Source organism: Escherichia sp. SCLE84, from assembly GCF_012584495.1.
GTDB lineage: Bacteria > Pseudomonadota > Gammaproteobacteria > Enterobacterales > Enterobacteriaceae > ECMA0423.
The window spans coordinates 57,672-113,036 of record NZ_CP051431.1 but is presented as its reverse complement, the minus strand read 5'-3'; the positions used below and the strand labels follow the sequence as shown (position 1 = coordinate 113,036).

Here is a 55,365-nt window from a genome sequence, read left to right as displayed (position 1 = left end):
CCGGTCGTATTGCCTTTGAGCCACGTCACCAACTGCGCCCGCTGGGTTTCGCCCAGCGCATGACCCAGCGTAAGCTGACGCAACGTCTGCGCCATCGCCCGCGGCGTGGTGGTGTCTCTCGGGTCGCCGGGAATGGCGGTATTCAGCGTAGGTTCAGTGCGATCCAGACGAAACGTCTCATCGCCGATCGCGCGGGCAAAAGCCGTCACGCCTCCCGGGCCACCGAGCTGGGCAATCAATTTGTTCATGGCGGTATTGTCGCTGTACTGCAACGCGGCCGCGCTCAGTTCTGCCAGCGTCATTGTGCCGTTGACGTGTTTTTCGGCAATCGGATTGTAGTTAACCAGATCGGCAGGCTTGATCTCGACAGGCTGATTAAGCAGCTGCTTTTGCGTTTCACTCTGCTTAAGCACCGCCGCGGCCGCCATAACTTTACTGGTACTGCACATTGGAAAGCGTTCATCACCGCGATAAAGCACCTGCGTATTATCTGCGGTATCGATGAGCGCGACGCCCAGCCGCCCTCCGCTGCTTTTCTCCAGCGCCGCCAGCTTTTGCTGCACCGCACTCGTCTGCGCATAAAGCGGCGCGCTGCCCAGCAGCAGCGGAATGCACGCCGCCGCCGCGAACATCATCCGTTGCACTCTCTTTGTCACCATCTCAAACTCCCAATACGGTCAATCCGTGTTACATCAGTATTCCCTAAATTCCACGTGTGTTTTTTATTAGCTTCAAAAATCACTATTTCACGAAGAATTTAGACTGCTTCTCACACATTGTAACATTATTTACAACCACCTTTCAATCATTTTTGATAAATCATTGATTTCATCTTTGCTGCAATGATACTTAATAAACTCTGCAAGTTATCCACAGAGCAACACTCAATTTTATTGATGATATTCTTATGGCACTGTTGCAAAGTTAGCGATGAGGCAGCCTTTTGTCTTATTCAAAGGCCTTACATTTCAAAAACTCTGCTTACCAGGCGCATTTCGCCCAGGGGATCACCATAATAAAATGCTGAGGCCTGGCCTTTGCGTAGTGCACGCATCACCTCAATACCTTTGATGGTGGCGTAAGCCGTCTTCATGGATTTAAATCCCAGCGTGGCGCCGATTATCCGTTTCAGTTTGCCATGATCGCATTCAATCACGTTGTTCCGGTACTTAATCTGTCGGTGTTCAACGTCAGACGGGCACCGGCCTTCGCGTTTGAGCAGAGCAAGCGCGCGACCATAGGCGGGCGCTTTATCCGTGTTGATGAATCGCGGGATCTGCCACTTCTTCACGTTGTTGAGGATTTTACCCAGAAACCGGTATGCAGCTTTGCTGTTACGACGGGAGGAGAGATAAAAATCGACAGTGCGGCCCCGGCTGTCGACGGCCCGGTACAGATACGCCCAGCGGCCATTGACCTTCACGTAGGTTTCATCCATGTGCCACGGGCAAAGATCGGAAGGGTTACGCCAGTACCAGCGCAGCCGTTTTTCCATTTCAGGCGCATAACGCTGAACCCAGCGGTAAATCGTGGAGTGATCGACATTCACTCCGCGTTCAGCCAGCATCTCCTGCAGCTCACGGTAACTGATGCCGTATTTGCAGTACCAGCGTACGGCCCACAGAATGATGTCACGCTGAAAATGCCGGCCTTTGAATGGGTTCATGTGCAGCTCCATCAGCAAAAGGGGATGATAAGTTTATCACCACCGACTATTTGCAACAGTGCCACTTCGACGACTACCTGCTGCCGGCCGAGAAGTTCGCCGCACTCAAGCGCGAGCAGGCCCTGCCCCTGGCGATCAACCCGAACAGCGACCAGTACCTGGAAGAGCGTTTGCAGCTGCTGGACGAGCAGTTGGCCACCGTCACCCGCCTGGCCAAGGACAACGAGCTGCCCGATGCCATCCTCACCGAGTCAGGGCTGAAAATCACCCCGCTGGATGCGGCGGTGCCGGATCGGGCGCAGGCGCTGATCGACCAAACCAGCCAGTTACTGCCGCGCATCAAGATCACCGAACTGCTGATGGACGTGGACGACTGGACGGGCTTCAGCCGCCACTTCACCCACTTGAAGGACGGGGCCGAGGCCAAAGACAGGACGTTGCTGCTGTCCGCAATCCTCGGTGATGCGATCAACCTCGGGCTGACCAAGATGGCCGAGTCGAGCCCCGGCCTGACCTACGCCAAGCTGTCCTGGCTGCAAGCCTGGCACATCCGCGACGAAACCTATTCGGCGGCCTTGGCCGAGCTGGTCAACCACCAGTATCGCCACGCCTTTGCCGCCCACTGGGGCGACGGCACGACCTCATCCTCCGATGGCCAGCGCTTCCGCGCGGGTGGCCGGGGCGAGAGCACCGGGCACGTCAACCCGAAGTACGGTAGCGAGCCGGGACGGCTGTTCTATACCCATATCTCCGACCAGTACGCGCCGTTCAGCACCCGCGTGGTGAATGTCGGCGTCCGCGATTCCACCTATGTGCTCGACGGCCTGCTGTACCACGAGTCCGACCTGCGGATCGAGGAGCACTACACCGACACGGCCGGCTTCACCGATCACGTCTTTGCCCTGATGCACCTGCTAGGCTTCCGCTTCGCGCCGCGCATCCGCGACCTCGGCGAAACCAAGCTGTACGTGCCGCAGGGCGTGCAAGCCTACCCGACGTTGCGCCCGCTGATCGGCGGCACCCTGAACATCAAGCACGTGCGTGCCCACTGGGACGACATCCTGCGCCTGGCCAGCTCGATCAAGCAGGGCACCGTCACCGCCTCGCTGATGCTGCGCAAGCTCGGCAGCTACCCGCGCCAGAACGGACTGGCCGTGGCCCTGCGCGAGCTGGGCCGGATCGAGCGCACGCTGTTCATCCTGGACTGGCTGCAAAGTGTTGAACTGCGCCGCCGCGTGCATGCCGGCCTGAACAAAGGTGAGGCGCGCAACTCGCTGGCCAGGGCGGTGTTCTTCAACCGCCTTGGGGAAATCAGGGATCGGAGCTTCGAGCAGCAGCGCTACCGGGCCAGCGGCCTCAACCTGGTGACGGCGGCTATCGTGCTGTGGAACACGGTGTACCTGGAACGCGCCACCCAGGGGTTGGTCGAGGCCGGCAAGCCGGTGGACGGCGAGCTGCTGCAATTCCTGTCGCCGCTGGGCTGGGAGCACATCAACCTAACCGGCGATTACGTCTGGCGGCAGAGCCGCAGACTGGAAGACGGGAAGTTTCGGCCCTTACGGATGCCCGGAAAACCTTAGCGTACGATTTTTTCCGAATTCTGCGGGCTCCCCTTTAAGATTTTGGCAAGCAGTAGCGTCCTCTGGTTTACCCATGAACATGGTAATACGGGAAAAACCATACCAACTTATGGTCGCTTTGATTGCTTTATATACGGCCATCCCTGTTGTTACAATAGTAATTTTATCTGGTCAGCAATCGCATAAGTTGGAACTAATTGCTGTGCATTTCATTACATTTATCACGATGGTGTTTGTTTTGCGTCGTAAGATGGGGAAACGTTGGCTGGATTTATTTGAAGAAAAATTAGCCATTTATAAACCTAATGATAAACTCGCGCTTAGCGAATTACACGAAAGCATACGTGAGAAAAATGGGCTAGACTTGCAGGATCTACAAGATTGGTACTGGAAAGAGAAGATGACATATGCGTATCACAAAGAACATAAAACAACCATAAGCTATCAAAAATTCAAGTAGCATTTTAAAATGTCAGGGGAGGGCTATTGTGATTTATTAAGTCGGCAAGGTTATTAGGTAGGGGTGTTCAATATGATAAATTCTTCGAGTGTGGTTATTTCAAGAGTTGTTCTGGTCCTTTGAGATAGCTAATTATCATTACAGACTTTATCGAAAGGTATGAATTATGAACATTACCGACAAAGAACTTAGCTCAAATACAGTGAGTCAGTATGGATGGAACTTAGGAGAGTTCAATCACTCAACGCCTTTTACATCTCATTTTATTTATATTACCGACTATCATAAAGATAATACATGGATGATTTCACTTTCGCAGGAGGATTTTAATACGACCAAAATTTCAACATCGTTAAGTCTAGATGCCTGTGTGTCCATGCTCGGAAAGATACTAAAAAAAATGTCTAACAAAATCGGTATCTCACAAACGGAAGAATCTGAATTCGCATTTCTTTTAACAAACTATATTAAACAAACTTTGACTTTTAGAGAATGGCAACGCAATGCTGAAGGAAATCAACGACTGCACTTTCTTATTAATATCTACGGTGCAAAAGAAGACGGTGGCGAAGTGGTTTTAAGACCATTTATTGTAAATCCTGATGAATTAATGCTTACTCCAGCGGATGTCGTTGAATTTAATTCGCAGGTTATCAAAGTTGATCGGCAGCGTCATCCTGAGTGGTTCCGTTAACAGGTCACAAGGGTTAAGAGCCTGAAAGGCTGCGATAGGGTATACGCAGCCTATTCTGTATAGCCGTCGCGTAATAATTGTTCTAAATGACTATCGACCGTTTCCTGATCACCAGGAATATATCGAGGCCATCCTGTTATATCGTTGGCGAGTTTCACTATGTATGGATGAAACCCAAACTGTTCGGAAGTGATGTCAATATAATATTGCACTTCTTCGAAATTCAACTCACACCAATAATGGCCAAAGCCACCACACTCTATAAATATACCGCCATCATCTGCACCGTTACCCCCACGGACAACAGCATCTAGACCTTTAGTTTTTGCTAAATAACACACAAGATAGCTTGCAAAAAGGCAAGTGCCTGCCGTCTTCTCTATGCCGCACTCCGTTAAAATTGAAAGTAGCTTTTCATGCGCCACTCTTGCAATGTCTGATACCAATTCCGGGGACATGTTAGCTCCAGTGAAATTGTTAGATCGACTTAAACAGATAATAACTCAATATTTTCATGAAGTACTTGTGGGTTCTTAAACCAATAGCCGGAACCACACATCCAAGGTTCACCTGGGAAAACAAAACCTTCTTGAATAAGGTATTTGCGGAATAGGGGAGGCAGTACATTTTCAATTTTCAAAATGTAATTTTGTTCATCTGCAATACATTTCAATTCTGCAAGAAGCGCTCTAAAAATGCCTGTGCCGGGCTCTTTAACTGAGATAGTTGAAACAACCATGACCGGATATCCCAGGACCGAACACATGCCTGCTCTTGCCCGGATGTAGAGCTCCTCGAAATGGTGTAAGCCGTGTACATGAGAAGACCTTATGGGTATCTTACCATCTGATGCCTGCGTTATAAGGTCGGCGAAAACCTTTTTGATTTTCAGCAAATCTGCCTGAAAATTTTGATCGTTCAAAGGAAAATCAGATTGAGAATTTGTCATTACATATCTTATGTTTTAAAAACTTAACTTTGATAAAGCAAAGGAATACGCTGATCGTCATGTGATCCAAATTGAGCAATGAATTTTAATTCGGAACAGCTAAAGACAAAGCAGTAGGGTGCAATAATTCAGGATGTCGATACTATAAGAAGAATAGTGGTATGAATGTAGCAATTACCTCAATATGAGGGGGGCAACTGTTGATGCTGTACATACATACAGTATTTAACATAATCTTTGTTATATGTACTTATAAATCAATGACATAAGGTTTAAAGATCGTATGATCTACGCACTAGGTCATGGCTTGTAATGAGTGAAAAAAGGTTCAAGATTTTAGAGAAATGCTCCCAAGATCAACATGGCGGCATAAGTTTTCCAGCTTGACCAATCAATCGTGGAACCAAGCAACAGATAGAATGCCAGGCCTACCAGCCCCAGCTTTACTACTATCCCAATTAATATGGTAAAGATAGACTCATCGCGTTCGCCTTTAAGTAATTTACAACGCGTAATTAGATCGTCTTTTTTCATGTAGAATCCCTTAGAGTTATTAAAGTCCTGCATTAGAAGTTGTTACCTGCCGAAGTTACCTCGTATGAGTTAACTGTGGCTCCAAACATACAAAATATAAGCTGTGCCAATTGAAAGGATTAGAAAAGCACAGTTACTAATAAAATCTACTAATGCTTGTAGCTTCTTTAGTCTCACTATTGCTGGACCGTGTTCAGTAGAGGTACTACTCAGCCCTTTTGTTCTGGCACTCTCTGCTTTTCTGAAAAAATTGTAATGCAATCCTGACCGCAAGCAAAACCATGCCAAACCAGTCGTTATTACGATATTTATGTAGAAAGCATATTGAATCATTTGTTCAGTTTCGAAGCTTTCCATTGAAAACCCTTTGTTGAAATGTTGAATAAAATTATTTTTAGTAAATGTAAGCAATAAATAGAACGAATATTAATAGTGAAAGATGCAATGCCAACATCTGCTTATGATGCCTTATGAGGATTTCTTCCTTCGCATTCATTAAATCGTACATCTCATCAATATTTTTATTGCTGGTATATTCGAGACGTTCATCACGAAGTAATTTGAACTTTACCAATACGACAAGTGATTTAATAATAAAGCTCGTAAGCATAACAGTTATAGACAAAAATAAAAAATAGGCCAAATTCATATATCACTCCATGGAGATTAATAGAAAAATTTATAATAAGTAATCTCATAGAGCATTACTTGAATCTTCTTCCCATACTAAGGACTCACCGAGAAATTTAGTTAAAGATGATTTGGCATACTGTGGTTCGGAAAAAAAACGTGGGAACCAGCCGTCAAAGCTTTGGGTACCATTGTGACGATTTTCAGGCGAGACTGATAAGCGGTACCCGTCTCCGTAAGGTGAAATGCTAAATGTGTATCCATCATCTGTCTTTGAGATCAGCGTTTTGCTTGTCATATGACTAATAGATACCGTTAACTCCTTTGGTGTTTGTATCACCGAAAGAAGAAACAATGCGCTTATGGCTGCAAAAATCCAGCAATATAATGATGCATCCATAAAACCAGCTACAACACTCGATCCCAAAAAAAACCAAAATAAACTTATTAAGATTACTGAGTTTTCATTCATGTCTGTTCCTTGTTATTACTAATTATATTATGCTTTATAGTTGACCGTCAGACTACCCACGGGTTTTGACGAACAAAGTCACGCACTCCATTTATACATGCTTTTTAGATGACTTCAAAATAAGGATGGTTTGATGGAATCATATTCCCGGTATTATCAAGAAGCATAATAGTCCCTAAAGACCGAACCAGTTGATATTCATTGAGCTTACGCTTTAGCAAAGTTTGCAATCTATAAATTGTCTCACCGGAACTGTTACCTTCGATACCTACAACAGAGACCGTACAGTTCACTTCCTGATTATCAGATTGATAATCGAACCAGTAATTTTCGTTGTAATTTCCTTTTTGCGCATGCTCAATTTTGCCAGGCCATTTTACCCATAAAGAAGAGTTGTTTTTAGATCGTAAGATCTGCTTCAGCGTTTCCAATGGATTTTTTTCATCAACCTCAGACCAGGCCGAAATAAATTCTTTCTGCATTGCCTCAGGGTCTATAACGGCAATGAAATCAAATTCCTCTTTATTGATAGAGTTGGCTCGATCTTTGAGATAAAACAGACCGAGTTTATATCCCTTTTCACTTTTCCAGTTTGCTCCCACAGGCTGATAGTCTGTATTTATAAACGGTTTGAAAGTGTGAGTGTCGGGAGAAAAAATTACTGAGGGTGCCAGCACCCGGCCTCGGTGTCGTATTGGATTTACATATATTTTTTCCCCGTCACATAACATTTCAATAATTGCTTTTGTCACAACTACTGAAATAGAAGGTCTACATGTATTTTGATTTATTTCCCCGAGGTGCGCCAAACTTCCATCCTCACTCTTCAACACCTTTGTAAGGCAAGTCGGGCAATACTGTTGATCTCTATAATAAACAGGCATGGTTAGACGACCGGAATCGTTTAGTACCAACTGAAGTAACGGATGAGGCTCTTTCATCATGGTTATTTCTTCTCTTTCACCTTTCTGGGCTTTTCGTTTGCCTGTCTCCACTGCCATGGTGGGACAGGGTTGGTGTCTGCCCATAACCCTTTTGCCTCCTTTTGTGCTGCGGATTCATATTTGATATAGCCAGGGACAATGGCGTTATCTTCGAACCGATAAACCCACGCATATCCACTGTCCACCATAGAGGCATTGATATCATATCCATCTAACCAGATGGTACCTAACATACGGCCATAGATATCCGTACCATGGTCTATCACGGTAACGATTTTAGTTGCTATAGCTGTGGTTAAGGCCTGTTTTGCTTTTTGGCCAAAAGCCTGTTTAGATTCAGGAGCGTCTATACCATACATCCGTATTTTGATGGTTGTGTTTTGAGCATCCAACGCAGTTATGGTGTCACCGTCAACAATCTTAACCACCTTTGCCTCAAAAGTTGTTGAGTTCCCCCAGGACGCCACTGGGAATACAACAATCATGATGGGCAAAAGTAACTTTGTTAAAAAAAACATCATTTCACCTTGATTTGTTGAGTACAGACATGTATCCACAAGCCTATTTACAGGCAGTATTTTAACAAGTCATTATTTCATGGGCGGGCTTAAAACCAATCTTTTTGCAACTTAAAGGCAGAATAATCACAATAAATTTAGAACCTGAACCAAAAAATAATCCAAATTAAGCGTGTTAATCTATCTCAAAGATATTATTCCTGAGAGAGTTTGGATGAAACGTTACACTCATGATCTTGAGACAGACCTGAATGATGTGGATAAAACACCATCTCTGATCCACAAAACTTTGTTAACAGCTTCGACCATTTATGACCTGAAATATCTGGCTCAGGTATTAAATGATGAAAATGGCAGTAATTGGTCCCGTGCATCCCTTAAACGTCAGGTTACATGCATACCTGAGCATTGTGAGCTGAGTATCGCAGATGGACGCTATCTACAGACTTTAATACCTTCACGACCTGCTGATTATGAGGACAGGCACTTTAGCTTTATCGATCTGTTTGCAGGGATAGGTGGACTGCGAAGCGGATTTGATGCCATCGGTGGTAAATGTCTTTTCACGAGCGAATGGAATACTTATTCCAGCCGTACTTACCGGGCGAACTGGTATTGCGATGAGAACGAGCACCGCTTCAATTCAGACATCCGTGACATCACTCTTAGCAACCGGCCCGAGGTTACTGATGACGAGGCATACAAATTTATCGATGCCTCTATCCCGGATCATGATGTTCTTCTTGCGGGATTTCCATGCCAGCCATTCAGCATCGCCGGTGTCAGTAAAAAGAACTCTATGGGTCGCAAACACGGTTTCGAGTGCGACACTCAGGGTACGCTCTTCTTTGATGTGGCCAGGATCATCCGGGCAAAACAACCTGCAATTTTTGTTCTGGAAAACGTAAAAAATCTGAAGAGTCACGATAAGGGTAATACCTTTAACATCATCATGAAAACGCTCGATGAGCTTGGCTACGACGTCGCAAACAGCGAAAGCACGGGCGCGGATGATCCTAAAGTCATCGATGGCCGTCATTTCCGACCCCAGCACCGTGAACGTATCGTCCTTATTGGTTTTCGCCGCGACCTACGTCTGAAAGACGGTTTTACTCTGAGAGACATTAAAGACTTTTATCCGGACAAGCGCCCTTCTCTCTCAGATTTACTGGATCCGAGCGTAGATAGTAAATACATCCTCTCCCCTAAACTCTGGGAGTACTTATACAACTATGCAAAGAAACATGCGGCAAAAGGCAATGGTTTTGGTTTTGGACTAGTAGATCCTTCCAATGTTAATAGTGTCACCAGAACCCTCTCAAGCCGCTATATGAAAGACGGATCTGAAATTCTTATTGATCGGGGCTGGTCTCATGAACTGGGAGAAACTGATTTCCATAACACATACAACATGGACCGTCGGCCACGCATGCTAACGCCACGTGAATGCAGCAGGCTAATGGGCTTCGATAAACCCGGGGAAAGTGTTTTCCGTATCCCTGTGTCCAATACACAGGCTTACAGACAGTTTGGGAACTCCGTGGTCGTTGATGTCTTTGCGGCCGTCGCCAAACTGCTGAAGTCACGAATTGAATTTGCAGCCTCCCAGCGCTTGCGGCAGTTTTACGACGAAGTCAGCTGACCTGAGCTCCTTCATCAATTTAAATGCTTAAGATTGTTGTAATAATGTCAGAGGTCAACCATGACGTATTTCGAATCAGCTGAAGGTGAGACGGTATCTAAAGAACGAGCATTACAAGAACTGTCCAGGCATTGCGTTCCCGAAACAGATTTCGAAGAATTCTTTAGCGACATGGGCGTAAAGGAACAGTATGACGCTCAGGAAGTGTTGCTCTGGTTGGGATATTAAACTTCCTGTTTAGGAGACTACTATGAGCCAAAAATTCGCAGTGATGATTGCTTACGACGACGATCCAAACGTCAAAAGGTATTCACCTGACTTTCAAACGCAGGATGAGTTTGCTAAAGGGTGGCAGTCGGCTCTTAAAAAGGCACACCACACCTCAGGTCAAAAATCAGTCATCACCTGCGGATGTCGTGGAAAAGGAGAAAAGCGACTTTATGTTCGTGCTTTACCGAACGGTGATGCCTTTATTCTCGTCAAAGCCGCTAACACGGGCATTGAGCATGATCCTTCCTGTGTATTCTTCTCCCTTGATGCCCGGCATACCGGCCTGAAAGGATATGCGAGTGGTGTGGTCCGGATTACAACCGAAGGTGATATGGCTGTAAGGCTCGGTATCGGTATGACAGAGAAAGATCCTCCTGAAAAATCAGAAGTGCCTCCCCTGCCCCATGTTCAGCGACCAGAAGGAGGTCAGGCCTCAATGACCCTCCTGGGCTTGCTTAGTCTTTTGTGGACAGAGTCTGGTCTGAATGTCTGGTACCCGAAAATGGCAGGGAAACGTAACGATTCACTGGTACGGTATCGTCTGCTTGAAACCGCTAAACAAATTCGTACCGGCAGAGCCTGCATAGGTGACCATTTATTCATTGGTGTACCTGACCCGAAACAACCTGTCGCTCAGTCGCAAATTCAGCGTCTTTCATCACAGGCGATGAGTGATAAACGTCTCATGCTCCTGTCAGTTTTACCTCGCTACGATGCTGAAAAGCATGAGAAGCCACTTAAATTTTTACCCCTGCGGAATTTTGGGGGGCTACCGCTGATTTTTTTCAATTCAGAAGTCCATTGGGATAGCGTAAAGAAACGATTTTCATCGGAGTACGCAGCATGGAAATCCGGGGCGAAAATAGTTGTCTTTGCGTTGACGTCACCAGCTGCGGTAACCGGCAGAGGCCCTTCTGTAAGAGCTCATCAAATTGTGCTGATGCACGTTAGCGAGAACTGGATACCTCTGGACTCCTCCTATGAGGCGGTTGTTGCAGAAAAGCTGGATGCAGAGCACCGGCAGTACGTTAAGCCCATGCGTTATGATGCGAGTATTAGTGAGGTGTTCCCTGACTTCTACCTGCTCGACACAAAAAGCGATAAGCCGTTCCCGATGGAAGTATTTGGTATGGCCACTCCTGCTTATCTGGCCCGAAAGCAACTCAAAAAAGATTATTACAACCGTGAATATGGGCCTTATGGATGGTGGCACTGGGATGCGACCACAGCATCTGAAACTATGGTGCTGCCTCATTTTCCAGAATCACGCAAACCTCTTTCAACTGACACACCTGCTTAAAATGGAGAAAAAATGTCCTACATGCTTTCGCTAAGCGAACAGACAAAACTGAACGCTTTCCTGTCAGGGATCCTAGATGATTACAAGACTGGGGTTATCACTCAGATACAAGCTGTTGGTAGAATCGGTAACGTGTTTTCTGCTCTGGAAAGTGGAGACTCAAAAAAGGTAGTGCATTTGTTGACTGAAGGACGAAAACTCCTGCGGACGGGCTGAATGTCCGCAGAAGTTCTTATGTGCCAGGGGATGCAGAGAAGTGTATCAACCTGGCTTCATTTATCATGATGTTTTTCTGCTACGCGGCTGTTTTGACTTTCCAGTACCTCCCCCTGCCATTGCACCAGTTAATGTATCAATGGTGCCTTTTAGGGATTCTGAGATTGTTTTCTCCGCCTCCAGGGTAGCTTCCAGCTTCATTACTTTGGCCTGGAGCGTTTTGAGTTCATTGCTTTGTTCAGCCACTTCCGCTTCATAGCCCTGGCTGACCAAAGTTACTTTATTCAGGTCGGCGCTCAGCGACTCGTTTAGTTTATGGAGTTCAGTAAGCTCGGCATTCACCGCCACCAGGTCACCCTCTTTCCCGGACAGTGCACTTTTCAGCTCAGTACAAAGGTTCTGTGCAGCAATCAATTCCTGTTCAAACCTGTCCCTCTCTGCCTTTGTATCTGACACAGTCTGACTTAACTGGTCGCATTGTCTGGAAAGACCGGCGTTATCAGAACGCTGCGTGTTGATCTCTTCGTTCAGCTTTTTTTGATATTCAAGGTGACCAGCGATCTCTGTTTTACGTTCAGCCAGTTGCTGGGAGAGTGAGTCATTTGACTGCTGTGCGAGGCTCAATTCATGCCGTGTGCTATCTAACTGGTGATGGCAGGTTTCGAGTTCTGCTTCGGCAACATTCAGCCTTGTTTCTAACTCCTTGACGGTACTGTCCCGGATCTCTAATCGACCCTGTAGTGCCTGATTCTCAAGTTTCAGCTCATCCATATCGGTAGCGCTTTGCTCAAGCCGCTGTAACAGCTGCGTTACCTCCTCCTCCAGCTGCATGCTACGTGCTTCAGCTTTTTTAACACTATCATTCTGTATTGCGGTATAGCTTCTACGGTAGTGCCAGGTGATGTACGAGATAATATCGCCGAGTGCAACCTTTACCTCATCGGGTATATCCAGGTAACGGGCCTCTTCAGGAACCTCTTTAACATACTTCTGGTACTCCGCGAACATCTCCTGTGACCTTGCAAACGAGCCGCCAACAGCGTTTCTGAGCCAGTGAACTTTGAAGCTCAGATCGATATTTTCCGGGTTAATTTCTTTCTCTTTGCACAGACGTTCGATTGCATTGAAGTAATCGATCATCGCGATAGATGAGTACCTTGAACGACCCATTTCCTTTGATTTTTCAGTGGATTCGCTGCGGATGTCATTCTGCACCTCTGGCGGGGTAGCATCGTTCAGGCTTTTTTCTTTATCATTTTCAATCATCATTTTTTTCCTGCGGCCGGAAGCTGGTTTGCAAAATATATGCTGATAAGATCGTTCAGAGCATTCAGAAGCGAGATACTGTCGATGCAAATATTAACGTTTCCATTCTCAAACAGGCGACACCGCCAGCCATTCTCATCACTGACCTCGCCTGTGAATTCTGTATTTCTCATGGCCGTCAGCCTGTCGACCATACTCAGCCCACCGCCGGTTGCAGGTGTTGGAGTATCAGAACAGATGCATACAATATTCTCAAAGTCGCGTAAACAAAAGTGATTGTCCTGCGAGAAACCGTTGTACCTCAGCACGTTCACACCAGGAAAAATCCCCCGAAGAACAAGCTTTTTTGGCATTGTATATTGCCTGGCATTGCTTTTGAAACTTCGGTCAAGCTTGTTGAGAACATCAACGAAACCTTCTGCAAGGGTGTCTCGTCTGTTAGCCAGTGCATGCTGTAATGTTCCCTTAACAATCTCCAGGGAAGCGACGGGCGGATCCGTACGAAGGGATTCGTTAAAGGCTTCTTTTTGCTTATGGTTCCAGTACCGGTCCATACCTGTTTCTTCAAAGAGCCTTTTCCACGTTTTACGGTCAATTTCCTTACGCCCCTCCTCGATGGTGCGATCCAGTGACGACGGAAGACCAAATGCGTTGGGCTGCATAATTCTGCTGGTGAAGAGAGAGAGACCGCACAGTTCCGACGCTTCCGAGATTAACCGCATCCCTTCTTCGAATTTCTGCATGGCCATATCCCGGGCGCTGATGAGCTGCCCTGTCCGGCTCGCCGGTACTGGCTCAGAACCCTGGTTTTGAGTCATTTTACACTCCATTTTGGTATGTCAGAACATTTTGATTTGAGCAAAGGTAGGACACTATAAAACCTATAGAATTTACGTAGAAACGCGTTTAGTAAAGGCTTTACTAATTACTAATGACTAACATATTAGCACTTTCAGATATGCCAGCAATAACCCCAGCCAGTGAAATAATGTGATGAGCCCATTAATTGGGGGTAATCATTCTATCTGGTTGATATTTAACGCTTTTAATTGTCATCCTTATGTAAGCCTATGGGATTTACTCCTAATTAAATCCCATTGTATGAAAAATAGGCATTTATAAGCTTTCATGACGTGACGTTGTCACGTATATCAATGGAATTTAGTCACTAGTAAAGAGTTAACTAGTGACTATCTGCCTAATCGGTGTGCTTGAACGGTGCACTCCAGGGCGGATATAAAAATTGATGAGAGATATACAGAAAATGATGGACCGGCTTAATAAGCCAGCCTTTCTTGGGAGGATTGATGCTGCTGAACACGCTATAAAGCGAAAATGCCCCTTTTTAACCTATAGGTAGGGCACTATGAGTAAGATACAATCAAATCGCCAGTCAGATGGCTAATTTCATGATGACCAAAGCGGGCTATTTCAAGCGTTATCGCTGAGACGAGGCTTCAATGACAAGTACACTTGACCCATCACACAAGCAAATTGAAATGTGGCGCAGAGCTACCGGTTCCGAAGGTGGACTCGACGAATACCGCAACTGGGTTCTGGAAAATAGTATGAGATTTACAGCATACGGTATCCATACCGTTATCGTCGAAGGTGAGGCGAAGCATATAACAGCGCTTGATGATGTTACCCTCTGTAACGAGTGGGCGAAGCTTAAAAGAGAAAACAATAGGCTTTACGCAGCAAATGAAAAAATTTGCTCTGGCTGGCGTGGTTTTGTGTTGCGTTTGTTAGGAATAACACTGTCATGCAGAAAACCGGTCATCTTACTGGGGGCAGACGCGAAGAATCAAAATGATGCCGTGAAAGGGGCTGATTTGTAATTTTCAGGCGAGCCCACCGTTCTTAGAAAGCTGTTCTATGGGTATGTAAGGAAGATAATGTTCTCTGAACGCTCAGTACACTTAATCACTTCCTGTACAAAGGGCAAGAATCATCAGGGCCACGTCTGGCCGACATTGGACATAGATCCAAAACAAACCCCGGACGACGCAGCATATGCCTGGAGTAACATTGTAGACGACGCCAGAAGTAATCAGGCGGTACCGGCATTGTCCTTGTATTCAGGTAATCACTGGTCTACGGCAAAGGAAATTTTAAACTCAACCAGAAATCTGGAGTTGTGGATAATCTCTGCCGGGATGGGGTTTTTAAATAGTCGAGATCGGGTGCCCTCTTACGAGGCGACATTTCATCAAGTACCATTCAGGCATGATCTCTGGTGGAAAGCCATCACAAAATCACTAGGTAAGCATAACCGTTGCGCAACTATAAGCCAGTTAATGCAGTCCAGCCCGAATGATGAATATTTGATTGCGGCTTCGCCTGTTTATATTGCTGCTGTCCAGAATGACATCCTGAAGGGCATTGAGAGTTTGACTCATCCTCTTACGCAACTAACGATCGTGACATCAGGGGCATATGCTGGCCCACTTGAAGAATACTTAATTAAGAGTTCTTCAAGAATGATGAAAGAGCTAGAGTGCAATATGGTGTGCCTGAATATAAAACTGGCTCAATACATACTTAAAAGTGGTAGTCGTTAGAACTAGACTGTTAATGATACAATTCTCCTGTTATTTTATTTTTATAAAAGGTCTCAAATATGTTCAAAAACAGATTTTCTTTATTGTGTCTTGCTGTGGCATCGTCACTTACTCTTACTGCTTGCGATGTAGTTGATGCTGCCTATGACGAGACTTTAAATGATAACGCACCCGAAATTGTAATAGCTGGAGGATTCAAAATTGATATCCAAGGTAATGCAGTTCCGGTTGAGGGATATGATAATTGCTCTTTGAATACTCTTCAGGGAAGCTTTGATACGGATAAATCAAATTGTATTGTTCTGGATAGAACACGTAAAAAAGTACCGGTTCTAGTTCATTTGTCATCCGGTCCCGTCAAAGAAGAATGGAAGATCGAGCACCAGGTTGAAAAAACCAAATCCGGCAAAAATTTCATCCAAACTCGTATGATTAGACCTGACGGTAACTTTGTAGTGCCTGCATCCTCAGAACGAGGGATCTTTAGTGGCAAACATTACAGTCAAGCCAGCTAAGTCAAGTCTATCCGTTCAAACAGAAAAAAGGTTTCTTAAAAATGACGTTATCCGCTGCATTGCAAGGCACTTTTAAAGAGATGAGGAAAGACAATACAGTAGGCATCACAGTTCAAACTTGTTCAGATATTTTTGACAGCAATGTTCCTCCGGCTTATGTTTTCTGGCTTTATCGTCTCAAAGCGGGAGAAACTTTGCCGCGCGGAAGGTTCTTCAGAAAAAGAAAGCCAATCATCAATGTTATGGCAGTTGTTCATGATACTGCATTCGAAAAATAACGGCGCTATCAGGAAAGTTACTTTTATGAACGTAATTGCAGCTGGAATTTTTTTGCTTTATTTTTTACCCTACAGCTTTCGCTTATGCTTGTTATAAAAAGAGATGGCTAGAGTGGATTTTTCTTACTTTAATTATAATTTTTGCTTCTGCCATTTCGATTCAACAATACAATGAAGCGAATTTTGTAAGTGAGTTAAATTACCCTATGTTTATCTCCGCTATATATGGCCTGTCACTGGCATGGTTTCCTTTTCCGATTGCTTATGTTGTTCTGCGCTTCCTTCTTGCTGATTTACAGCATGAGTACCCTAAACAGTGAGCAGATTTTAAGACTCATGAACAACATCGAAAGCACGAAACAGTCTGCACAAGGAAGATAAGGAGTATTCTTAGCAAGATATCTTTGTACCTGAAGACATAAAGCTGGCATCTTTTTCCTTATAGAGTGTATTATGATTAAGTAAATCCTTATCAAAGAATTAGAAAGTGGGGTCGTATGTCTGAAGCACTCAAATCGTTAAACAATATTCGTACTCTTCGCGCCCAGGGCCGCGAGCTGCCTTTAGAAGTACTTGAGGAAATCCTCGAAAAGCTTAATGTCATTGTTGATGAGCGTCGTCAGGAAGAATCATCCAAAGCTGCCGAACTGCAAGCTCGTCAGGAGAAACTTGACGCCCTGCGTAAGTTAATGGAAGAAGATGGTATCAACCCGGAAGAGCTGCTTGGCTCATTCCAGGCCAAATCTACGGCTACCAAGAAAAGCCGTGGACCACGCCCGGCCAAATACTCATTTACTGATGAAAATGGCGAAACAAAAACGTGGACTGGACAGGGCCGTACCCCCAAAGCTCTGGCAGAACAAATTGCAGCCGGTAAAAGTCTTGATGATTTCCTGATCTAACTTTTGCCACCAGTTTTGATAGAGGCCACTTCGGTGGCCTTTTCTCATACGGAATCAATTTCAGGTACAGAACATATGAAAAATTCAGAACCTAAGAGCTGTGATCCCTATGTGGACAGTTTGATTAGAAATGCAGATGCAAAGGAAGCCAGGGCATTTCTCAAAATATTGAAGCCCTTACCATTCCTTATCGTTATCATCGCTGTATTCTTTTTTTGGGTATCGTTTTCCCGTTTATTATCCCAGGTCGCGTAAAACCTTTTTAAAGACTCTTCTTTACCAGATATGCTCCCTCACCGGGATGGTTTCAACCTCTTCAGTTTCCCATATTGGCAAAACCGTCAGGAAATAAGACGATACCCTCCACGCTTTCCATTAAAGCGGGATGACGACGCCCAGTTCTTACGACCAGACTCCACGTTTTCGATAAGGATGCCTTTGGGCCCTTCTAACGAGGCCACCTCAACAACCCGCACTTTCCGGATCAGTCTTGGATCCACTTCTTCCCAGATCTGGCCAACTGTAATTTCTTTTTGGGTTTGCATTTAATCTCTCGCTGTCATTTAGTGAACAAGACTAATCCTCGCCGTGGTTCAGCTTATGGCTTTATTTACGCTGACGATCCTTAGCCTTAAATTTTTGCCATCGTATCCGAAGGTTTTCGATGTTAACCGGAACCTGCATGCGTGTCGTCTCTATCTCATTCCCATGCCATTTCAGGAGATCATCATCCAACTCCCGGGCCTCCCGGCTGAAGTAAATTTTCATAGTGTCAGGGTTTATGGCGCAATGGTCATTGTCGAACAGTGTATGGATATCACGGCGAAGTAAAATTCCGTTCGTTACGTCGGGAATGCCTTCTTCATGACGTGGCGTTAAGTGCGCGGCCTCAGTACGCCAGGGGGACCTTACGCCGGTGACAACACATCGCCCGTAGCAATTCAACCTAACATCCCGGGCGAAAGGACCTTGGTCAGGACTGGTGACAGATTATGTACTTAAATTTGCGCATGTAACGCTCCTGTATATGATGGATGAACCACTCTCGTTCAGGGTTATGGCGAAATGTTTATCGCCGCAGCGAGAGATTCAGTCTTGCTATCAATATTCCTGAAGGTTGTCCGCCTGATTTCAGGGTAAGCATTCATTCACTGGCCGGTTCTACCTTATTATTCATACAGATTAAAGTAGTTGTGCCTGCTACTGCGGTCACCTTCCTTGACAAAGTAAGCAAAGTTTGAAAAATTGGCTATTTGCAAACTAAGGTTGTAATTCCATCATTCTAGCCTTAGATCTTTGATCAAGTGAAGTTGCTCACTTGGTTGGATTTTACCGTTTCCTGACGGCTTTTCAGAAGCGAGGGCTGGTTGGAATGCCTTCCAGCTAGAAGTCTTGCAGATGCTCTCCGGGCATTAACTCATTGTCGAATCTGCACCAGTATCACTAGGTTGTTGAGCGGGCGATTAGCTTTTTCACTGAGCCGCTGTACACTCGACTGCTTCAAGAAGCACTACTTACCATTTCCCTGTCGTAAGGTCTGTTCTTAGCTGGATTTTTTTGGGAGGCTACGCAGTCATGACAACTCAATCCAGCTCAATACAATACGCTTACGCGCTAGACGACGAGGGCACCCTCACGCACATTGGCGCTGCCCTGCGCTCACATACTTACACCTGCCCAGGTTGTAAGAGCCCCCTGACCCCGGTAATGGGCGAGTTCAACGCTAAGCACTTTCGCCATTCGGAAGAATGCTGTGCCCTTGAAACCTATCTTCACAAGTGCGGCAAAGAAGCATTCTTCTATCGCTACCAACAAGCTCTCAGCCGTGAAATGCCTATTAGCCTTGAGCTGGAGCGCCGGGTTGCCTGTAATGGTCCTCATTTAGCCTTAGTTAGAGACGAAGCACGTCAGTGCGTAAAATCCGTGCCTGCACGCTACAACTTGACTCAATTTTTCGATCAGGCAGAGCTGGAAAAACACGATAAGGTCACAGGGCTGCGACCAGACGTGATGTTGTATGATACGACTGGCGAAAGGCGTTGCTACGTAGAGATTTGTGTCACACACCCCTGCTCTCAAGACAAGATCGAAGCCGGTATCCCGATTCTTGAGTTTAAGGTCCAATCTGCCTCTGATATTCAGATGTTGCTTACCGGGGCCTACTCGATCAAGGAGAAGATCCTGAGAGTATTCAACTGGCTTCCCCCGTTTCAATCTGTGGACACCTGTAGCGGCGTCTGCTCAGTAGGTAACGTGGATATGTCTGTCTGGAGTTTAAGTGGTTCCGGCCGACTCAACGAACAAACGATGCCGCTCGCTGAAGTGGATTTAACAATCAATTCTGACGTGAACACATGGCCTAGATCGTTAGGGGCCGCTGAGCTGGCAGATAACTTACGAGCTTTTATCCGTCACGCCGATCCTCATTCACTATTTCCCAACTGCATTATGTGCGAGCAAGCAGGCCGATGGGAGGATGGCTATCTGCAATGTCACAGTAAAGCAAAGATCGTTCCCTACACCGAGGCCCGTCAGTGCGCCAATTACAAGGTTAAGGCATGACAAAAAGACTGACTTGGGAGCAGAAAAGTATTGTCAGCCATGACACCGGACATGCGTTGGTAAAAGCCGTACCTGGTAGCGGGAAAACAACCATACTTGTAAAGCGCGTTGAGCGGCTGGTCAAGACGGGAACTGATCCTCGCTCCATTCTGATCCTGATGTACAACAAGTCGGCGCAGGTGAGCTTCACGGAGAAGTTGAAGACGGCACTGATGTCGAGCGTGATTCCAGAAATCCGCACGTTCCACAGCTTGGCCTTAAAGATTGTTGGTTACGGAGAACGCCAACAGATAATCAAGAAGAAAGACCTCATTACTCCAAGCGACTACCGCTATGAGCAACTGGTAAAGCAAGCCTACTGCTATGGCTTTGACCATGAGGCGAATTTTATTGACCCCAATGAAATTGAAAACTTCGAGCTGTTTATTGCTCGCTGCCGGGCGGCGGCCGTAACTCCTGTTGATGCTGCCAATGATCCAACGTTCAGCAACATCAAACGGGAGTTTATTCGCGCCTATGGCCGCTATTGTGAGCTGCTGGAGGAAAACAGTCTGCGAACCTTTGATGACTGTTTGGTTGAGGCTGTCGCACTGTTGCGTAATGACAGCAGCCTTGGTGCCCACTTCAAGCACATCATTGTTGATGAATATCAGGACGTTAACCTGATACAGCATGACATGACCCGCTTGCTATCTAAGTCGGATACGTCAGTTATGGCTGTTGGTGATGTTAACCAGTGTATTTATGAGTGGCGTGGTGCTCGACCAGACTTTATCGGCGGACTGTTTGAAAAGCACTACCCGAATACGAAGGTGTTTCAACTGTCATGCACGTTCAGATTTGGCCATGAGCTTTCCTTGATGGCTAACTCGGTAATTCGGCGCAACTCTACAAAGCTGACCAAGCTTTGTGTCAGTCATCCTAGCACCCCCAAAACAGAGGTCAGATTGCACTTTGATAACTGCCTATCCAAGGTGCTATCAAACCTCTCGGTGAGCAGTGGAACACAAGCCATATTGTCCCGCACTAAGGCGAACCTTGCTGAGGCGGAAATTACTTTACGCCTGTGTGGGCTACCTTATCGCTACCTCAATGGTTCAAGCGCATTACACACCCGCACTGAAATCGGGATACTGGTAGTTGGCGTCTTGCTGTCTGTGTACGGCGATCTGCGGCTACTGGAAAACCATCCCAACAAACAAGCGATTGTTTACGGCTTTCTGAAGGAGGCTGGTTTTAGCTGGCAGAAAGGGCAATTCAAAGCGGCGCTCAGTGGATTGATGGCTCCGCACGCCGACCTATGGTCTGCTCTAGGCCAGTTATTCGAGGGCGCACAAAACCAAAAAGATCGGCTGGGCAGGCTCGCCACTATCTGCCAGAAAGACGGAGAGGAAACGCCTGCTATCGATGTGTTACTACGCCTGCGTATGGAGGGTTTCATTGATAGTGTTGGCTCTGAGGGTGTAACTCGCACTGGATCGAACGACCAGCAACGAGGGGTCAAGAGGATCGAGGAGCTACTTGTCTCCAGTAAGATCGATTCCCGCACGTTTTTAAACCTTATCTTGAATCCAGGCGAGGCTGCAACTGACTGCGATCCCTTCATCCTTTCCACACTGCATGGTTCCAAGGGGCTGGAGTGGGATAACGTAATACTGGTCGGGCTGAATGAGCAGGAATTTCCTGGCGGCAAACCCGATGATGTTTACAGCGTTCGCACATCGATGAACACCCCTCCGACCGAAGAGGTAATCGAGGAGGAACGTCGGCTGTTTTATGTCGGTATCACTCGCACAAAACAGCAGCTAAATCTGGTTGTCCCTCTTGATGAAGGGCTTGCGCGGTGGCTCAAAAACCGCTGGGATAGCACCCCGAAGAAGTCACCGATAGCTACTCGCTTCGTCTATGAGGCTGGCTGGACTGCTTGTGCGGTTACCAGTGATGCGATCTATAAAAGCACGGTAGAGAAACAGAAGGCTGACTTCAGCAAGTTTCACCAATGGTATCTAAGAGATCTTCAGCGGCTAAAAGTCTAGGGCTACCGATACTTTTCGATTTCAGACAGGTGCTCGTTATCCAGATCAATTGTGGCTTTTCTTTCAGAAGCGAGCTTCTTCGCTCGCTTTGCATACTGAAGCCCCTTGGCTGGCTGCTCTCCGCGTAGGATCTGTTCAGCCTGCTTGTGCGTATTCCGGTGAAGTTGAACAGTGATTCCGGAAAGTATGCGGACAGGGATTCTTCGAGCAGAAGCTGAGCTTTGAGGGGAGGCATCTTTTCGACTCACTGAACAAGCCAGCAGCCAAGCGCAGCGCGGCAGTTGTGGATCCAAGACGTTGGAACAGGACGGTTCATCTGACATCAGAGTACGTGCACTGAGGTGTCCGGAATCGGTGTACACGCAAGCCGGAATCAGCGTTCATTTTAAACCGGAATAGGTGTTCATTTTCGACCGGAATATGCAGCTTGCTCGTGCTGTGCCCCAGAAAGCGTTCGTACTGCTCGTCAGATACCTCAGTGCCGATCAGTCGTTCGATCCAGCCGCTTTTCGGCGGGTTACTTACGCCCAGCGCAAGCAACTGCTTTTTTCTGTACCCACTATTTCCGGTGCGGCCGGCTTCAATCAAGGCTTTGGTTAGAACTACAGCCATTTGGGGACTCTCATACACAAACCTGAACCATGCGGGTCTGATTGGCGGTCAAGATAGCAGCGCATCGAAATCAACACTGAACTCTGCTTCTAAGAACTCAATCGTGGCTGGTTGGCTATCGAGCGATGCTTCCCGTGTAGACTCCAGTGCGCACTCCAATCGACGCAGCAGGGTAAACGGCAAAATGATCTTGCCGAAGTCGGTATGCTTGAAATCCCCCCCCCACAGGTCTTCCGCGTTCTTCCAAATGAAATCAGCTTGCGAAGCAGCCGAACCTACGAACTCTGCCATCTTGGCCTCCAACCAACTTTTGCACGAAACGGCACATCATCCAAAAGAGGGTTGTCAACCAAGTTTTGCACAAAACGGACTTTGATCCATTTCTAACTAAAATCTACAATCCAACCTCAGATTGCAAATAGCCGAAAAATTTAACACCGACGAAAGGCCATACCTTCGTTAGTGTGCGAAAGCCGCTTGCGAGCGACGGAATAGGTGAAAGCTTTAGTCAGGGTTAATTACCCTGTCTGCGGTGATGGGATGGCTCAGGCGTATATCATCACTCCTTCCAAAGTCCGTACACACTCTTTCAGCCTTTGCAGAAATGCAGGGCTGTTTCATATCAGACAAGCGCAATGAAATTTTCAAATGCTTTCCAAAAATTCAAAGGCCTTAAGCTTTATCTGTATCTTACGGTCCCCGCACGGAAAGTAACTTTCCTGAACAGGAACCGCCTTGCCAGCCTTAACTTTCTAAACGGTTAAAGTTACACCAGGCTGTAAATGGTGAAACAGTTTTTGAAGCCCATGAAACACCGCTGTCGGAAAGATAACTAGCCCCAAGACGTCTAACTTCTTTTTGATGTAGAGCTAATTCTTTCGGATCGGCAATATCTTCCACCACGCTCATCATGGCCATCTGAACTCCGGGAGATGCCATTTTATAAGCTGTCGAGCTTGCAACTGAATTTTTCAGGATTGCCACTCTTTCTTTTTCTGGTCGTCCATTGTCAGACGTATTCGCATAAGTTGTACCGGCAATCAACAACGGAAGGCTGGCATTGGCACAGAAATGCATAACGCGTTTTTGCTGGAGCTGTAATTCAGTGGCTGCAAATGCTTTACCACATCCGAGGATTCCCAGAATCATAATTAAAGCTGTTTTATTCATAAAATTAAAACCGTCCTTTTTAGCTCTTTAACTGTTGCGGTTATCTCGGTGTGGATATTTCTGAAGTGTATGATACCCACTTACCTGAGACTGCCAGTATACTGGCTCAGGTATTAAACCTAAGAGGTCTGGTGCACCGGTTTTAACCTTTTCATTTCGCTTTTATCTTGTGCCAGGCTCTTGAGTCAGAATTTAAAGGTTTGTGGCATGCAGGTTTTACTGCCAGGTTTAGGCACAACCTGGCTGTCACCCTTCATTGGTCCTGAGCAAGGCCCTGGTATTCTGCCCAGCGTACGGCCAGCCGCTCTAAGTCCAGATCGTACACCAGCGGTGTGATTTTACGGCCTTCAAACAGCTCGCCCACCTCAATGCCTGGCTTAAAATGAACGGTCAGGGTGGCCGGATCTATGCCCATAAGATCGGCATCAAACAGCGCATGCATTGTTGGAGTCATCAGGATGCCATTAGACGGATTGTACCGGGTTCCATGTTCAATGTGTGCCGCATCCAGGACACCTCCATTAACCCAACCGGTTACCGCACAACGGCCTGCGAAATTCTCGATGAGCAGAGCTTTGAATTTACCCTGTGCCACGCCACTACGTTGCGTCACTACGCGCTCGCAGTGCTCACCCTGGATATCTACGTCAGGTTTCCGAATTGGCTCGCTGGTGGCCGTCTCAGCTTGTTTTAGGGTGGAACGTGGATAGGCCAGGTTATATGCTGCGCCTGTGGTCATTTGCTCGATGACCGCAGGCGCATAACCTTCTGCTTCCAGCTTACGATATGCAGCCCGGTAGTCTCTTTGGGTTTTCAGCGGGTAAATCTTCCCGCCTTTACCATCGAAAGCGATAAACCAGAAATCGTCCGTGCCAGTTTCAAGATTTCTGCAACGTTTCAGATGCCATCCGCCTTCTCTCGCCCAGATGGTACGGTTATTTCTGGCATTCGTTTTGTCATACCCGTGCTCGTCAAGCCAGCTATCAAAGCTGGTCAGCCCCAGGTCCTGAACCTCCAGAGAAGGTACACGAATGACCTGCAAGGTATGGCGTGGTCTTGGCTCTCTCATCTTGATCTCTTCCTAGCGCTGGTCTGGGAAATACGGATATTGCGGGCCATATTCATAATCATGCGGGCCTGGCTCAACTTCCCAGAATGGACGGCCGCTAATTGTCTTTGGACCGCGCTCGTTTACGATGTCTTCTACATCCTGAATATTAAATGGCATCGTTGCCAGTAACAGCTGATCTTCGGGTGTCAGCGTCACAGTTGCACCGTCGATACGGCTGTAAAGGTCGGCAAACTGTTTACCTGCACCGTGCAACCGGTGCTCCGCTACACTTCTGATTGCGTGTAAGTCCAGCTCCGCCGCTTCCATGCGATCCACGTATAGTTTCATTTCTTTACGCAAAGCGCTCAGCTCACGGGTTTTAATAAATCCGTAGGCGTACCCACCCAGGGCGATAACTGCAATGATTGCTAAAATAGCCATTTATTTTCTCTTACGTTACTGCGGCCGCCGCTTTAGTCTTAATGTGAAGCCTGGGAATTCGCTGAATGAAGAATACGTTTTCACCCCCAGACCGACAGCTGTTAAGGCGCGATCCCAACACTCCATTTGTAAGTATCAGGCCCATCTTCTCCGCTGGTGGCATCAGCTACAATCTGTGCATAACGTTCTCCAGCAAGTTCTCTTACCATCTGATCCACGACCCATTGCAGATGATGCATTTCATCGGTTCCGCCGTAACGACAAGCCAACTCAATAGCCCGCTCTATTCTTTTTTGTTCTTCAGTCATACTGAATCCTCACGCTTACATCAGCTATTCTGAAAACATGCACACTATAAATTGCGGCTGTCATTTCTCAGCCAGGCGCCTGCATTGCTGCCTCATTCCATCAAAAATACTTTCCGCAAGCTGCTGGGGGAACTGGTCCGGAAGAAGCCCGCTAACACGTTCAATGACACCCGGGGTTCTGGCGATGATTTCCTCTATCATCGCCTCTGTCTGCTGTTTACTCAGGCCGGTTATCTCACCATGCCTGATCCAGTGGCGTCGTTGTATTCGATATATCTGGTAATAGTTGCTACTGCCACGTACGGCCATCGCCAGTTTGCACTTCTGCCAGGATATCTGATTGTTCCCATGACCGATCACCGGCCATGCCGACAACACATCATAGTTTGGTGTAAGGTGATAACGTCCCTGTGGCCCAATAGAAATACTGAAATTTTTAGCGTGGCCATCTGTTGCGGCCATCATCCAGAAAATTATCTGCGTCATAAAAAACTGCGCTTTGTCACGCTCAGCACGGTCTGAATTACTCAGAACCTCCATAATTTCCGATATACCTGGCCCGCCGTCCGCCTGATATTTTCGTAATGGCGAAACGCCCAGGGCCTGACACATATCCTCCTGGGGTAAACGAATGATCCATTGTCCGTCTCCTGACCATTTTCGGTCAAAACGTTCTACCACCAGCGCTTTCTGATCTTCAAAGTGAGCAATCTGCGTTCTTGCCACGGGGAGCCCGTACTGGCCGAGAAGTACCGAGCAGAGCCATTCATTTTCAACCGACGAGCTCATGTCGGCTTTCATGTTCCCCACAAGTCCGAGCGGTAGCTTGAATATATGCGTCGTTGGTGTATTACCCTCCGGCATACACCACCGTTCTTCATGCCACAGTAGGGCTGTTTTCTCCTGAGCACCGGCAATAGATAAACGTAAGTCGTCGTTATCTTCTGGCCTGCCCGGTAGCAATGTCTCCGTGGTATTACGCAAAGTTGCCGCAATTTCTGATTCAGTAAGCGGGTGATACTTCACGGAATATAAATCAGTGGGTTCATCTCCGTCATGAAGCAGCTGTATCGCGCCCACGCAGTCTTTTCCCAGCTCCGTCAGCAGATCAAAAGGCTCCAGGCTATCGGCCTTGTAACGCATTGCCAGACGTCTGCGTATGCCTTCGCTGTCCGGCAGTAAATTATCAAAATAGTCACGTACCACATTTCCACGCCAGACCTGGTTCCCGGGAGTAAAAGGAAGGGACAATGACAGCGGCCTTCCCTGTTCGTCAGCAACCCATTCAGGAAGGTATTCTAAGCTGTCTACCCCTTTGCTTTTTTCCCAGTACCCGACTTTGATGCCGTTCATCCAAATTACCAGACGTTGCTGTTTCCGGCTCATATCGTTACCAATCCTCCTGTCGTGCAGGTGAGTTTGATTTAAGCATTTCTTCCGTCTGCTTCCTCTCTGAAGAGGTGGTTGCCGAGGAGAAGCTGATTTTTACGCCCAGGATGGAAAACACCTTGAATAGCCGTTCAATGCTCGCACTGGCAGGGTTGGCTTCCAGACGTGAGTATGTCTGTTGAGTGACGCCTAACCTTTCGGACAGGTCTTTTTGCGTCAGGCCATTCGCCTTGCGAAAACCAATGAGCAAGGGACGCAGCTGGTTGAGCGTGTTTAACGGGTAATCATTATTGATCATAAGCTGGCCTCAGTAGTTTCCTCTGATACACCTTGCAGGCTGTTTCCTAAACATACACCCTAAAAGCTGTAATATCAAATTAACAGCCTAAAAGCTGTTAAATAGGGCGTACAACTTTTAGGCTGTTACTATGTGGCAGCATAAATCTTGTTAGCGATACAACTTTATTGTCTCATCGCTCCTCTTTGCAACCAGCTACATACGATCATAAGTGACACAACATTAATATGAAGCGACATTCACCAAATGAACCTTCGTCATTTCAGATAGTTAGCTTACTTGCATGTCCTCATCCCATGAAGGGGAGGGCCTAACCCTGGCATCGAGCAAAACTGACCACCCTGCCCTTATTAAGACCCCACATGCGGCAATGGTGCCCTGTCCACGCCGCCCGCGATTTTTGAGGAAATGGGAAGAAAATAAAAAGAAAACAAAAAGTTATCGGCTGAAGTATCGGCGCAGATCGGGAATCAGGCGAAGCCTGACAGCACGTTGGGGCCTGGCAGGGGGCTTGAGGGATGAGGACATGCAACTCTGATAGCCTTCCCGCCACGGGGTCGGTTAAATTCGTATCCGGCCGGTGCAATTCCAACGGCCGCGTTACCAGTTCGCCGGGTAGCATGGCCAGCAAAGCCAGGCATCGAGCACCCGGGTTTCACTAACGGCCGCTGCATAGACGCCGGTATCCGGAAAGAAATAAACCGGGGTGGCGTTGTTCAGCTGGTCGCCTTCATCGGCCAGAGCGCCGATCACCTCATGAGGCTTCAGCAGCATATCCGTTAAATATTCATCCGGGTGGATGGCATTCAGCGATATGGCCATCTCCAGAAATTCATCCAGTGTGTGGCGGGTACGATACCCCCGGAAAACCTCGTATGAAGGCGTGACGCATTCACCATCCAGGGAACAGGCATCGTACCCGGCCAGCTGCTCTTCGGTGAGTCCGGAGGCATGCTTTGCCACAAGATTCGTAAACTGCTCTTTATCGTCCATCACAATCCTTACGCTGTAGGGGCCTGTTTGTGTTATCACTGCTTCCGGATTTTACATCGCACAACCCGGCAGGTATCCGGTCGCCCGGGCGTCCTTTGCGGTCATGTTAGCCTTTGGCCTGTATTACGACGAATCCCTTTCACTACACGGGCTCGCAGGGTGACACCTCCCCTTTTCACCGGAAGCGAAAGAGGAAGAACAGTTTAACAGCCCGGATCCTCAATAATTTTTGCATAACGGACTAAATGACCGGTTTATGCAGCCCCTGTTACTTACTGTCGCGGTAAGGATAAAACCCTGGTTATGAAACAGAGTTTGTATCGACGTTTAGGTTTTGGTTGAATGAGTAACTCTAAGCAACCGGAATATGACATGGCCAAAGTACAAGGGCTCTTTGTTGGATACCGAAAATTTGCTGTTGATCGCGAGTGGCTTCGGCAGCAGGAAGAACAACGTTATCGGGATCGCCAGCGACAATTTGATGAATGGTCCAGAAAATGGGTCACTGTAACTAGGCTAAAAGAGACTCGTTTATGGACTGACGGAGCCATCAGGCGATGGCTGGGTGAACCTCAGCAACAGGGTAAATATAAAGTTTTCCCCGTTGAAGCGGTTTTGGCTGCTGAGAAGTTGAATGAGTTTCAGCTCTGGCTTAAACCCCGGCTGGAAAAGAAACGTGCCCAGCATCACCACTTTTTAATTCCATTTCTGTAAAGTAGAAACAACGACAGTTCCGGCTGCATTCAAGGCTTCGGCATCTGGTCAGAAGTAAAGCGCCATTTTTCATTATAAGGGAGGTTAGATAGTGGAAGGTATTGAGACACTGAGTTTGCGGCTTGATGAGAACGAAACTATGGCCCTTGCTCAATTTGTTAAACGTCTGAGCTGGAGCGATCTACGTGGTTGTGCTGTGAGTGACGAAGAAGCCTGGGTAATGAAAAGCGCAGTTGATAAATTACAACAGGCGTTAAGGGAAGAAGGTTATGCGCCTCGATGATGCAGGCTTCGTGTTATTTTCCGATGACAAATTTTCTTAAGGACTAAGTATGAGCCAGCACTGGTATGAGGTGAAAAGCAATCAGGGAATTGTTCAGGTGATGTTAGGCTGGGATCCACCTTTGCAGTGGTTTCATATGTGCATTGATTATGACATTAATGCAGCAGAAGACCCACTCTATACTAATCTGGCTGAACCTGATCCCTACTACGTTACTCCGGAATATCTGCAATTTGTACTTGAACGCTTCGAAATAACGGATATTGTAATAAAGCCCGATACCTCTGGGCTTTACGAAGAATTATTAATGGATCAGCTTTTAGACCGATAGCTAAGCTGCCAGCAACAGACGTGCTGACATAATCGTCACTTAACTGTAATGTCAGATACTTCAGGTACAAATGTCCGGACTCGTTTGAAACCTATCCAAAACTGTAAATATATTTTCGTTATAATATAACCTTAATTGAATTGCTTTCTAACAGTTCCCACTCTTCTTTTCTAAGTACATTTTTAATTATTGTTCCATTGGCAAGCGTCAGCTCATACTCCCTGTCACTATAAATAAGGTTTTTATTTTCGACTCGTCGAAAGCTGGTAATGGCAACCTTTCTTTATCCACCTAACGAATAATTATCTTTGATTTCTGCGAACATTTAAACTCCCGTATATTAACGTCTTAAAGACAACTGAACCTTCTCGGCCCTTTCTGCGCCCCGACTAATGATACTATCGTAGTTGTCGATTTCATCATCAGTTGGTGATTCTTCAGCTATCCATTTCAGGTACTTGATGCGGTCCATATGCTCCTCCCTGTACGATTTCCAGTGAACAAAGGCTCTACAGTATTAAGCTGCTGTAGAGCTCCTTTAACCATGCGAAAACTGTGCGTATTACAGGATGCCTAACCTTTTTGTTTCATCGATCCACGGTCTGAATTCTTCCAGTAAATTATCATATAACTTTTCATCGCTGATCGAACCGAAATCATCCATGGCAAAGAAGTGGGTGTTATCAACCCGGCGGTCAGTAAAGTCATCCAGATTTTTGAGGATACCGTAGCTTGAACCACCCAGGCCGACAAACTTCCAGAAGATGGGGTAGTTGGCAGAACGCCGGATTGCATCTTTAATCGCCCGGGTCTTGCTGATCCCGCCATCGGTAATAAATACAACATATACCGGGATTTTCGAGTCCTTAAAGTAGTCGACAATTTCTTCCATCACAGGGGGCTCATTGTTTGTCCCACCAAGTCCCGGCAGGTTCTCCCAGGCTGAACGCTTTCCAGACCCGCGAATGGACTGAATATATGTGTCCAGGTTGTCCAGTGTGACGTTTGGATACTTCTTGTGCTTCTCTCCAAATCCCCAGACATCCATTTCACCGTCGTCGTCGAACTGGGCGGCAAGAACGGCGATGCGGTCCAGCACAGACTGAACGTTGCCCTTACTGAACTGGCCACTCATTGAGCCGGATGCGTCAAGTACAAATGCAACCGCTGCCTCAAGGGTGTCCAGTTTATTTTTAGTGAGACTGACCGAGGCTTTTTTAGCGAGGCTTACGAGGCGCGGAGATCTGGTTTCAAGTTTCTTTTCCAGACTGATACGAGCGGGCTTTGCTGGCTGCGGAGCTGGCTGTGCGACATCAACGCCAAAGCTAATGGCCAGAGGCTCAAGACCACCGTTGAAACCCTGCCCGAGCGCACGAAGCTTCCAGGCGCCATTGTGCCGATATACTTCACCCAGGATGATTGCTTTCTCACTGCGGCCCTGAGTCTCAGCCTGAAAATCAGCGATACCAGGAGCCTGAATGCTCAATAAACTGAGCCCACTGATAGTATCTTCACCATCAATGACAACGGTGATCGCAATCTTACTGACGTTCGCCGGAACACGATCCAGTGCTATCTCAATGCTGGACTGCTGAGAACCGGTAACGAGCTTTACTGCCCCTTCAGGAGAAGACAGATTATTATAAAAGATAAAGTCAGAATCGCCGGTTACCTTTCCCTGAGCATTAAGCAGGAAGAGGCAGGTATCGGGTTCGCCTTTAAAGCCGGATTTGGCAGGGTACTGAAGATTCAGCCTGATCGCAGATTGCTGAAGCGGTATGTTTTGTCCGGATTGTAGATTCACATTAACTCTCCTGATTTTTGATTATTTTTAAAGCGCAGCGCTTATATATGTTCCCCAGGCTTAGTTCAGGACGCTGGATTTCTGGTGAGGCGTATATATGGTGTGACACCATATTTCATCACGCTGAAGTTTCTATACCTGTTGAACTGGAATTTTGATTGACCGGGTATCTTATGTTCCAGATCCCGTTCCTTCATAAACCGCAAAAGTAACATATATCAGAGGGGCATTCTGTTGATAAAAGGCACGGAATACCGGCTTTAACCAGCAACCAGAGATAAATCCGTTTCCTGCCTTTAAAAGGCTCAGGTCTGAATTAACATGACCTGCTTTCTGAAATTTCCAGTCCCCTTTCTACTACTCCCTCCTGAAAGCGGATCGCAACCAAAAAAAACCCCGGCATTGCCGGGGTATGATTCAGCGTTGTTTTAGATGTTAACGCCGTGCTGGGAGGCAAGAGCCGCCAGGCCACCGGCAAAGCCCTGACCGACAGCTTTAAACTTCCACTCAGCGCCATGACGATACAGTTCACCGAAGACCATAGCGGTTTCGGTTGAGGCATCTTCAGACAGATCGAAACGGGCAATTTCCGTGCCGTTGTCGTTGTTGTAAACGCGCATGAAGCTGTTGCTCACCATGCCGAAGTTTTGTTTACGCGCTTCTGCATCATAGATGGTAACGGCAAACACCAGTTTTTTGATATCTGCTGAGACTTTGGTCAGATCGATTTTGACCTGCTCATCGTCACCGTCGCCTTCACCGGTACGGTTGTCGCCCTGGTGCTCTACCGCGCCATCAGGGCTGGTTTTGTTATTGAAGAAAATGAAATGCGCATCTGACAGCACTTTACCGTCTTCGCCTACTGCGAACACGGAAGCGTCCAGGTCAAAAGCCTGACCGTCAGTTACACGGGCATCCCAGCCGAGGCCAACCATAGCGATATTCATGGTTGGTGCTTCTTTGGTCAGAGATACGTTGCCGCCTTTTACGAGAGAAACTGCCATTTTTAGCTCCTGCAAACAGTTGAATGAGGGCTGCATTAACAGCCCCGGGTGAAAAGTTACTTTTCGATCAGGACGCGTTAATGCCGTACTGAGCACATACAGATGCCAGACCACCAGCATAACCCTGGCCCACTGCGCGGAATTTCCACTCACCATTGTGGCGATACAGCTCGCCGAACAGCATGGCAGTCTCAGTGGACGCATCTTCGGTCAGATCGTAGCGAGCGACTTCAGTCTGGTTATCGTCATTGACCAGGCGAATAAACGCACCGGATACCTGACCAAAGCTCTGGCGACGAGCCTGAGCATCATGGATAGTGACAACGAAGATGATCTTGTCAACATCAGACGGGACGGCGTCCAGTTTAATTTTCAGCGATTCATCATCACCATCACCTTCACCGGTACGGTTATCACCGGTATGGGTTACGGAACCGTCAGATGACGTCAGGTTGTTATAGAAGATGAAATCTGAATCGCCGCGCACTTTGCCATTTGCGGCCAGCAGGAATGCTGAAGCATCCAGGTCAAAGTCCTGACCGTCTGTTGAACGCGCATCCCAGCCAAGGCCCACCAGGACGTTTTTCATTGACGGAGCTGCTTTACTCAGGGAGACGTTCCCGCCTTTGGAAAGAGAAACACTCATAAAATAACCTCTTCGATTAGTAATTGTTCAGGTTAACACTTCAGGGGATCAGCTCCCCTTTTCCTCAGATTCAGGTTTGCCCGGGAACATGACGCTTGCGAGAATGCCCAGCGCCAAAACACCCAGTACAACATACAGGCTGGTTGTCGCCGCGATGCTGTAACCATGATGCCAAATGTGATCGGTCGCATTCAGGCCCAGTTTTGCCGCGATGAAGAACAGCAGCACGATAACGGCCTTCTCCAGATGAACCAGGTACTGTTTCAGTGCTTCAAGGACAAAGTACAGAGTACGCAGGCCCAGGATAGCAAACATCATGGCACTATAGACGATAAGCGGTTCACGACTGACGGCAATGATTGCCGGTACCGAGTCAAACGCAAACATAACATCCGAGAGTTCAACCACGGCCACACACAGGAACAGAGGGGTCGCATACAGCGCCGCCTTTTTACCACGGCCAATGGTGACATCGCTGTTTTCTGGTTTCGCCAGTTCGGCATCCACTTCCTTCTGGTTAAGCAGGAAAGCATGACCTCTGAGCTTCGGCCAGATAGGGAAGAAGCGTTTAACCATGCGGTAAGCCAGATGCTGGGAATAATCCTCAATTTCATCATCGTCATCACCGCTTTTAAGCATCATGACCGCCGTCCAGGCGACGATGATAGCGAAGACAACTTCAACATACGGCCCCAGACTCAGCAGGCTCGTACCGATGGCGACAAAGATGCCCCTGAAGACGATGGCACCAATGATCCCCCAGTAGAGAACACGGTGGCGGTAACGATCAGGAACGGCGAACCAGGAGAAGATGGCCATCATGACAAACAGGTTGTCGACCGACAGCACTTTCTCCAGCGCATAACCCGTTACAAACAGGCTGGCAACCTCAGCACCGTGGTGGATGTAGAGGAAACCGGCAAATGCCATCGCAACCACAACCCAGAATACGGACCAGAGCGCCGCACTCTTCAGGGAAATGGGCTTGTCATCACGGTGCATAAACAGGTCAATAAAGATGGCACCGACTGAAAGCGCAATGAAAACAATGACCGTTTCAGTCGGGAAGCCGATGTGTGTGGAAACCATATTTTACCCTTAGGGATGTGGATCAGAGGCCAAATTCAGCCGGGTCGAAGCCCAACGCGATAGCGATCTCGCGGGAGGCCAGTTTCTCGTCCTGATCGAAGTTACCGTCACTTTTCGCAACGGCAATACCAACACGTAAGGCCAGCTGAGCGGCCTCAGGCTGATCTTTCAGCGCCAGGATGTATTTCATGGTTTCGCCCTTGCCGATTTCAACATCGAAATCGAAGCTTGAAACCAGTTTATTGAAGAACTCGATCACCTCATTGGTATCGAAGACCTTCAGCTCTTCTGAAGAGCGAAGAAAGCCCATCATTTTCTGCTTTTCTTCCGAACTCACGCCGTCACTCGATACGGCAATACGGGCACATACAGCAACGGTGCCGTGCATAAATTTTTTGTTTTTGAAACGACCAACCTGGCGGGTCAGTTCGTCCCGGCCAGAGTTAATGGCACCTTTTACCTTGTCGAAAAAGCTCATACCTGTTTCCTTTGTTGCTGTGTTATTTAGAACCGGCGCTCCAGCGAAATCCCCAGCCAAATGCCCGGTCCATTTCGTCCTGGCCTTTGAAGTACTGGTTAATTCGCTCGACTTTAATTGCGCCGTTTTCGTTTACGAGTCTGGCAATGGCGCACAATGTGCGACGGTTTTCACCTTCGGTCAGGCGGGTCTCAATGGGCGGTTGATCCGGCACATGAATGGTGACCACACCATCAGTCTTGTCCCAGCTGGGAACACCTTCATAAATAAAGGCGTAAATCAGCACTTCGCGGATATGCTTCCATTCACGTCCATTGATATGCAGCCACTCGCCGTCTGATACATCACCCGTCCGGTCATCGCCCTTGAGCTGAACATACGGTTCATCGCGATAATTACCGAATGCATTACCGAGCGCCTGAATGACCGATTTATACCCGTCCTGAAGCTCAACAAAGGCCCCCAGATCCAGGTCGATTCCTTTGGAGCCGAACATGCCTGCAAAGCCTGATTTGCCGCTGCCCCGGTGCCAGTTCAGGTTGATCCGGATTTCACCGAAGTTATCCCGTTTGGTCAGGCTGATTGCAGGCTTCTCTTTTGTCAGCGATACCTTGCTCAGGCTGATTTTTGTCTCAACTGGCGGAGGGGTTACAACCGGAGGAGTCGGGGCTGCGGGAGCCGGTTCGTCGGCAATATTTACGCCGAAATGCTCTGCCAGCGGTTTAAGTCCACCGTTGAACCCCTGCGCAACGAAGCGGAATTTCCAGTCATTATTACGACGGTAAAATTCACCCAGAATTAAGGCTGCTTCCTGACGGCCGCTCAGTTCGACACTGCCGCTAACCAGGCCGGTAGCCCCTTGCTCCACGTCGATGGAAAGATTACGAAGACCGGACACCGTCTGCCCACCGTCACAGGTCACGGTGAACGCAATTTTCTGGACATCAGGTTTCAGCCGGTTGAGCGCGACAGTAAAGGTTGAGTACTGGCCTTCACTGACCAGGCTGACGGTACCATCATCGTTACGTGGCTGACCATAAAACACCATGTCCGCATCACCCTGCACCTTCCCGTCGGCATACAGGCGAAACGCCGAAGCATCCACCTGGCCGCCCGAGGTGATCCGGACCCGCAACTCCTGGGCTGGAACGGGGGCATTGCCCCCCGGCGTCAGGTTCATTAGCGAATAACCGCTGAAACGATATCGGAGTGCATATCGTCAATTGTGCGGCCGCGACAGGCATGGCCAAGGGCGGTAAAGTCCCAGTTGCCGTTATTACGGCGCAGCGAAGAAATAACGATCCCGGTATGTGAGCCCTGCTCAGTCAGCTTGTAGCGAGCCAGCTCTTTGCCGGTTTGATCGACAACGCGGCAGAACGCGTTTTCGACGTCATTGAACGACTGACCACGGAAGCTGTTTACCGTAAACGCCAGGTATTCAACGTTTGCAGGCAGTCGGGAGAGGTTGACCTTAATCACCTCATCGTCACCGTCACCCTCACCGGTCAGGTTATCGCCACTGTGCACAACAGCGCCGCAGGTGGATTCCAGTTTGCGGAACCAGATGGTGTCAATTGTTTTACCGGTGCTGTCCATTAATACGCAGCCAGCATCGAGATCGATTGAGTCGTTGCCTCCAAACAATCCTCCAAGAAGACCTTTTTTCTTAACCGGATCCCAACCGAGACCGAATTGAAGCTGGCTTAATGCTGAAGATTCTTTGCTGAGTGATACCGTCTGGTTCTTACTTAATGAAACCATGTTTTATTCCTTAAAATGGTAATGACCGAGACAATCAAAGGTATATTTAGTAACTGACGAAGAAAATCATATCATGATGAAGTTCTCTGACAAGGGAAATTTTGGTAGTTTTCTTCAAAAACACAAAAATAAATCCTTTTCATGGTGTTCATTTTTCTATTTTTAATTTAAATATCAATACGTTATAAGGCACTAAAAAAAACACTGACGCACTCCATAACCACTGAAGTTATTAATCATATTATGATTGACATGTAGCGTAGACACTCATAGACTCACTTCTCAATCATAAATTTGCATGGCGTTCCGGATAATTAAAAAAAATGAACAAGAAAATTTGGTTTATGGAAGGTTTGTCCTCCCAGCGAGATATTATTCAGGGGGTAAAATCATTTGCACAAAAAAATAATTTTGCTATTACCGTATTTGCCTCCCACCGTAACGAAAGACATGAAATTCTTTCCGTTGCCGATTATTCTTTGACTGAACCTGAAGATCCTCAAAAACGTCTTCAGTTTATTCAGGAAACCATTCAGACCTACGGCATCCACCATATTCATACTGGCCGTAACAGCCAGTGGTTTGAAGAACACCGTTCAGCCATTGAATCGACCGGAGCCACCCTTACTACCGGTGCAACAGGCGTCGACTGGTTAACTCTGGCTGACGAAAAAGTTACTTTTGCTCAGTTTATGGAGCAAAACGGGCTCCCGGTCGTACCGTCCTGGCGGGTGAATACGCTGGCAGAATTAAAGACGCACCTCGCGGCCCCGCCGTTCTCGGACAGCCCGGTATGCGTGAAGCCGGTGACGGGTATCTATGGCATGGGATTCTGGCGCTTTGATGACAGTGCTTCGCCCATGGCCGTCTTTAATCATCCCGAACATCGTCTGGTCAGTCCGCAACAGTATATTGCAGCAGCATCGGCTTCTGAGTCGTTTAAACCCCTTGTTTTGATGCCGTACCTGCCAGGCCCGGAATTTTCCGTCGATATCCTCGCGGATAAGGGCGAAATACTCGCAGCCGTGGGACGCCGTAAGGAAGGGGCTATCCAGTATCTGGTAAACGAAGGAAGCGCCTGGGAACTGGCTTGTGACTGCGCCCGGGTTATGAAGGCCGACGGGCTGGTGAATGTTCAGACGCGAAACGATGTGAATGGCAACCCGGTGCTGCTTGAAACCAACATGCGTCCGTCAGGCGGGGTGGGTTATACCCTTCACAGCGGGGTGAACCTTCCCGGGTTGTTTGCTGCCTTTAAGCTCGGTCTGATGTCTGAAGATGCGGTGATCCAGAGCGCCAGAAATACCTTTTCTCCGGTTGCAGTGAGATCCATCACAGATGTCATCGTTTACCCGGAATCACTCTCTAACCATCTGAATTAAGGCGTGTTTATGTCTGATACCCTCGAAGATATGATTTATCGCCGTACCCTCTCATGCGGTACGATACAGGTAACCCGCGACCAGGGTGATGTTTCGCTCGATGACCTGTTTGATATCGCTGAAAGACGTAACCCGAAACGCGCCTTTCTGTTTGTCAGCAAAGTACTCGGCAGGCACATTCCCGTGCCACCCTCAGTCATGCGGCAGGCCTACAGACAGCTTGCCAGCCAGTTCCCCGCAACGCTGACAGGGCCCGTACTTTTTATCGGTATGGCTGAAACCGCCGTTGGGCTAGGGGCCGGTGTGTTTGATGAAGTGCGCCACCAGCATCGTGAATCTGTCTATCTGACCTCTACCCGTCACCCGGTTGATGGCACGTTACTTTGCGAGTTCAAGGAAGAACACAGCCACGCCACCGATCATCTGATCTATCTGCCAGATGATGAAGAGAAAAGACGTCGTGTTACCAACGCACGAACGCTGGTTTTGATTGATGACGAGGCAACCACCGGTAATACCTTTATTAACCTGCTTTCTGCCCTGCGTAATACCGGCAAGCTTCAACATATTGAACAGGTTATCGCCGTTACGCTTACCGACTGGAGTAGCAACGCCCTGTCGGAGCGCACATCCTTGCCCGTCACTTCGGTTTCGCTTGTAAGCGGTCAGTGGGGATGGACCCCATTACCTGATGCACCTGTCCCGGACATGCCGAAAGTCAACGTAACTTCACGCGGAGAATGGGACATCCTGGGAAAACAGTCCTGGGGTCGACTGGGGATGCTCGCACCTGCGGCCGATCTCGGCCATGAGGTCTCCGTCCGCAAGGGGGAACGTATTCTGGTTCTCGGGACCGGGGAATTCGTCTGGGAGCCGTTCCTGCTTGCTGAACGGCTCGAAGCTGCCGGAGCACAGGCACTTTATGGTTCGACCACCCGCTCCCCTATCGCCGTTGGTTATGCCATTGAGTCCGCCATTTCCTTTACGGATAACTACGGGCTGGGCATCCCCAATTTTGTCTATAACGTCGCCCACCAGCAGTTTGACCGTATTCTTGTGTGTACTGAGACACCCGCAGAAAGTATTGACACGCAGCTTCTTAAAGCCCTGGCTGAGGTTGCGCCCGTCGTGGAGATTGTTACCTATGAATAAACCCGTTGTTCTGAGCGACCTTGACGACACGCTCTTTCAGACCCGTCGTAAAATGGTGGACGAGCTGGCCCTGGAGCCATTCCGTACCGGTGCCGTTGATCGCACCCTGAATCCACGAAGCTTTATGACGGAAGAACAGTCCATGTTGGTGGACTGGCTCCTGGAGCAGGCTGAACTCATACCTGTTACCGCCCGGGGAACTGAAGAAATCAGCCGCGTCCGGATCCCTTTCCACTCCTGGGCAATCACCACGCACGGGGCCGTCATTCTCACGCCTGAAGGCAAACCCGACGAGGAGTGGAAGGCCCATATGCTTGGCCAGCTGGCTCCCTACCAGGAAAAGCTGACATCGATGCAGCGTCTGATCACTGAAATGATGGACGCAAAAGGGATCAATGCCTGGGCAAGGCTGAACTTCGAATACGGTGAAACGGCGGTTTATATGGTGATGAAGCACCGCGACAGCACCCGCCTTGACGAGCTTAATGCCATTGCAGATGAGATAGAAACGGTGTTTCCGACCGAGGGCTTCTACATCCACCGCAACAGTAATAACGTGGCCTGGCTTCCCACCCCGGTTGAGAAAGGGCTGGCAGTCAGATGGCTGCTTGAAAAACTTCGGGCTGAACGCGGAGTCTTCCCCGTAATTGGCCTGGGCGACAGCCTGAGCGATCATCGTTTTATGAAACTGTGCAGCTGGTTTGGCATCCCGCGTCAGAGTCAGTTTGCAGATGCCATTTCACAGCGAATTTTTGGAGAAAATTAAAATGCAGCCACATGACACATTTACCGGCTCATACCAGCCCGGTGACGTGGAATTTCTGCTAAAGCCGGTTGTCATTGAGATGACGCCGGTTGAGCAAAAAGAAGAGCTGATTCAGTCAGGGAAGAAACATTATTCGGACATGCTCAGTCAGGAGCCAGCGCCAACACAATGGCATCTTGATTTGTTTCACCGGGCGCTGGATCGGGGCGCAGAGAGACTTGCAAAAGAAGTCACACAGCTCGCTATTGCTCTGGCCAAACGCTTTGGTGATGAGCCCATTGTACTGGCCAGTCTTGTCAGGGCTGGCGTGCCGCTCGGCGTTATGCTGCACCAGGCCCTGCGTGACATGGGGAAAACCTCATGGCATTACGGTATCAGCATTATCCGGGATCGTGGAATTGACGGTGCAGCCCTCGACGTCATTGAAGAGCGGCATGGTACCAGCGGTATTGTCTTTGTTGACGGATGGACAGGTAAAGGCGCAATTACCGGAGAGCTTGTACGCGCACTGAAAGATCGCCCGGGCTATCCTGAGCAGCCGCGACTGGTTGTCCTGGCCGATCCCTGTGGCTGCTCCTGGCTTGCAGCCAGTGATGATGACTGGCTCATTCCTTTTGGCATCATGGGTGCGCCGGTGTCAGGCCTGATCTCCCGGTCAGTGTGGTCCTCTGAAGGATTACACGGGTGCATGGTTTGCGAGCATCTCAGTGAATTCGAATGCAGCCGGATGCTTGTCGATACCGTCGCTCATTTCCGTAAGAAGTTAACCCCGTCATCCCTCGCTCCCCTGAGCTGGAATACGGAGTCAGCCCGGGTCTTATGGCAGACAAGTCGCGACGTTATCGCGTTCCTGGCCGATGAATTTAAAGTGGACAGCGTCAATCGTATAAAACCCGGTATTGCTGAAGCAACCCGGGCTGTATTACGTCGGGTACCGGACCATGTATTTGTGCGTTCTATTGACGACTCGGACGTTGCCTTGCTTGTAGGGCTTGCTCGTGAAAAGGGAATAGTTGTTACAGAAATGGGGGGAACCCTCGGCCAGTATCGGGCTGTAACCATTATCAAGAAGGTACTTTGATGAAAAATCGTCTTTCTCCCTGGAATCTGGGAGCCACGCTATACATGCCTGCAACACGGGAAGATATTGCTGATGCCGTCCTGCACGGGAAAATCCCGGGTTTGCGCTCTCTGGTGATTTGCCTGGAGGATGCTGTCAGTGAAGCAGACATCCCCGTCGCCCTCAAAAATCTGGAGCACCTGCTGCACGAGCTCAGTAACAGCATGCATAGCCTGGGTAAAAATGACTGGCCTCTGGTGTTCATTCGCCCCCGGCATGCCGAAATGGGCAGATGGTTAAAAGCGCATTATGATCTTTCCGCTGTCGACGGGTTTGTGTTGCCGAAATTTACCCTCAGTTCGTTAGCTGAATGGTGGGATATCATGGGCGGGACTCACCTGTGCATGATGCCAACGCTGGAAACAGAAGACGTCTTTGACGTGGTTCAGATGCGGGAGCTGGCCACCCGTCTGGTGGAACATCCCTGCCACGACCGCATTATTGCGCTTCGAATCGGCGGCAACGATCTTATGAACGTTGTGTCGCTTCGCCGTCCCCGGGACCTGACGCTGTATGACAGCCCGATGGGCTACGTCATCAAAATGCTCGTTTCGGTCTTCGGCCCGCGTGATTTTGCCCTGACCGCGCCCGTATGTGAGCATATTGACGATCATGCCGTAATGGCCAGAGAGCTGGCTCTTGATATGGCACATGGGCTTGTTGGGAAAACGGCCATTCACCCGGGTCAGATAGAGGTCATTCAAAACGCGCTGATGGTCACTCAGGGTGAGCATTCTGACGCTCTGCGGATCCTGAACTCTACCCAGGCCGTGTTTAAGTCGCAGGGAGCAATGTGTGAACCCGCCACACATCGCCGCTGGGCGGCTGGCATTCTGGACAGAGCTCGTTTTTATGGGTTACAGAACGAGCAAAGCGCTGATGGAATCAGATTACTTACCGTGACCCAGCATCATTAAGGAAATCATAATGGGGTTCAGATTCAGAAAGTCGATCAACATTATTCCTGGTGTTCGCCTCAACCTGAGTAACGGTGCACCGAGCCTGAGTGTCGGGCCGAGAGGTGCTTCCGTTTCTTTTGGAAGCCGGGGGACCTATGCCAATCTGGGCTTGCCCGGTACCGGGCTGAGTTACCGTACCCGGCTTGATCGGGCCGCGCGTTCCGGAGGTGGGAACCGGACGGCTACCGACCCGGGGCTCAGACAGGCGCTTGAGGAGGAAGCCGCTGATCTCATGTCAGCGGTGACCGCAATCCGTAATATTCACGAGCTGACGCCGGATCCTAAAACAGGCATCAGCTGGGCAGAGCTGGAAGCAGTATACCTGCATAACAGAACGTCGCCTTTTCAGGTTCCGGCACCGGTGCGTCCAGAAAAGCCAGACTATCTTGCATTGCCGGAAAAGCCTGCCGAGAGCGAAGGCATTAGTTTTCTGGGTAAATGGTTTGAATCGGAATCAGCTAAAGCTGAGCGCCACGCCGAAAATCTTCGCCGGTGGCAGCAGGAGCTGATTGATGTGGAGCGTGAGAATACCCTTCGACAGCACCGGTACCAGCAACAACGGACGGCCTGGGCCGAACAGTATGCAAACTGGAAGTTTGAGGCTGAAGAACATGAAAAACGGCTCGCCACGGCTCAGGCAGATGCCCGGCAGCAGTTCCGGACAGACGCCGCGTTTTTCGAATCATACCTGGCGGGTGTGCTGGCAGAAACTGAATGGCCGCGTGAAACGCTTGTTGCATTTGAAGTAAAGCCGGAGCTATCAGCAGTCCTGCTGGATGTTGATTTAGCTGAGATTGAAGATTTCCCTGATAAGATTTACGGCGTTAATGCCCGGGGCACGGAGCTGACGGAAAAAGCCATGACGCAAAAAGCCGTACGCGAAAACTATGCCCGCCACGTCCATGGCTGCTTGTTCCGCCTGGTCGGTATCGTTTTACATACGCTACCGTTCGACAACGTGATTGTGTCAGGCTTTACGCAACGGGTCAGTAAGCGGACCGGCTATCTGGAGGATGAGTATATCCTGTCCTGCAAATGCAGTCGCAGCCAGATGTCGTCAGTAAATTTTGCAGGCTTAGAACACATTGATCCGGTTGAAGCGTTAGGCGATCACCCGGTTATTCGAAAGATGAGCAGTACCTTCATTTTTCAGCCTATTGAACCACTAACCCTTTAAGCAGGCTAAATCTTACGATGCAATTAAATACCAGACAGGCCCGGATTTTTAAGCTTGCCAACTTACTGGGCACCGGCAAGCCCGTTTCCGCTGCCGACATTATAACCAGTCTGGAATGCTCAGAGCCGACATTAACCCGGGCACTCAAAGAGCTACGCGAGTCATATTCTGCGGAGATCAAATACAGCAAGGCAGGTCATTCCTACCATCTCGTTAATCCGGGCCAGCTGGATAAAAAGACCCTTCGCCGGATGAATGAAGCGCTCGCACAGAATGCTGAACTGAAAACCGGTGAGTCCACAGGGAAGGTCGTACTCGATAAGGATAAAAAAACAGCCGTGTCATTATCGCTACGCATGCGGATTTTAAGAAAAATTGACCGTCTGGCTGCGCTGAGTGGCTCGACCCGAAGTGAAGCGGTAGAGAAGCTGGCTCTGCACTCCGTTGATGAACTGATAAAAGAATACAGCGCTAAAAAGTCCTGACGCTAAATCTCAGACCGGGGTGAAAACCCCGGTTTTGTCATATTTCACCTCTGTATCTGCGTGACGGAGTTTTGATCTATTCTCCTCCCGCAATGTCAGCAGCGCCTTTCTGCCTACAAAACCTGGTGTCTTGACATCCTCTTGTGCTACACATCAATCTTTGGGCGATTTACACTCCATTCATGCAGATCTGTGATGTATGATGATTTTCATACATAAGAAAGTTTATTTTTGCCGGAGTTTTTTTCAGAAATTTATATTCCAGTACGGTCTGAATTTTTTTCTCTGATAAGAGGCCATTCACATGTCGGTAATTCAATGGTGGTTAACTTATTTCTTTAATGCCGCTTCTGAGTATTTAATCTCCACCCGACAGATGTCGTGCCGTTTTATCAAATCTACAAACTCTGGCCTCTTCCTGAAACTACTCTCCTCTTCCGATCTCTTAAGAAGGAATTACATTTGAGACGCTTACCCGTATATCTGCTACTCGACACGTCCGGCTCTATGCACGGAGAGCCTATCGAAGCGGTTAAGAATGGCGTTCAGACGCTGCTTACCACGCTGAAACAGGATCCGTATGCACTCGAAACGGCTTACGTGTCAGTGATCACCTTTGATTCTTCAGCCCGACAGGCAGTCCCCCTGACAGACCTCCTGAGTTTCCAGATGCCAGCACTAACAGCCAGCGGCACCACCTCTCTTGGCGAAGCGCTTACCCTGACGGCCAGCTCCATTGCCAAAGAAGTACAGAAAACGACGGCTGACACTAAAGGTGACTGGCGTCCCCTTGTATTCCTGATGACGGATGGAAGTCCGAATGATGACTGGCGTAAAGGCCTGAATGACTTTAAAGCGGCCAGAACCGGCGTTGTTGTGGCATGTGCAGCCGGGCATGATGCCGATACCAGCGTCCTCAAAGAAATCACTGAAATCGTGGTTCAGCTCGATACAGCTGACAGTTCGACGATTAAAGCTTTCTTTAAATGGGTCAGTGCGAGCATTTCGGTAGGCAGTCAGAAAGTGGAGTCCAGCAAAAAAGAAGTGATCGGTCTTGAAGACCTGCCACCGCCGCCGCCAGAAGTAAACGTGGTCTTATAATTTTATTAATTAAGGGGATGTCATGTCTGTCAGTCTGAGCAAAGGCCAGGGCGTAAGCCTGAAAAAAAATGAATACGATCTCTCGTCCGTTACTATCGGCCTGGGTTGGGATATTAATGAGGAAAAGAAAGGTTTCCTCGGCGGGATCTTTGGTAAAAAAGAAGAAGAATACGACCTTGATGTGATCGCTTTCCTGTGTAATTCAGCCGGAAAGGTGACCGATCTCGGCAATGTGGAAAATGGTAAACCAACGCTTGTGAATGGCGATATCATCTTTTTCAACAGCCTTCGCCATAAGTCAGGAAATATCTGGCTGACGGGCGATAACCGAACCGGAGCCGGTGATGGTGACGATGAGCAAATTATTGTGCGCCTGAATTCCCTTGACGCTCAGTACGAGAAAATTGTGTTCATCGTTCAGATCTACAATGGTGAAAAGCTCCAGCAGCACTTTGGTAAAGTTCAGAATGCCTTCATCCGGGCAGTAGATGCCCGTAATATTGAAATGGCACGATTCGATCTTTCTGGCGGACCCGCCTTCGCCAGCCAGCGCTCCATGGTTTTTGCCGAGCTGATACGCGAGGCTACAGGCTGGAAACTCAGGGCAATTGGTGAGCCTTCAGAATCAGATTCGTTTGTCTCGCACCTGAGGAATTACATGTGATGCGCCGCCTGCCTGTTTACCTTGTTATCGACACATCCGGCTCGATGCGCGGTGAGTCCATCCATTCCGTTAACGTTGGAATTCAGGCGATGCTTAGCGCTCTTCGCCAGGATCCCTACGCCCTCGAAAGCGTTCATATCTCCATTATCACCTATGACAATGAGGCGCGTGAGTTCATTCCTCTCACGCCGCTGGAAGACTTCCAGTTTTCTGACATCGTTGTGCCAAGCGCAGGCGGGACGTTCACCGGTGCTGCCCTTGAATGTCTGATGCAGTGTGTTGAACGGGATGTACGTCGCTCAGATGGTGATACAAAAGGAGACTGGCGTCCTCTGGTATTCCTGATGACTGATGGAACCCCTTCTGATGCCCTGGCGTACGGTGAAGCGGTAAAAGCGATTCGCGGCCGGGGATTCGGATCCATCATTGCCTGCGCCGTTGGTCCTAAAGCAGGCCATGAGCACTTAAAACAGCTTACCGATAAGGTTGTGTCTCTGGAGACGCTAGATTCAACCGCGTTTGCAGGTTTCTTTAAATGGGTATCGGCCAGCGTGTCTTCCGGCAGCACAAGCGCGGGGATCAATAACGGAACTGATACCCTTCCCCCTCCTCCACCAGAAATCCAGCTGGTGCTCTGACAGACAGAAAGGTGCTGCTTTCCGGGCAGCACCTTTCTGTACAGCAACGTTTTCTGCTGGCCGTACCAGCCGTACGAGGAAAATTATGAGACGCCTTCCCGTGTTTTTTGTCCTGGACTGTTCAGAGTCCATGATTGGTGAAAACCTGAAAAAAATGACTGATGGTCTGCAAATGATCATCGGAGATTTAAGAAAGGATCCACACGCACTTGAAACAGCCTGGGTTTCGGTAATCGCATTTGCCGGTGTAGCCCGTACGATTGTACCTCTTCACGAAATTGCCTCGTTCTACCCTCCCCGCCTTCCCGTTGGCGGCGGTACGAGCCTTGGGGCCGCATTGCGTGAGCTGACCGTACAAATTGATACCCAGGTCAGAAAAACCACTCATGAGGCTAAAGGCGACTGGAAACCCGTCGTGTATCTCCTTACCGACGGACGTCCGACTGACGACACAACCGCAGAAGTGAAGCGCTGGAAGGATCACTACGCGAGTAAAGTGAATCTCATTGCCGTTGGCCTGGGGCCGTCAGCGGACCTGAATACCCTGCGGCAACTGACAGAGAATGTCATGCTGTTCACCGAGTCTCAGGAAGGGGACTTTACCCGCTTCATCAAATGGATCACAGCCTCGGTTACGGCGCACAGCCGCAGCGTCGGAGACGACAAACAACCTGAGCTCAGCCAGACTGAATACATAGTCCGGCTGGCCAAGGACGAGCCAGTAAAAGCGTACGACGAAAACTGCGTTACGCTTACCGGCCGTTGCAGCAAGACCCGTCGTCCGTATCTGATGAAGTATGAACGGCCACCAGCAAGGATTTCCGGGCTCGATTTCAGCCTGAACCTGAACAGCTTTAATATTGCCGGATGCTATCCCATCGATGAAGACTATTTTGCATGGTCAGATGCCACCGCTACCGGTTTGCAGGTAAACACCAGCGAACTGCATGGCGTACCGGGTTGCCCTCACTGCGGTAATGCCAGTGCGTTTGCCCTGTGCTCATGCGGAAAATTGCTGTGCATTGACGGCCCGGATGACGTGATCTGCCCGTGGTGTGAAACAGGTCTGTCATTCAGCAATGATGGCGGAAACACTAACTTCGACGTAAACAGAGGGAGAGGTTGATGTCGCAAAATGTTTTACTTGAAGAGAAGATTATCCGCTTAGTGCTGTCTGAGCTGGGCCACCCTGTAGAAGGTGAGCGGCTTTTTCTTCTATCGCACGACCCTTCCCTTACTGAAGAGATTATGCGGCTTAAAGAGCGGATTGAGAGCCTTGCACAGGGTTTATCTGCGCGGGTTAGCGAAGGTTATAACGACGCAGAGATCGCCCCCTCGTCAGCATCCAGCCTTTCCGATCAGCAACAAACGGTCGTAAGTGATGCTGATAACCCGGGCATTGACGCTACCGATACACCATTACTGCAACCCCTGCCAGAAAATGAACCTCATCCTCCGTTCTGGAAGCTGATGCCTTATTACGAATTTGATAAACCAGCACAGAGGGAAGACGAAAACCTGTCTTCCCTGGTATTAAAACCCGGGCAGATACCGACAGGCCAGCAGCGGGCCGGATTAGCTGTGCCACCTGCCGTTCCCCCGAGAGCTAAAATAGTTATTCCCAACGCCCGCGCAGGCGAACGTTTCTCTTCGCCGGTTGCTATAGTTCTGGATGAGGGCCAGCAGGCTACTGTCAGGGACGTTGTCTTTCCCAGGAACATTGGCCTGACCTTTGACAAAGAGCATAAGTTGCTGACAGGTACACCCACCGAAAGCGGCGATATAGAGCTTTCAGTACTCTGGTCATGCGCTTCGCACGACGAATGCGAAACAAAACAGCTTTTTATAGTCAATCCCGATCCGAGAAGCCTGTGGAAGGTGGTAGAGCCACCAGCAGACGCTTCCTACCCTAAGTCCCATCTGGACGCTGCTGGCCTGGTCAGGGGTGACATACGTATTGCTGCCGCCAGTCGCCGGGGACGATCTCATGAGCATGCCGGGAGCTTCAGAGATGACGACTTCTATATCAACCACTGCCAGGAAACAGGATGGTCTGTCATGCTGGTCGCAGACGGGGCCGGTAGTGCGGTAAATTCCCGGGAAGGCTCCCGGATTGCAGTCCAAACGGCTGGCGATTACCTTTTCAATCAGCTCAGTGGTTTGAAAGGCGTCCATCTAAAGCAGCACATCACGGCGTGGGAAGGGAGCGATCAGCAGGCAACCATAAACGCCATGCTTCATCATTTTAAACAGGCAGCTACGCTCGCGGTCAACAGTATCCAGAACGAAGCCATTTGTGCAGAACAACCTGTGAAATCCTATTCAACAACCCTACTGGCAACTGTAGCGCTACGAACTGATAACGAGCTGTTTGCGGCTGCATTCTGGCTTGGTGATGGTGCGATAGGTGCATACAGCCCTTCCGGTAAAGTCAGGATACTGGGAAATCCCGATAGCGGAGAATACGCAGGACAAACCCGCTTTCTTGACCAGAGCATTATCGCAGACCCCTCGTTTAGCGGCCGCATCAGCGTGGGTAAATGGAATGATGTATCTCACTTGATCCTCATGACAGATGGCGTATCAGACCCTCTGTTTGAGACAGATAACGGGCTTCGCAGTGACGAAAAATGGACCCGTCTCCTTGATGAGCTCATCCCTGTCCTTACAGACGCCAGTATTGCGCCTGAGAGGTTAGGCGACTGGCTTAACTTTTTCTCCACAGGGAACCACGATGACCGCACTATTGCGGTGTTGTGGTAAGGGATACGCTTCTTCGGTGATCAATATGGCAAATATTGTTACGTGCAAAACAAAGGACGGCGAAACAGTCCAGTATGTTGACGAGGTAATTGGTTCGGGCTCGATGAAGGATGTTTACTTCTCGCCTGATAAATCATACGTCGTCGCTTTTTATCATAAACCGCAGAACGAGCAGGCCCGGGATCGGATTGATATGATCACCGGACGCTACAGGCAAAACATTTTTGGCCAGTCCGGAGGTGAATACTGGAAGGACCTGTTTTGCTGGCCGACCCACGTTGTTGAGCATGGGGATAAAATCGGCATCGTGGTTCCAACCTACAAAAGCTACTTTTTCTTTAAATACGGCTCTAAAAACGATGATTTTCTTGGCATAAAAGGCCGTGAAAAGGAAGGCAAATGGTTTGCCAGCGCCAGCAACCAGAATAAATTTCTCGACCCACGTGAACGAGGCAATACGCTTACCTATCTCAAGGTCTGTCTGCTGCTAACAAGAGCCGTCAGAAGGATGCATGCGGCAGGTCTCTGTCACAGCGATCTAAGCTATAAAAACGTGCTTATCGATCCAGAAATGGGACATGCCTGCATCATTGACGTAGACGGCCTGGTTGTCCCTGGAAAGTATCCTCCCGACGTCGTGGGCACCCCGGATTTTATCGCTCCGGAAGTGGTGAAAACCAGCCATCTTTCCAAAGAGGATCCGAACCGCGTATTGCCAAGCATTTCTACTGACCGTCATGCGCTGTCGGTGCTTATCTACATGTATCTGTTCTTCCGTCATCCGCTACGTGGCGGAAAAATACATGACATGTCGGATGAAGTACGTGATGAGACCTTATCTATGGGTGAGAAGGCACTCTTCATTGAACATCCGACAGACAAAAGCAATGCAGTCAAAGTCAGTCAGCTATCCTCCTTTTCACTGCCCTGGGCTGACCCGGAGAAAATTCCTTACACCATCATGGGCCCTTATTTGACGCCTTTGTTTGAACGCGCCTTTATTGATGGCTTACACGATGCCAATAAACGCCCGACCGCCGATGAGTGGGAAAGTGCCCTGGTTAAAACAGTCGATCTGATACAGCCCTGCCAGAACAAGGCGTGTGAACAGAAATGGTACGTTTTCTCAGGTAAGACAAAGCCGGTTTGTCCCTACTGCGGTACGCCATACAAGGGTAAATTACCGGTTCTAAATTTATATTCATCCCGAAAGGAAGGCAGTTATCGTCCTGACGACCACCGGTTGATGGTGTGGAGCGGGCAGTCAATCTATGCGTGGCATGTGAATCGCCTCATTGCGCCAAATGAGCGCACAACCGATGCACAAAGGAAACGAGTTGGGTATTTTGTTTTCCATAACGATCAGTGGTGGTTAGTAAATGAAGGCATAAATGGGCTTATGTCATTACCGGATAAACGACAGATTGCCATTGGGGAAAAAATTGAACTGACGAATAACGCTCAGTTTGTTCTGTCAAAGGAGGAAGGCGGCAGGCTGGTCGTCGTTCAGTTAGTTGAAAACTAACGGACGCCCATTACGACTAAAACGTTCTGGCAGCATACTGAACCTGTTTAATGAATCACTATATTAAGCAGTGTCAAATTTAAGCTGCCAGAAAAAACTGACTGTCTGTGCCGGATATGCGGTACACCGCCTGCGGCAAGGGTTTAATGCGCAAAGCCCAAGTTATTTATAAAAGTGAATAATTTTGTGACTCTACCCTGCCGCTCTTCTTTCCAGTGTCATGGTTTTTAACATCTGAAATACTGACATTGTTAAGCCGGTGATTGTAAAAGGCGATGCGGACAATCTCATGAAGATATTCAAGTTCGTTTTGTGTCAAGGACTGGCCTTCCTGGGTTTTTGAAATCATTTCCTGCCAGCAGATCAGTCTTTCGTAACTGACATGTTCGCTGTTTTCCAGGCAGTGCAACCTGAAATAGCGAAGGAACAAAGGAAATTCATCGGTCTGAGCGATGTCATAAGCCCGAACCGTTAACCGACACAGACATACAATCGTATCCTGCTGTAACCTGACTAGCGCGTTATGACTGCCCGGAAGGATATCAGGCAATTTCATCTTACAGTCAGCAAGGCGCTGAAGAAGAGGCCCTTCCTCTGAAGGCTCCCGTCCCCGATACTCCTGAAGAGGTTCAGATTCAAGTTCATGCATTAATGGATGATATAGCCATTCCCGGGAACTGGTCTCATCAATGATCAGGCTTTCAATGCACTCACTGTATGTTGTTTTACGTCGCCCGAGCTGCACCTGACTGATTTCATATTCAATATCAGGAAGATCGATACGCAATGCGGCAACTCTTTCGGAAGGATGAAGATGGTCAAAGGTTAACTTCTCTGAAATGCTGCGATCCCTGTCCAGAAAGACGGCCACACATAAATCATTAACCTTTACGAACAGATCAGCTGTGCCTCCGAACATACTGCCGCTTCCACTAACCTCATTCAGTGAAACCGGCCCACCATCGTCGCCAGCGAGAAGATTTGGGAAACCAAGAACCTGGTGCTCGTTGATGACTTCAATAATCTTTCCCCGGATGGCTTCCATCAGACCATCACAGTCACCGGCTACAGCTGTACTGTGTGAGAAATGCCAAAGCTTGACCTCCCCCTGCTTTGCTAACAGATCAGTTTTGCAAGCGGGGCAGATGCAGTTACAGTCAATACCCCGGCTGACCTCTGTAATATCTAAAAAGAGTCCTGATTCTCGCTGGAGTCCAAATGGAATACCAAATGTATAACTCTTACGCATGGCTGCACCCCGTTTTTGATAATGATTCAAACTATATCCGAAATAACGGAGGAGGATTTCTGTAAAACGTATTAAAAGAAATGATTTTTCCGTCTTCCAGATTAATGTTTGACAAAAATCAAATGAGAGCCTTACAAATATTGAGAGAGAAGTTTAGGTAAAGTAACTTTTATCACTTCTAATAAAATGAAGGAGAATATCGGATGTATTTAGCAGTGGGCTTGGCTTATGATTAAAGTTTTTCTCCGAACTTAATAAACAACTTTAAAAGACAGGCTATTACAATGCCTTTAGCCCCGAAAGGGGCATAAACTATTTTCAAATCTAGGCACAGTCTTTTTGTTGTGCCAATATTAATAATTACTCGCGAACAAAGGTCCACACACTCGCAGGAACTTTGTCATATAACTTTTTCATTGTCAGTTCGGCTTTACGATGATCATAAGCACCAGAAATTTCAAGAGAGGCGACACCCGAGTTTTTTTCACATAACCTTTCAAATACTTTTTCGAGCGTTTCGAACGAACTACACTTACGGAATTTCATTAAATAAGACTGCTTTGTGTCAGACATAATCAACCTTCTTTAGACAGGCCTCAACTGGCCAGGGATAATCTTAATATCATTTTTCACTTAAGCCTAACGATTTCACAACCTTTTTCGTTGTTTCCACCCTGTTCATAACCAGGTACATGAGTGCTAAAATGACCTGTAATTAAAACCAGTGTATCCCGGTGAGCAGGATGAAGAATCAATCAGTGATCAGACAGTTTTCGGAAAGCGAATTGCATCAGCAGCTGGAAACGTTCGGCAACCATGATAAACAGCTTTCACGCTTGATCCGTTACTTTTCCCATCTGAGATACAACACTGCTAAAACCTATCTGCACTGGCTACGAGTATGGAACGAATGGTATCTGGCGAATGCCCGGTTGCATACAGACTGGCCAGTAAGTTCGCTCCCCGTGTCTGAGGACGCTCTGCTTGCGTTTATGGGGCATCTTGAAGGCAAATTGTCACGAAGCAGCATAAACAGCTGTCTTCAGGCCTTAAATAGTATCCATAAAAAAGGGCTTAACCTGCCCGGGATTATTACGTCTGAAGCATGGTACATGCTGGAAGCCTTAAAACAATCGGAAGCCCGGAAGCGAAAGACGACTAAACAGGCAACTCCCTTTCTTATTGGCGATCTCAAGGCTCTGATAAAGTTACGCAGTACTACAAACTCAGTTCGTAAACTTCGTGACCTGTGCCTGATCTGGACAGGCTTTGAAACACTGCTCCGTTCATCCGAAATTCGACGTATACGTCTGAAAGATCTGTCTCTGGATAGTATGACCGGTGAATTTAACCTGACGGTATACCGTACAAAAACGAACATTAGTACACTTCTTACCTACCGGCTGACACGTCAGTTAACTAACTGCCTCTTGAGATTGATGAACCTCGTGAAAATGGATCAGCACAGTCATCCGGATGAATTCCTTTTCCAGGCCGTAAATTTCCATGATACAGGCTATATGCCACCCGGCTGGAAGCTTCGGAGTAAGGGGAATGAGCTATCTGAACTTCTTAAAAGGCATAACCTACCCTATCGTGCTAAGCAAAGTCTTCTGAACGATGAAGATGAAGAAGACACTGTGGACGATGCCGGTATGCTCAGCAAAAATTCCCTTTTACGAGCATTTAAAGAGATGTGGAATGAGCTTTATCCAAATGAGACTAAAACTCGTTACTGGACAGGGCACAGCGTTCGTGTAGGCGGAGCGATACAGCTAAATATTGAAGGTTACTCGCTACCACAGATTATGGAAATGGGGAACTGGTCGAATGAAGAAATGGTTATGCGCTACATTCGTAATATTGAAGCTGGTAAAAAAGCAATGATCAAGCTTATGCGAAATGCCTTTGATGAATAGCGCCCTCACGGGCGCATAACTTTATTTTTTCTTGAACGGGTTAAGTCTGGTGAGATTAGAGAGTGCCCCTCCCGGAGGCAAAATTCCCGTTCTTTTATATTTGTACACGCCATTTAATTTCATTGTCTGGATTCCAAGATTAATAAGCGTGACAAGTTTAAGGGTATACAGAAGTGTAAATTGTGGAGCAACCTGAATAAAAACCAATAACAAGCCTGCACACATTACACGTAGCCATGCCGCGTACTCCATGCTCAGCGGACGCTTGAAATAGAATCTTTCGAGCAAATCAACTGTCTTATTACTGATCCACGCCGCCGCCACGGAGAGTAACAACACGATGCACACCATAATGCCCAGTTCCATTTTCACTCCCTTCTCTTTTAGTCTCTTTAAGTTGAGGCTTAGCCACAGTAGTTTTGTTTTTTGCTTTTTTCTTAGGTTTGGTATGATGAAACAGAAAACAATCCACCATTACCCAACCATTTTTATATCGAGCCACCAGCATCTTCTGGCTGGGGTAATGAGCATGAAACAGCATTTTCACGTCCATGGTGCCCATCAACGACTGTTTGCGCTTTAGCTCATCCTCAGCCATCTGAAATTCTTGTAAGAATTCTGAAGACAGACGCTGACGCAGGATTCTTATGGCACTGGAGTTTTCATCATTCTTTGCCAGATGCCCGAAGCGTACTAGTGCCTTGTGGGTTATCTGGATGGGTCCCAGATGAGAGCTGAGCTGTTCGTACTGCCAGAAGTAGGTCAAATCCACCTTAACCCAGCTGATGCTGTCCAGCAGAGCCTCGTTCATGATGGTTCCGGACATTGGTACCATTGTCAGCCTGGCCAGACGCATATGTATGTAGTCCGTAAGCAACCTCAGCGACTCAGGAACGTTTTTATTGAGCAGGAGATGCTGAAGCACCGGGGTTGCGGTCTGCCAACACAGATTGCGCCCGTCAGGCAGGAAAGCAAACTTTTGATCGTCAGGCGCAGAGTTCGAAGCGTTTTCCTTACGAAGCAAAAAATAATGGCCGCACAGCAGCTCTGCTCTTACCTGGTCCTCGTCAGGGTCATGTCGGGCTTTACTTAGATCAACGGTAAGCACAACGCGGTTAATCGCATCAGCGTGATATTTTTTTACCCAGACGCAGACACGATAGAGACGCTCATCGATTTTCTGGCTGGCTGTGGAAATCCATTGCATTGTTGTTCCTTAATTTTCGGGGCTGACAATGAAAATGCCCAGCTCAGCCCCCGGCACGAGTTCTGTATATTTCAGGCTCAGCTTCCGTTGGTTGGACGGGCCCTGGCTGTTTTCAGGAGCCCAGTCAGAGAGCGTTTTTAATTGAGGTATGTTGCCTGCTGCGAAAATGGGCAAGGATGCTTTTACTACTGAATAATCAGTCTCAGCATATTTATTCCCGTTTCGTTCCTGCCCTTCAGGCCTAAATGCAAAAATGTGAGCAATCGGAACAGGGAAAGAGTTAGTTCGACAAAGGCGATAAGATTCGCCCTGCTTCAGTGGGTGAAATTCAAGACGGTGTAAAGCCTTATCGATATTAGACACGACATTCAAATTGGTAGTTGCTACATTTTTTACTTCTGAGGCTCTCCTGCGCTCCAACAAACTCACAAGTTGCTCTGCTGTTTTAACTTCCTGGTTTCGGTTTAGCCGCCATGAAAAAGTAACTTTTTTAAGCTGGGACTTGATGAAAAGGACATTTCTTGTTGAGTGCATAGCGACAAGGCCCGGGAGCTTCTTGTGCACTTTATCAAAACGGACATTCTTTTTATTATCGATACGCCTCATTGCCGCAGCAAAATCATTTTTTGCTTCATTTATAGATGTGATCAAGCTTTCGAGAAGATCTGCTCTTTCTGGGACAATGATAAGACCCGGGTATTTAGTGGTCACTTTGGTGGAATCATGACTTAATGACTCTATGTCATCCACACAGATGTCAGTAAGTGCCTGAATAATTTCCTCAACCGAAGCATCGTCTTTAACACTAACCCTGATGGGTTTAACCTGCTTCAGTCGCTCTTCTGTTCGAGATACGGTGGAGACAGTCATCAGGTTTGCCATCAGCGG

Annotated in this window: 62 protein-coding genes and 2 pseudogenes (2 of these 64 running past the window's edge); 30 read left to right on the top strand and 34 right to left on the bottom strand. The window is 48.1% G+C overall.

The window, feature by feature from the left end:
* Both HGD79_RS24905 and HGD79_RS24895 read right to left on the bottom strand, forming a co-directional pair.
* Window positions 1-659 carry the 5' portion of an extended-spectrum class A beta-lactamase CTX-M-14 gene (locus HGD79_RS24905; RefSeq protein ID WP_001617865.1) on the bottom strand. Its footprint begins 217 nt before the window's first position, so the window shows 659 of its 876 coding nt (coding positions 1-659); it begins with the start codon at window positions 657-659; the stop codon falls past the left edge of the window.
* A gap of 302 nt (window positions 660-961) precedes the next feature.
* Window positions 962-1,666, bottom strand: a complete 705-nt coding sequence (locus tag HGD79_RS24895; protein ID WP_001067855.1) for an IS6-like element IS26 family transposase — start codon at window positions 1,664-1,666, stop codon at window positions 962-964.
* Window positions 1,667-1,731: 65 nt separating this feature from the next.
* Between HGD79_RS24895 and HGD79_RS24890 the strand changes: the two are divergent.
* The 3 genes and pseudogenes from HGD79_RS24890 to HGD79_RS26760 form a co-directional block, all read left to right on the top strand.
* A pseudogene (locus HGD79_RS24890) lies at window positions 1,732-3,246 on the top strand (Tn3-like element TnAs1 family transposase); the annotation flags it as partial.
* 73 nt (window positions 3,247-3,319) lie between these two features.
* A complete protein-coding gene (locus HGD79_RS24885; RefSeq protein WP_181728339.1) occupies window positions 3,320-3,706 on the top strand; it encodes a hypothetical protein in 387 nt (128 codons plus the stop codon).
* A 166-nt stretch (window positions 3,707-3,872) separates the two neighbouring features.
* Window positions 3,873-4,400 carry a hypothetical protein gene (locus HGD79_RS26760; RefSeq protein WP_001027750.1) on the top strand — a complete coding sequence of 176 codons (528 nt, stop codon included), beginning with the start codon at window positions 3,873-3,875 and terminating at the stop codon, window positions 4,398-4,400.
* Window positions 4,401-4,450: 50 nt separating this feature from the next.
* On the opposite strand, the gene HGD79_RS24875 is transcribed toward HGD79_RS26760, so the two are convergent.
* The 6 genes from HGD79_RS24875 to HGD79_RS24850 form a co-directional block, all read right to left on the bottom strand.
* A complete protein-coding gene (locus HGD79_RS24875) occupies window positions 4,451-4,858 on the bottom strand; it encodes a hypothetical protein (protein ID WP_000074418.1) in 408 nt (135 codons plus the stop codon).
* 29 nt (window positions 4,859-4,887) lie between these two features.
* On the bottom strand, window positions 4,888-5,349 hold the full coding sequence (locus HGD79_RS24870; protein WP_000185304.1) for a hypothetical protein: 462 nt from the start codon (window positions 5,347-5,349) through the stop codon (window positions 4,888-4,890).
* Window positions 5,350-5,685: 336 nt separating this feature from the next.
* Entirely contained in the window at window positions 5,686-5,883 is a 198-nt protein-coding gene (locus tag HGD79_RS24865) for a hypothetical protein (protein ID WP_000710701.1), read from the bottom strand.
* A gap of 694 nt (window positions 5,884-6,577) precedes the next feature.
* Window positions 6,578-6,985 (bottom strand): hypothetical protein, encoded by a 408-nt coding sequence (locus HGD79_RS26755; protein WP_001572392.1) that lies wholly within the window; start codon window positions 6,983-6,985, stop codon window positions 6,578-6,580.
* Window positions 6,986-7,089: 104 nt separating this feature from the next.
* Complete coding sequence (locus tag HGD79_RS24855) at window positions 7,090-7,929, bottom strand: hypothetical protein (protein WP_168848544.1); 840 nt, start codon at window positions 7,927-7,929, stop codon at window positions 7,090-7,092.
* A gap of 2 nt (window positions 7,930-7,931) precedes the next feature.
* Complete coding sequence (locus HGD79_RS24850; RefSeq protein ID WP_001572389.1) at window positions 7,932-8,447, bottom strand: thermonuclease family protein; 516 nt, start codon at window positions 8,445-8,447, stop codon at window positions 7,932-7,934.
* 214 nt (window positions 8,448-8,661) lie between these two features.
* Here HGD79_RS24850 and HGD79_RS24845 point away from each other — a divergent pair, with 214 nt between their 5' ends.
* From HGD79_RS24845 to HGD79_RS24835, 3 genes are read left to right on the top strand one after another with little or no spacing between them, the layout of a single operon-like run.
* Complete coding sequence (locus tag HGD79_RS24845; protein WP_000833382.1) at window positions 8,662-10,089, top strand: DNA cytosine methyltransferase; 1,428 nt, start codon at window positions 8,662-8,664, stop codon at window positions 10,087-10,089.
* 60 nt (window positions 10,090-10,149) lie between these two features.
* A complete protein-coding gene (locus tag HGD79_RS24840; protein ID WP_000220758.1) occupies window positions 10,150-10,317 on the top strand; it encodes a hypothetical protein in 168 nt (55 codons plus the stop codon).
* 22 nt (window positions 10,318-10,339) lie between these two features.
* Complete coding sequence (locus HGD79_RS24835) at window positions 10,340-11,659, top strand: DUF1173 family protein (RefSeq protein WP_000078514.1); 1,320 nt, start codon at window positions 10,340-10,342, stop codon at window positions 11,657-11,659.
* A gap of 279 nt (window positions 11,660-11,938) precedes the next feature.
* On the opposite strand, the gene HGD79_RS24830 is transcribed toward HGD79_RS24835, so the two are convergent.
* Together HGD79_RS24830 and HGD79_RS24825 are read right to left on the bottom strand one after the other, a co-directional pair.
* The gene (locus HGD79_RS24830; RefSeq protein WP_001572381.1) at window positions 11,939-13,144 is read right to left on the bottom strand and encodes a hypothetical protein; all 1,206 of its coding nucleotides are present in this window, start codon (window positions 13,142-13,144) and stop codon (window positions 11,939-11,941) included.
* Window positions 13,141-13,959, bottom strand: coding sequence for a DUF4942 domain-containing protein (locus HGD79_RS24825; protein ID WP_168848543.1), 819 nt, complete (start codon window positions 13,957-13,959; stop codon window positions 13,141-13,143). The genes HGD79_RS24830 and HGD79_RS24825 overlap by 4 nt, the downstream gene beginning before the upstream one ends.
* A gap of 642 nt (window positions 13,960-14,601) precedes the next feature.
* On the opposite strand from HGD79_RS24825, the gene HGD79_RS24820 reads away from it, so the two are divergent.
* From HGD79_RS24820 to HGD79_RS24800, 5 genes are all read left to right on the top strand, one after another.
* Complete coding sequence (locus HGD79_RS24820; protein ID WP_001426317.1) at window positions 14,602-14,982, top strand: hypothetical protein; 381 nt, start codon at window positions 14,602-14,604, stop codon at window positions 14,980-14,982.
* Between the two features lie 57 nt (window positions 14,983-15,039).
* Window positions 15,040-15,705 carry a hypothetical protein gene (locus HGD79_RS24815; protein WP_000490638.1) on the top strand — a complete coding sequence of 222 codons (666 nt, stop codon included), beginning with the start codon at window positions 15,040-15,042 and terminating at the stop codon, window positions 15,703-15,705.
* Window positions 15,706-15,764: 59 nt separating this feature from the next.
* Window positions 15,765-16,220 carry a hypothetical protein gene (locus HGD79_RS24810; protein ID WP_001572344.1) on the top strand — a complete coding sequence of 152 codons (456 nt, stop codon included), beginning with the start codon at window positions 15,765-15,767 and terminating at the stop codon, window positions 16,218-16,220.
* Window positions 16,221-16,261: 41 nt separating this feature from the next.
* Window positions 16,262-16,498 (top strand): hypothetical protein, encoded by a 237-nt coding sequence (locus HGD79_RS24805; protein ID WP_000175476.1) that lies wholly within the window; start codon window positions 16,262-16,264, stop codon window positions 16,496-16,498.
* A 497-nt stretch (window positions 16,499-16,995) separates the two neighbouring features.
* The gene (locus tag HGD79_RS24800; RefSeq protein WP_001287392.1) at window positions 16,996-17,400 is read left to right on the top strand and encodes an H-NS family nucleoid-associated regulatory protein; all 405 of its coding nucleotides are present in this window, start codon (window positions 16,996-16,998) and stop codon (window positions 17,398-17,400) included.
* Window positions 17,401-17,741: 341 nt separating this feature from the next.
* Here HGD79_RS24800 and HGD79_RS24795 read toward each other — a convergent pair whose 3' ends face one another.
* Both HGD79_RS24795 and HGD79_RS24790 read right to left on the bottom strand, forming a co-directional pair.
* Window positions 17,742-17,945 (bottom strand): hypothetical protein, encoded by a 204-nt coding sequence (locus tag HGD79_RS24795; protein WP_001194555.1) that lies wholly within the window; start codon window positions 17,943-17,945, stop codon window positions 17,742-17,744.
* A 61-nt stretch (window positions 17,946-18,006) separates the two neighbouring features.
* Entirely contained in the window at window positions 18,007-18,345 is a 339-nt protein-coding gene (locus HGD79_RS24790; RefSeq protein WP_223231361.1) for an HNH endonuclease signature motif containing protein, read from the bottom strand.
* A gap of 762 nt (window positions 18,346-19,107) precedes the next feature.
* On the opposite strand from HGD79_RS24790, the gene HGD79_RS24785 reads away from it, so the two are divergent.
* Together HGD79_RS24785 and HGD79_RS24780 are read left to right on the top strand one after the other, a co-directional pair.
* Entirely contained in the window at window positions 19,108-19,962 is an 855-nt protein-coding gene (locus HGD79_RS24785; protein ID WP_074149649.1) for a hypothetical protein, read from the top strand.
* On the top strand, window positions 19,959-21,998 hold the full coding sequence (locus HGD79_RS24780) for an ATP-dependent helicase (RefSeq protein ID WP_032192809.1): 2,040 nt from the start codon (window positions 19,959-19,961) through the stop codon (window positions 21,996-21,998). The genes HGD79_RS24785 and HGD79_RS24780 overlap by 4 nt, the downstream gene beginning before the upstream one ends.
* Window positions 21,999-22,310: 312 nt before the next feature.
* Here the strand turns inward: HGD79_RS24780 and HGD79_RS24775 are convergent, their stop codons facing one another.
* The 9 genes and pseudogenes from HGD79_RS24775 to HGD79_RS24735 form a co-directional block, all read right to left on the bottom strand.
* Window positions 22,311-22,610 carry a hypothetical protein gene (locus tag HGD79_RS24775; RefSeq protein ID WP_001572440.1) on the bottom strand — a complete coding sequence of 100 codons (300 nt, stop codon included), beginning with the start codon at window positions 22,608-22,610 and terminating at the stop codon, window positions 22,311-22,313.
* A gap of 54 nt (window positions 22,611-22,664) precedes the next feature.
* Window positions 22,665-22,901, bottom strand: a pseudogene (locus HGD79_RS24770) (type I restriction-modification system subunit M N-terminal domain-containing protein); the annotation flags it as partial.
* A gap of 453 nt (window positions 22,902-23,354) precedes the next feature.
* The gene (locus tag HGD79_RS24765) at window positions 23,355-23,780 is read right to left on the bottom strand and encodes a hypothetical protein (RefSeq protein WP_001043843.1); all 426 of its coding nucleotides are present in this window, start codon (window positions 23,778-23,780) and stop codon (window positions 23,355-23,357) included.
* A gap of 253 nt (window positions 23,781-24,033) precedes the next feature.
* The gene (locus tag HGD79_RS24760; RefSeq protein WP_001572439.1) at window positions 24,034-24,849 is read right to left on the bottom strand and encodes an HNH endonuclease signature motif containing protein; all 816 of its coding nucleotides are present in this window, start codon (window positions 24,847-24,849) and stop codon (window positions 24,034-24,036) included.
* A gap of 12 nt (window positions 24,850-24,861) precedes the next feature.
* On the bottom strand, window positions 24,862-25,272 hold the full coding sequence (locus tag HGD79_RS24755) for a hypothetical protein (protein ID WP_000985911.1): 411 nt from the start codon (window positions 25,270-25,272) through the stop codon (window positions 24,862-24,864).
* 101 nt (window positions 25,273-25,373) lie between these two features.
* The gene (locus HGD79_RS24750) at window positions 25,374-25,580 is read right to left on the bottom strand and encodes a hypothetical protein (protein ID WP_000134171.1); all 207 of its coding nucleotides are present in this window, start codon (window positions 25,578-25,580) and stop codon (window positions 25,374-25,376) included.
* 60 nt (window positions 25,581-25,640) lie between these two features.
* Window positions 25,641-26,966, bottom strand: a complete 1,326-nt coding sequence (locus tag HGD79_RS24745; RefSeq protein ID WP_086722013.1) for a type II toxin-antitoxin system HipA family toxin — start codon at window positions 26,964-26,966, stop codon at window positions 25,641-25,643.
* A 4-nt stretch (window positions 26,967-26,970) separates the two neighbouring features.
* Complete coding sequence (locus HGD79_RS24740; protein ID WP_024136327.1) at window positions 26,971-27,264, bottom strand: helix-turn-helix transcriptional regulator; 294 nt, start codon at window positions 27,262-27,264, stop codon at window positions 26,971-26,973.
* 603 nt (window positions 27,265-27,867) lie between these two features.
* Window positions 27,868-28,260: a hypothetical protein gene (locus tag HGD79_RS24735; protein WP_000341066.1), complete on the bottom strand. Its 393-nt coding sequence runs from the start codon at window positions 28,258-28,260 to the stop codon at window positions 27,868-27,870.
* 372 nt (window positions 28,261-28,632) lie between these two features.
* Here HGD79_RS24735 and HGD79_RS24730 point away from each other — a divergent pair, with 372 nt between their 5' ends.
* The 3 genes from HGD79_RS24730 (at window position 28,633) to HGD79_RS24720 (ending at window position 29,588) form a co-directional block, all read left to right on the top strand.
* The gene (locus HGD79_RS24730; protein WP_001151575.1) at window positions 28,633-28,974 is read left to right on the top strand and encodes a hypothetical protein; all 342 of its coding nucleotides are present in this window, start codon (window positions 28,633-28,635) and stop codon (window positions 28,972-28,974) included.
* A 91-nt stretch (window positions 28,975-29,065) separates the two neighbouring features.
* On the top strand, window positions 29,066-29,257 hold the full coding sequence (locus HGD79_RS24725; protein ID WP_000398480.1) for a hypothetical protein: 192 nt from the start codon (window positions 29,066-29,068) through the stop codon (window positions 29,255-29,257).
* Window positions 29,258-29,306: 49 nt separating this feature from the next.
* The gene (locus tag HGD79_RS24720; RefSeq protein ID WP_000077926.1) at window positions 29,307-29,588 is read left to right on the top strand and encodes a hypothetical protein; all 282 of its coding nucleotides are present in this window, start codon (window positions 29,307-29,309) and stop codon (window positions 29,586-29,588) included.
* Window positions 29,589-29,928: 340 nt separating this feature from the next.
* Here HGD79_RS24720 and HGD79_RS26920 read toward each other — a convergent pair whose 3' ends face one another.
* From HGD79_RS26920 to HGD79_RS24685, 8 genes are all read right to left on the bottom strand, one after another.
* Complete coding sequence (locus HGD79_RS26920) at window positions 29,929-30,060, bottom strand: hypothetical protein (RefSeq protein ID WP_000374059.1); 132 nt, start codon at window positions 30,058-30,060, stop codon at window positions 29,929-29,931.
* Between the two features lie 90 nt (window positions 30,061-30,150).
* Entirely contained in the window at window positions 30,151-31,392 is a 1,242-nt protein-coding gene (locus HGD79_RS24715) for a VWA domain-containing protein (protein ID WP_001053338.1), read from the bottom strand.
* A 428-nt stretch (window positions 31,393-31,820) separates the two neighbouring features.
* Complete coding sequence (locus tag HGD79_RS24710) at window positions 31,821-32,396, bottom strand: TerD family protein (RefSeq protein WP_000301242.1); 576 nt, start codon at window positions 32,394-32,396, stop codon at window positions 31,821-31,823.
* A gap of 67 nt (window positions 32,397-32,463) precedes the next feature.
* Window positions 32,464-33,042 carry a tellurium resistance membrane protein TerD gene (terD, locus tag HGD79_RS24705; protein ID WP_000116677.1) on the bottom strand — a complete coding sequence of 193 codons (579 nt, stop codon included), beginning with the start codon at window positions 33,040-33,042 and terminating at the stop codon, window positions 32,464-32,466.
* A gap of 48 nt (window positions 33,043-33,090) precedes the next feature.
* Window positions 33,091-34,131 (bottom strand): tellurium resistance membrane protein TerC, encoded by a 1,041-nt coding sequence (gene terC / locus HGD79_RS24700; protein ID WP_000255079.1) that lies wholly within the window; start codon window positions 34,129-34,131, stop codon window positions 33,091-33,093.
* 22 nt (window positions 34,132-34,153) lie between these two features.
* On the bottom strand, window positions 34,154-34,609 hold the full coding sequence (locus tag HGD79_RS24695) for a tellurite resistance TerB family protein (RefSeq protein ID WP_000007448.1): 456 nt from the start codon (window positions 34,607-34,609) through the stop codon (window positions 34,154-34,156).
* 22 nt (window positions 34,610-34,631) lie between these two features.
* Window positions 34,632-35,789: a TerD family protein gene (locus tag HGD79_RS24690; RefSeq protein ID WP_001054787.1), complete on the bottom strand. Its 1,158-nt coding sequence runs from the start codon at window positions 35,787-35,789 to the stop codon at window positions 34,632-34,634.
* Window positions 35,789-36,370, bottom strand: a complete 582-nt coding sequence (locus tag HGD79_RS24685; protein WP_042634303.1) for a TerD family protein — start codon at window positions 36,368-36,370, stop codon at window positions 35,789-35,791. Before HGD79_RS24685 ends, HGD79_RS24690 begins: the two co-directional genes overlap by 1 nt.
* Before the next feature lie 323 nt (window positions 36,371-36,693).
* Here HGD79_RS24685 and HGD79_RS24680 point away from each other — a divergent pair, with 323 nt between their 5' ends.
* The 13 genes from HGD79_RS24680 (at window position 36,694) to HGD79_RS24620 (ending at window position 50,102) form a co-directional block, all read left to right on the top strand.
* Window positions 36,694-37,752, top strand: coding sequence for an ATP-grasp domain-containing protein (locus tag HGD79_RS24680; protein ID WP_001035162.1), 1,059 nt, complete (start codon window positions 36,694-36,696; stop codon window positions 37,750-37,752).
* Between the two features lie 9 nt (window positions 37,753-37,761).
* Window positions 37,762-38,904: a phosphoribosyltransferase domain-containing protein gene (locus HGD79_RS24675; protein WP_001285478.1), complete on the top strand. Its 1,143-nt coding sequence runs from the start codon at window positions 37,762-37,764 to the stop codon at window positions 38,902-38,904.
* Complete coding sequence (locus HGD79_RS24670; RefSeq protein WP_001040059.1) at window positions 38,897-39,670, top strand: hypothetical protein; 774 nt, start codon at window positions 38,897-38,899, stop codon at window positions 39,668-39,670. The genes HGD79_RS24675 and HGD79_RS24670 overlap by 8 nt, the downstream gene beginning before the upstream one ends.
* Window position 39,671: 1 nt before the next feature.
* Complete coding sequence (locus HGD79_RS24665) at window positions 39,672-40,751, top strand: cysteine protease StiP family protein (RefSeq protein ID WP_042634304.1); 1,080 nt, start codon at window positions 39,672-39,674, stop codon at window positions 40,749-40,751.
* On the top strand, window positions 40,751-41,707 hold the full coding sequence (locus tag HGD79_RS24660; protein WP_000797366.1) for an HpcH/HpaI aldolase/citrate lyase family protein: 957 nt from the start codon (window positions 40,751-40,753) through the stop codon (window positions 41,705-41,707). The genes HGD79_RS24665 and HGD79_RS24660 overlap by 1 nt, the downstream gene beginning before the upstream one ends.
* A 10-nt stretch (window positions 41,708-41,717) precedes the next feature.
* Window positions 41,718-42,926 carry a DUF4236 domain-containing protein gene (locus tag HGD79_RS24655; protein ID WP_000506887.1) on the top strand — a complete coding sequence of 403 codons (1,209 nt, stop codon included), beginning with the start codon at window positions 41,718-41,720 and terminating at the stop codon, window positions 42,924-42,926.
* Between the two features lie 17 nt (window positions 42,927-42,943).
* Entirely contained in the window at window positions 42,944-43,411 is a 468-nt protein-coding gene (gene terW / locus HGD79_RS24650; RefSeq protein ID WP_001176767.1) for a tellurium resistance protein TerW, read from the top strand.
* 462 nt (window positions 43,412-43,873) lie between these two features.
* On the top strand, window positions 43,874-44,512 hold the full coding sequence (locus tag HGD79_RS24645) for a VWA domain-containing protein (RefSeq protein ID WP_001388628.1): 639 nt from the start codon (window positions 43,874-43,876) through the stop codon (window positions 44,510-44,512).
* Window positions 44,513-44,534: 22 nt separating this feature from the next.
* On the top strand, window positions 44,535-45,176 hold the full coding sequence (locus tag HGD79_RS24640; protein ID WP_000116681.1) for a TerD family protein: 642 nt from the start codon (window positions 44,535-44,537) through the stop codon (window positions 45,174-45,176).
* Complete coding sequence (locus HGD79_RS24635) at window positions 45,176-45,814, top strand: VWA domain-containing protein (RefSeq protein WP_001253658.1); 639 nt, start codon at window positions 45,176-45,178, stop codon at window positions 45,812-45,814. Before HGD79_RS24640 ends, HGD79_RS24635 begins: the two co-directional genes overlap by 1 nt.
* An 85-nt stretch (window positions 45,815-45,899) precedes the next feature.
* A complete protein-coding gene (locus tag HGD79_RS24630; protein ID WP_001253653.1) occupies window positions 45,900-46,940 on the top strand; it encodes a TerY-C metal binding domain-containing protein in 1,041 nt (346 codons plus the stop codon).
* Complete coding sequence (locus HGD79_RS24625) at window positions 46,940-48,577, top strand: PP2C family serine/threonine-protein phosphatase (protein ID WP_000081622.1); 1,638 nt, start codon at window positions 46,940-46,942, stop codon at window positions 48,575-48,577. Before HGD79_RS24630 ends, HGD79_RS24625 begins: the two co-directional genes overlap by 1 nt.
* A gap of 25 nt (window positions 48,578-48,602) precedes the next feature.
* Window positions 48,603-50,102, top strand: coding sequence for a lipopolysaccharide kinase InaA family protein (locus tag HGD79_RS24620; RefSeq protein WP_001284313.1), 1,500 nt, complete (start codon window positions 48,603-48,605; stop codon window positions 50,100-50,102).
* Between the two features lie 166 nt (window positions 50,103-50,268).
* On the opposite strand, the gene HGD79_RS24615 is transcribed toward HGD79_RS24620, so the two are convergent.
* Together HGD79_RS24615 and HGD79_RS24610 are read right to left on the bottom strand one after the other, a co-directional pair.
* Entirely contained in the window at window positions 50,269-51,351 is a 1,083-nt protein-coding gene (locus tag HGD79_RS24615) for a hypothetical protein (protein WP_001232449.1), read from the bottom strand.
* A 360-nt stretch (window positions 51,352-51,711) separates the two neighbouring features.
* The gene (locus HGD79_RS24610; protein ID WP_001285422.1) at window positions 51,712-51,924 is read right to left on the bottom strand and encodes an Hha/YmoA family nucleoid-associated regulatory protein; all 213 of its coding nucleotides are present in this window, start codon (window positions 51,922-51,924) and stop codon (window positions 51,712-51,714) included.
* Window positions 51,925-52,094: 170 nt separating this feature from the next.
* Here HGD79_RS24610 and HGD79_RS24605 point away from each other — a divergent pair, with 170 nt between their 5' ends.
* A complete protein-coding gene (locus tag HGD79_RS24605) occupies window positions 52,095-53,270 on the top strand; it encodes a tyrosine-type recombinase/integrase (protein ID WP_000795947.1) in 1,176 nt (391 codons plus the stop codon).
* 21 nt (window positions 53,271-53,291) lie between these two features.
* On the opposite strand, the gene HGD79_RS24600 is transcribed toward HGD79_RS24605, so the two are convergent.
* The 3 genes in view from HGD79_RS24600 to HGD79_RS24590 are tightly spaced (at most 9 nt apart) and all read right to left on the bottom strand, a layout consistent with a single transcriptional unit that may run on beyond the window.
* Window positions 53,292-53,636 (bottom strand): hypothetical protein, encoded by a 345-nt coding sequence (locus HGD79_RS24600; RefSeq protein WP_001805195.1) that lies wholly within the window; start codon window positions 53,634-53,636, stop codon window positions 53,292-53,294.
* Window positions 53,572-54,477 carry a hypothetical protein gene (locus tag HGD79_RS24595; protein WP_001198594.1) on the bottom strand — a complete coding sequence of 302 codons (906 nt, stop codon included), beginning with the start codon at window positions 54,475-54,477 and terminating at the stop codon, window positions 53,572-53,574. Before HGD79_RS24595 ends, HGD79_RS24600 begins: the two co-directional genes overlap by 65 nt.
* A 9-nt stretch (window positions 54,478-54,486) precedes the next feature.
* A protein-coding gene (locus tag HGD79_RS24590; protein ID WP_000119427.1) for a DNA replication terminus site-binding protein crosses the window boundary here: on the bottom strand, window positions 54,487-55,365 show its 3' portion. It continues 84 nt past the right edge of the window; the window shows 879 of its 963 coding nt (coding positions 85-963); its start codon lies beyond the right edge, outside the window — the gene reads right to left on this strand; it ends in the stop codon at window positions 54,487-54,489.

What these genes read in the sequence shown, in the direction of transcription:
- HGD79_RS24895 (WP_001067855.1), bottom strand. Translation starts at nt 1,666, where the DNA reads ATGAACCCATTCAAAGGCCGGCATTTTCAGCGTGACATCATTCTGTGG.
- HGD79_RS24885 (WP_181728339.1), top strand. Translation starts at nt 3,320, where the DNA reads ATGAACATGGTAATACGGGAAAAACCATACCAACTTATGGTCGCTTTG.
- HGD79_RS26760 (WP_001027750.1), top strand. Translation starts at nt 3,873, where the DNA reads ATGAACATTACCGACAAAGAACTTAGCTCAAATACAGTGAGTCAGTAT.
- HGD79_RS24875 (WP_000074418.1), bottom strand. Translation starts at nt 4,858, where the DNA reads ATGTCCCCGGAATTGGTATCAGACATTGCAAGAGTGGCGCATGAAAAG.
- HGD79_RS24870 (WP_000185304.1), bottom strand. Translation starts at nt 5,349, where the DNA reads ATGACAAATTCTCAATCTGATTTTCCTTTGAACGATCAAAATTTTCAG.
- HGD79_RS24865 (WP_000710701.1), bottom strand. Translation starts at nt 5,883, where the DNA reads ATGAAAAAAGACGATCTAATTACGCGTTGTAAATTACTTAAAGGCGAA.
- HGD79_RS26755 (WP_001572392.1), bottom strand. Translation starts at nt 6,985, where the DNA reads ATGAATGAAAACTCAGTAATCTTAATAAGTTTATTTTGGTTTTTTTTG.
- HGD79_RS24855 (WP_168848544.1), bottom strand. Translation starts at nt 7,929, where the DNA reads ATGATGAAAGAGCCTCATCCGTTACTTCAGTTGGTACTAAACGATTCC.
- HGD79_RS24850 (WP_001572389.1), bottom strand. Translation starts at nt 8,447, where the DNA reads ATGTTTTTTTTAACAAAGTTACTTTTGCCCATCATGATTGTTGTATTC.
- HGD79_RS24845 (WP_000833382.1), top strand. Translation starts at nt 8,662, where the DNA reads ATGAAACGTTACACTCATGATCTTGAGACAGACCTGAATGATGTGGAT.
- HGD79_RS24840 (WP_000220758.1), top strand. Translation starts at nt 10,150, where the DNA reads ATGACGTATTTCGAATCAGCTGAAGGTGAGACGGTATCTAAAGAACGA.
- HGD79_RS24835 (WP_000078514.1), top strand. Translation starts at nt 10,340, where the DNA reads ATGAGCCAAAAATTCGCAGTGATGATTGCTTACGACGACGATCCAAAC.
- HGD79_RS24830 (WP_001572381.1), bottom strand. Translation starts at nt 13,144, where the DNA reads ATGATGATTGAAAATGATAAAGAAAAAAGCCTGAACGATGCTACCCCG.
- HGD79_RS24825 (WP_168848543.1), bottom strand. Translation starts at nt 13,959, where the DNA reads ATGACTCAAAACCAGGGTTCTGAGCCAGTACCGGCGAGCCGGACAGGG.
- HGD79_RS24820 (WP_001426317.1), top strand. Translation starts at nt 14,602, where the DNA reads ATGACAAGTACACTTGACCCATCACACAAGCAAATTGAAATGTGGCGC.
- HGD79_RS24815 (WP_000490638.1), top strand. Translation starts at nt 15,040, where the DNA reads ATGTTCTCTGAACGCTCAGTACACTTAATCACTTCCTGTACAAAGGGC.
- HGD79_RS24810 (WP_001572344.1), top strand. Translation starts at nt 15,765, where the DNA reads ATGTTCAAAAACAGATTTTCTTTATTGTGTCTTGCTGTGGCATCGTCA.
- HGD79_RS24805 (WP_000175476.1), top strand. Translation starts at nt 16,262, where the DNA reads ATGACGTTATCCGCTGCATTGCAAGGCACTTTTAAAGAGATGAGGAAA.
- HGD79_RS24800 (WP_001287392.1), top strand. Translation starts at nt 16,996, where the DNA reads ATGTCTGAAGCACTCAAATCGTTAAACAATATTCGTACTCTTCGCGCC.
- HGD79_RS24795 (WP_001194555.1), bottom strand. Translation starts at nt 17,945, where the DNA reads ATGCAAACCCAAAAAGAAATTACAGTTGGCCAGATCTGGGAAGAAGTG.
- HGD79_RS24785 (WP_074149649.1), top strand. Translation starts at nt 19,108, where the DNA reads ATGGGCGAGTTCAACGCTAAGCACTTTCGCCATTCGGAAGAATGCTGT.
- HGD79_RS24780 (WP_032192809.1), top strand. Translation starts at nt 19,959, where the DNA reads ATGACAAAAAGACTGACTTGGGAGCAGAAAAGTATTGTCAGCCATGAC.
- HGD79_RS24775 (WP_001572440.1), bottom strand. Translation starts at nt 22,610, where the DNA reads ATGGCTGTAGTTCTAACCAAAGCCTTGATTGAAGCCGGCCGCACCGGA.
- HGD79_RS24765 (WP_001043843.1), bottom strand. Translation starts at nt 23,780, where the DNA reads ATGAATAAAACAGCTTTAATTATGATTCTGGGAATCCTCGGATGTGGT.
- HGD79_RS24760 (WP_001572439.1), bottom strand. Translation starts at nt 24,849, where the DNA reads ATGAGAGAGCCAAGACCACGCCATACCTTGCAGGTCATTCGTGTACCT.
- HGD79_RS24755 (WP_000985911.1), bottom strand. Translation starts at nt 25,272, where the DNA reads ATGGCTATTTTAGCAATCATTGCAGTTATCGCCCTGGGTGGGTACGCC.
- HGD79_RS24750 (WP_000134171.1), bottom strand. Translation starts at nt 25,580, where the DNA reads ATGACTGAAGAACAAAAAAGAATAGAGCGGGCTATTGAGTTGGCTTGT.
- HGD79_RS24745 (WP_086722013.1), bottom strand. Translation starts at nt 26,966, where the DNA reads ATGAGCCGGAAACAGCAACGTCTGGTAATTTGGATGAACGGCATCAAA.
- HGD79_RS24735 (WP_000341066.1), bottom strand. Translation starts at nt 28,260, where the DNA reads ATGGACGATAAAGAGCAGTTTACGAATCTTGTGGCAAAGCATGCCTCC.
- HGD79_RS24730 (WP_001151575.1), top strand. Translation starts at nt 28,633, where the DNA reads ATGGCCAAAGTACAAGGGCTCTTTGTTGGATACCGAAAATTTGCTGTT.
- HGD79_RS24720 (WP_000077926.1), top strand. Translation starts at nt 29,307, where the DNA reads ATGAGCCAGCACTGGTATGAGGTGAAAAGCAATCAGGGAATTGTTCAG.
- HGD79_RS26920 (WP_000374059.1), bottom strand. Translation starts at nt 30,060, where the DNA reads ATGGACCGCATCAAGTACCTGAAATGGATAGCTGAAGAATCACCAACT.
- HGD79_RS24710 (WP_000301242.1), bottom strand. Translation starts at nt 32,396, where the DNA reads ATGGCAGTTTCTCTCGTAAAAGGCGGCAACGTATCTCTGACCAAAGAA.
- terD (WP_000116677.1), bottom strand. Translation starts at nt 33,042, where the DNA reads ATGAGTGTTTCTCTTTCCAAAGGCGGGAACGTCTCCCTGAGTAAAGCA.
- terC (WP_000255079.1), bottom strand. Translation starts at nt 34,131, where the DNA reads ATGGTTTCCACACACATCGGCTTCCCGACTGAAACGGTCATTGTTTTC.
- HGD79_RS24695 (WP_000007448.1), bottom strand. Translation starts at nt 34,609, where the DNA reads ATGAGCTTTTTCGACAAGGTAAAAGGTGCCATTAACTCTGGCCGGGAC.
- HGD79_RS24690 (WP_001054787.1), bottom strand. Translation starts at nt 35,789, where the DNA reads ATGAACCTGACGCCGGGGGGCAATGCCCCCGTTCCAGCCCAGGAGTTG.
- HGD79_RS24685 (WP_042634303.1), bottom strand. Translation starts at nt 36,370, where the DNA reads ATGGTTTCATTAAGTAAGAACCAGACGGTATCACTCAGCAAAGAATCT.
- HGD79_RS24680 (WP_001035162.1), top strand. Translation starts at nt 36,694, where the DNA reads ATGAACAAGAAAATTTGGTTTATGGAAGGTTTGTCCTCCCAGCGAGAT.
- HGD79_RS24675 (WP_001285478.1), top strand. Translation starts at nt 37,762, where the DNA reads ATGTCTGATACCCTCGAAGATATGATTTATCGCCGTACCCTCTCATGC.
- HGD79_RS24670 (WP_001040059.1), top strand. Translation starts at nt 38,897, where the DNA reads ATGAATAAACCCGTTGTTCTGAGCGACCTTGACGACACGCTCTTTCAG.
- HGD79_RS24665 (WP_042634304.1), top strand. Translation starts at nt 39,672, where the DNA reads ATGCAGCCACATGACACATTTACCGGCTCATACCAGCCCGGTGACGTG.
- HGD79_RS24660 (WP_000797366.1), top strand. Translation starts at nt 40,751, where the DNA reads ATGAAAAATCGTCTTTCTCCCTGGAATCTGGGAGCCACGCTATACATG.
- HGD79_RS24655 (WP_000506887.1), top strand. Translation starts at nt 41,718, where the DNA reads ATGGGGTTCAGATTCAGAAAGTCGATCAACATTATTCCTGGTGTTCGC.
- terW (WP_001176767.1), top strand. Translation starts at nt 42,944, where the DNA reads ATGCAATTAAATACCAGACAGGCCCGGATTTTTAAGCTTGCCAACTTA.
- HGD79_RS24640 (WP_000116681.1), top strand. Translation starts at nt 44,535, where the DNA reads ATGTCTGTCAGTCTGAGCAAAGGCCAGGGCGTAAGCCTGAAAAAAAAT.
- HGD79_RS24635 (WP_001253658.1), top strand. Translation starts at nt 45,176, where the DNA reads ATGCGCCGCCTGCCTGTTTACCTTGTTATCGACACATCCGGCTCGATG.
- HGD79_RS24630 (WP_001253653.1), top strand. Translation starts at nt 45,900, where the DNA reads ATGAGACGCCTTCCCGTGTTTTTTGTCCTGGACTGTTCAGAGTCCATG.
- HGD79_RS24625 (WP_000081622.1), top strand. Translation starts at nt 46,940, where the DNA reads ATGTCGCAAAATGTTTTACTTGAAGAGAAGATTATCCGCTTAGTGCTG.
- HGD79_RS24620 (WP_001284313.1), top strand. Translation starts at nt 48,603, where the DNA reads ATGGCAAATATTGTTACGTGCAAAACAAAGGACGGCGAAACAGTCCAG.
- HGD79_RS24615 (WP_001232449.1), bottom strand. Translation starts at nt 51,351, where the DNA reads ATGCGTAAGAGTTATACATTTGGTATTCCATTTGGACTCCAGCGAGAA.
- HGD79_RS24610 (WP_001285422.1), bottom strand. Translation starts at nt 51,924, where the DNA reads ATGTCTGACACAAAGCAGTCTTATTTAATGAAATTCCGTAAGTGTAGT.
- HGD79_RS24605 (WP_000795947.1), top strand. Translation starts at nt 52,095, where the DNA reads ATGAAGAATCAATCAGTGATCAGACAGTTTTCGGAAAGCGAATTGCAT.
- HGD79_RS24600 (WP_001805195.1), bottom strand. Translation starts at nt 53,636, where the DNA reads ATGGAACTGGGCATTATGGTGTGCATCGTGTTGTTACTCTCCGTGGCG.
- HGD79_RS24595 (WP_001198594.1), bottom strand. Translation starts at nt 54,477, where the DNA reads ATGCAATGGATTTCCACAGCCAGCCAGAAAATCGATGAGCGTCTCTAT.